59 protein-coding genes and 2 pseudogenes are annotated in these 53,879 nt (G+C 70.1%); 29 read left to right on the forward strand and 32 right to left on the reverse strand.

Annotated features, from left to right (window positions below; translation table 11 throughout):
* Window positions 1-518 precede the first annotated feature (518 nt).
* The 5 genes and pseudogenes from AB0C75_RS29755 (at window position 519) to AB0C75_RS29775 (ending at window position 4,032) form a co-directional block, all read left to right on the forward strand.
* A complete protein-coding gene (locus tag AB0C75_RS29755; protein ID WP_362894839.1) occupies window positions 519-1,322 on the forward strand; it encodes an alpha/beta hydrolase in 804 nt (267 codons plus the stop codon).
* A 298-nt stretch (window positions 1,323-1,620) separates the two neighbouring features.
* Entirely contained in the window at window positions 1,621-2,061 is a 441-nt protein-coding gene (locus AB0C75_RS29760; protein ID WP_362894840.1) for a VOC family protein, read from the forward strand.
* Window positions 2,062-2,211: 150 nt separating this feature from the next.
* Window positions 2,212-3,045, forward strand: coding sequence for an NAD(P)H-binding protein (locus AB0C75_RS29765; protein WP_362894841.1), 834 nt, complete (start codon window positions 2,212-2,214; stop codon window positions 3,043-3,045).
* A 24-nt stretch (window positions 3,046-3,069) separates the two neighbouring features.
* Window positions 3,070-3,201: pseudogene (locus AB0C75_RS29770) on the forward strand (phosphotransferase); the annotation flags it as partial.
* Between the two features lie 117 nt (window positions 3,202-3,318).
* Window positions 3,319-4,032 (forward strand): N-acyl homoserine lactonase family protein, encoded by a 714-nt coding sequence (locus AB0C75_RS29775; protein ID WP_362894842.1) that lies wholly within the window; start codon window positions 3,319-3,321, stop codon window positions 4,030-4,032.
* A gap of 37 nt (window positions 4,033-4,069) precedes the next feature.
* Here AB0C75_RS29775 and AB0C75_RS29780 read toward each other — a convergent pair whose 3' ends face one another.
* Entirely contained in the window at window positions 4,070-5,023 is a 954-nt protein-coding gene (locus AB0C75_RS29780; protein ID WP_362894843.1) for a TIGR03620 family F420-dependent LLM class oxidoreductase, read from the reverse strand.
* 109 nt (window positions 5,024-5,132) lie between these two features.
* Here AB0C75_RS29780 and AB0C75_RS29785 point away from each other — a divergent pair, with 109 nt between their 5' ends.
* From AB0C75_RS29785 to AB0C75_RS29805, 5 genes are all read left to right on the forward strand, one after another.
* Entirely contained in the window at window positions 5,133-5,741 is a 609-nt protein-coding gene (locus AB0C75_RS29785; protein WP_362894844.1) for a TetR/AcrR family transcriptional regulator, read from the forward strand.
* 635 nt (window positions 5,742-6,376) lie between these two features.
* The gene (locus AB0C75_RS29790; RefSeq protein WP_362894845.1) at window positions 6,377-6,991 is read left to right on the forward strand and encodes a DinB family protein; all 615 of its coding nucleotides are present in this window, start codon (window positions 6,377-6,379) and stop codon (window positions 6,989-6,991) included.
* Window positions 6,992-7,563: 572 nt separating this feature from the next.
* Window positions 7,564-7,899, forward strand: a complete 336-nt coding sequence (locus AB0C75_RS29795; protein WP_362894846.1) for a deoxyxylulose-5-phosphate synthase — start codon at window positions 7,564-7,566, stop codon at window positions 7,897-7,899.
* Window positions 7,900-7,949: 50 nt separating this feature from the next.
* Window positions 7,950-8,438, forward strand: coding sequence for a MarR family winged helix-turn-helix transcriptional regulator (locus tag AB0C75_RS29800; protein ID WP_362894847.1), 489 nt, complete (start codon window positions 7,950-7,952; stop codon window positions 8,436-8,438).
* Window positions 8,439-8,672: 234 nt separating this feature from the next.
* Entirely contained in the window at window positions 8,673-10,169 is a 1,497-nt protein-coding gene (locus AB0C75_RS29805; RefSeq protein ID WP_362894944.1) for an MFS transporter, read from the forward strand.
* A gap of 21 nt (window positions 10,170-10,190) precedes the next feature.
* Here the strand turns inward: AB0C75_RS29805 and AB0C75_RS29810 are convergent, their stop codons facing one another.
* Entirely contained in the window at window positions 10,191-10,964 is a 774-nt protein-coding gene (locus AB0C75_RS29810) for a TetR/AcrR family transcriptional regulator (RefSeq protein ID WP_362894848.1), read from the reverse strand.
* Between the two features lie 104 nt (window positions 10,965-11,068).
* Here AB0C75_RS29810 and AB0C75_RS29815 point away from each other — a divergent pair, with 104 nt between their 5' ends.
* Together AB0C75_RS29815 and AB0C75_RS29820 are read left to right on the forward strand one after the other, a co-directional pair.
* Window positions 11,069-12,061: an ATP-binding cassette domain-containing protein gene (locus tag AB0C75_RS29815; protein ID WP_362894849.1), complete on the forward strand. Its 993-nt coding sequence runs from the start codon at window positions 11,069-11,071 to the stop codon at window positions 12,059-12,061.
* Window positions 12,062-12,173: 112 nt separating this feature from the next.
* On the forward strand, window positions 12,174-12,908 hold the full coding sequence (locus tag AB0C75_RS29820) for an ABC transporter permease (protein ID WP_362894850.1): 735 nt from the start codon (window positions 12,174-12,176) through the stop codon (window positions 12,906-12,908).
* Here AB0C75_RS29820 and AB0C75_RS29825 read toward each other — a convergent pair.
* The 3 genes from AB0C75_RS29825 to AB0C75_RS29835 form a co-directional block, all read right to left on the reverse strand.
* Complete coding sequence (locus tag AB0C75_RS29825; protein ID WP_362894851.1) at window positions 12,889-13,983, reverse strand: aminoglycoside phosphotransferase family protein; 1,095 nt, start codon at window positions 13,981-13,983, stop codon at window positions 12,889-12,891. The two genes, AB0C75_RS29820 and AB0C75_RS29825, sit on opposite strands and share 20 nt — an antisense overlap.
* A 71-nt stretch (window positions 13,984-14,054) precedes the next feature.
* On the reverse strand, window positions 14,055-14,843 hold the full coding sequence (locus tag AB0C75_RS29830; RefSeq protein WP_362894852.1) for an HAD family hydrolase: 789 nt from the start codon (window positions 14,841-14,843) through the stop codon (window positions 14,055-14,057).
* A 57-nt stretch (window positions 14,844-14,900) separates the two neighbouring features.
* A complete protein-coding gene (locus AB0C75_RS29835) occupies window positions 14,901-15,833 on the reverse strand; it encodes a GntR family transcriptional regulator (RefSeq protein WP_362894853.1) in 933 nt (310 codons plus the stop codon).
* 261 nt (window positions 15,834-16,094) lie between these two features.
* Between AB0C75_RS29835 and AB0C75_RS29840 the strand changes: the two genes are divergently transcribed.
* Window positions 16,095-16,259, forward strand: a complete 165-nt coding sequence (locus tag AB0C75_RS29840; RefSeq protein WP_362894854.1) for a hypothetical protein — start codon at window positions 16,095-16,097, stop codon at window positions 16,257-16,259.
* Between the two features lie 43 nt (window positions 16,260-16,302).
* On the opposite strand, the gene AB0C75_RS29845 is transcribed toward AB0C75_RS29840, so the two are convergent.
* The 3 genes from AB0C75_RS29845 to AB0C75_RS29855 all read right to left on the reverse strand — a co-directional run bounded on the left by AB0C75_RS29845 (window position 16,303) and on the right by AB0C75_RS29855 (window position 19,327).
* Complete coding sequence (locus AB0C75_RS29845; protein WP_362894855.1) at window positions 16,303-17,556, reverse strand: GNAT family N-acetyltransferase; 1,254 nt, start codon at window positions 17,554-17,556, stop codon at window positions 16,303-16,305.
* Window positions 17,557-17,625: 69 nt separating this feature from the next.
* Window positions 17,626-18,597 (reverse strand): asparaginase, encoded by a 972-nt coding sequence (locus tag AB0C75_RS29850; protein WP_362894856.1) that lies wholly within the window; start codon window positions 18,595-18,597, stop codon window positions 17,626-17,628.
* A gap of 52 nt (window positions 18,598-18,649) precedes the next feature.
* Window positions 18,650-19,327, reverse strand: a complete 678-nt coding sequence (locus AB0C75_RS29855) for an ABC transporter substrate-binding protein (RefSeq protein ID WP_362894857.1) — start codon at window positions 19,325-19,327, stop codon at window positions 18,650-18,652.
* Window positions 19,328-19,442: 115 nt separating this feature from the next.
* Here AB0C75_RS29855 and dtd point away from each other — a divergent pair, with 115 nt between their 5' ends.
* The gene (gene dtd / locus AB0C75_RS29860; protein ID WP_362894858.1) at window positions 19,443-19,892 is read left to right on the forward strand and encodes a D-aminoacyl-tRNA deacylase; all 450 of its coding nucleotides are present in this window, start codon (window positions 19,443-19,445) and stop codon (window positions 19,890-19,892) included.
* A 17-nt stretch (window positions 19,893-19,909) separates the two neighbouring features.
* Here dtd and AB0C75_RS29865 read toward each other — a convergent pair whose 3' ends face one another.
* From AB0C75_RS29865 to AB0C75_RS29875, 3 genes are all read right to left on the reverse strand, one after another.
* On the reverse strand, window positions 19,910-20,875 hold the full coding sequence (locus AB0C75_RS29865) for a folate-binding protein (RefSeq protein WP_362894859.1): 966 nt from the start codon (window positions 20,873-20,875) through the stop codon (window positions 19,910-19,912).
* A gap of 70 nt (window positions 20,876-20,945) precedes the next feature.
* On the reverse strand, window positions 20,946-21,434 hold the full coding sequence (locus AB0C75_RS29870; protein WP_362894860.1) for a transcriptional repressor: 489 nt from the start codon (window positions 21,432-21,434) through the stop codon (window positions 20,946-20,948).
* A 112-nt stretch (window positions 21,435-21,546) separates the two neighbouring features.
* Window positions 21,547-22,119: an FABP family protein gene (locus AB0C75_RS29875; RefSeq protein WP_362894861.1), complete on the reverse strand. Its 573-nt coding sequence runs from the start codon at window positions 22,117-22,119 to the stop codon at window positions 21,547-21,549.
* Window positions 22,120-22,431: 312 nt separating this feature from the next.
* Here AB0C75_RS29875 and AB0C75_RS29880 point away from each other — a divergent pair, with 312 nt between their 5' ends.
* Window positions 22,432-22,794 (forward strand): DsrE family protein, encoded by a 363-nt coding sequence (locus tag AB0C75_RS29880; RefSeq protein ID WP_362894862.1) that lies wholly within the window; start codon window positions 22,432-22,434, stop codon window positions 22,792-22,794.
* 324 nt (window positions 22,795-23,118) lie between these two features.
* Here AB0C75_RS29880 and AB0C75_RS29885 read toward each other — a convergent pair.
* The 8 genes and pseudogenes from AB0C75_RS29885 to AB0C75_RS29920 form a co-directional block, all read right to left on the reverse strand.
* Window positions 23,119-23,319: pseudogene (locus AB0C75_RS29885) on the reverse strand (DUF3099 domain-containing protein); the annotation flags it as partial.
* Between the two features lie 120 nt (window positions 23,320-23,439).
* Window positions 23,440-23,727 carry a DUF1416 domain-containing protein gene (locus AB0C75_RS29890; RefSeq protein WP_362894863.1) on the reverse strand — a complete coding sequence of 96 codons (288 nt, stop codon included), beginning with the start codon at window positions 23,725-23,727 and terminating at the stop codon, window positions 23,440-23,442.
* A gap of 60 nt (window positions 23,728-23,787) precedes the next feature.
* On the reverse strand, window positions 23,788-24,627 hold the full coding sequence (locus tag AB0C75_RS29895; RefSeq protein WP_362894864.1) for a sulfurtransferase: 840 nt from the start codon (window positions 24,625-24,627) through the stop codon (window positions 23,788-23,790).
* A gap of 153 nt (window positions 24,628-24,780) precedes the next feature.
* Entirely contained in the window at window positions 24,781-24,861 is an 81-nt protein-coding gene (locus tag AB0C75_RS29900) for a putative leader peptide (RefSeq protein WP_350310325.1), read from the reverse strand.
* A gap of 256 nt (window positions 24,862-25,117) precedes the next feature.
* On the reverse strand, window positions 25,118-25,816 hold the full coding sequence (locus tag AB0C75_RS29905; protein WP_362894865.1) for a DUF2993 domain-containing protein: 699 nt from the start codon (window positions 25,814-25,816) through the stop codon (window positions 25,118-25,120).
* Between the two features lie 171 nt (window positions 25,817-25,987).
* Window positions 25,988-27,229 carry a hypothetical protein gene (locus AB0C75_RS29910; RefSeq protein ID WP_362894866.1) on the reverse strand — a complete coding sequence of 414 codons (1,242 nt, stop codon included), beginning with the start codon at window positions 27,227-27,229 and terminating at the stop codon, window positions 25,988-25,990.
* A 10-nt stretch (window positions 27,230-27,239) separates the two neighbouring features.
* On the reverse strand, window positions 27,240-27,494 hold the full coding sequence (locus AB0C75_RS29915) for a MoaD/ThiS family protein (protein ID WP_362894867.1): 255 nt from the start codon (window positions 27,492-27,494) through the stop codon (window positions 27,240-27,242).
* Between the two features lie 41 nt (window positions 27,495-27,535).
* Entirely contained in the window at window positions 27,536-28,546 is a 1,011-nt protein-coding gene (locus AB0C75_RS29920) for an alpha/beta hydrolase (RefSeq protein WP_362894868.1), read from the reverse strand.
* 301 nt (window positions 28,547-28,847) lie between these two features.
* Between AB0C75_RS29920 and AB0C75_RS29925 the strand changes: the two genes are divergently transcribed.
* From AB0C75_RS29925 to AB0C75_RS29955, 7 genes are all read left to right on the forward strand, one after another.
* Complete coding sequence (locus AB0C75_RS29925) at window positions 28,848-29,672, forward strand: response regulator transcription factor (RefSeq protein ID WP_362894869.1); 825 nt, start codon at window positions 28,848-28,850, stop codon at window positions 29,670-29,672.
* A gap of 24 nt (window positions 29,673-29,696) precedes the next feature.
* Window positions 29,697-30,740 (forward strand): LacI family DNA-binding transcriptional regulator, encoded by a 1,044-nt coding sequence (locus AB0C75_RS29930; RefSeq protein ID WP_362894870.1) that lies wholly within the window; start codon window positions 29,697-29,699, stop codon window positions 30,738-30,740.
* A gap of 92 nt (window positions 30,741-30,832) precedes the next feature.
* Window positions 30,833-31,432, forward strand: a complete 600-nt coding sequence (locus AB0C75_RS29935) for a TIGR03086 family metal-binding protein (RefSeq protein ID WP_362894871.1) — start codon at window positions 30,833-30,835, stop codon at window positions 31,430-31,432.
* 115 nt (window positions 31,433-31,547) lie between these two features.
* The gene (locus tag AB0C75_RS29940) at window positions 31,548-32,759 is read left to right on the forward strand and encodes a trypsin-like peptidase domain-containing protein (RefSeq protein WP_362894872.1); all 1,212 of its coding nucleotides are present in this window, start codon (window positions 31,548-31,550) and stop codon (window positions 32,757-32,759) included.
* A gap of 23 nt (window positions 32,760-32,782) precedes the next feature.
* Window positions 32,783-32,974: a hypothetical protein gene (locus AB0C75_RS29945; protein WP_362894873.1), complete on the forward strand. Its 192-nt coding sequence runs from the start codon at window positions 32,783-32,785 to the stop codon at window positions 32,972-32,974.
* 40 nt (window positions 32,975-33,014) lie between these two features.
* Window positions 33,015-33,746 (forward strand): response regulator transcription factor, encoded by a 732-nt coding sequence (locus tag AB0C75_RS29950; protein WP_362894874.1) that lies wholly within the window; start codon window positions 33,015-33,017, stop codon window positions 33,744-33,746.
* Entirely contained in the window at window positions 33,743-35,167 is a 1,425-nt protein-coding gene (locus AB0C75_RS29955) for a HAMP domain-containing sensor histidine kinase (RefSeq protein ID WP_362894875.1), read from the forward strand. Before AB0C75_RS29950 ends, AB0C75_RS29955 begins: the two co-directional genes overlap by 4 nt.
* Window positions 35,168-35,213: 46 nt before the next feature.
* Here the strand turns inward: AB0C75_RS29955 and AB0C75_RS29960 are convergent, their stop codons facing one another.
* The 3 genes from AB0C75_RS29960 to AB0C75_RS29970 all read right to left on the reverse strand — a co-directional run bounded on the left by AB0C75_RS29960 (window position 35,214) and on the right by AB0C75_RS29970 (window position 39,115).
* Window positions 35,214-38,213: an NACHT domain-containing protein gene (locus tag AB0C75_RS29960; protein WP_362894876.1), complete on the reverse strand. Its 3,000-nt coding sequence runs from the start codon at window positions 38,211-38,213 to the stop codon at window positions 35,214-35,216.
* Between the two features lie 306 nt (window positions 38,214-38,519).
* A complete protein-coding gene (locus AB0C75_RS29965) occupies window positions 38,520-38,879 on the reverse strand; it encodes a hypothetical protein (protein ID WP_362894877.1) in 360 nt (119 codons plus the stop codon).
* A 62-nt stretch (window positions 38,880-38,941) separates the two neighbouring features.
* Window positions 38,942-39,115, reverse strand: coding sequence for a hypothetical protein (locus AB0C75_RS29970; protein WP_362894878.1), 174 nt, complete (start codon window positions 39,113-39,115; stop codon window positions 38,942-38,944).
* A 161-nt stretch (window positions 39,116-39,276) separates the two neighbouring features.
* Here AB0C75_RS29970 and AB0C75_RS29975 point away from each other — a divergent pair, with 161 nt between their 5' ends.
* Window positions 39,277-39,621 carry a hypothetical protein gene (locus tag AB0C75_RS29975; RefSeq protein WP_362894879.1) on the forward strand — a complete coding sequence of 115 codons (345 nt, stop codon included), beginning with the start codon at window positions 39,277-39,279 and terminating at the stop codon, window positions 39,619-39,621.
* Between the two features lie 33 nt (window positions 39,622-39,654).
* Here AB0C75_RS29975 and AB0C75_RS29980 read toward each other — a convergent pair whose 3' ends face one another.
* Window positions 39,655-39,849 (reverse strand): DUF397 domain-containing protein, encoded by a 195-nt coding sequence (locus tag AB0C75_RS29980; RefSeq protein WP_362894880.1) that lies wholly within the window; start codon window positions 39,847-39,849, stop codon window positions 39,655-39,657.
* Between the two features lie 5 nt (window positions 39,850-39,854).
* Window positions 39,855-40,712, reverse strand: coding sequence for a helix-turn-helix transcriptional regulator (locus tag AB0C75_RS29985; RefSeq protein ID WP_362894881.1), 858 nt, complete (start codon window positions 40,710-40,712; stop codon window positions 39,855-39,857).
* A gap of 216 nt (window positions 40,713-40,928) precedes the next feature.
* Here AB0C75_RS29985 and AB0C75_RS29990 point away from each other — a divergent pair, with 216 nt between their 5' ends.
* On the forward strand, window positions 40,929-41,402 hold the full coding sequence (locus AB0C75_RS29990) for an ATP-binding protein (RefSeq protein ID WP_362894882.1): 474 nt from the start codon (window positions 40,929-40,931) through the stop codon (window positions 41,400-41,402).
* A gap of 233 nt (window positions 41,403-41,635) precedes the next feature.
* Complete coding sequence (locus tag AB0C75_RS29995; RefSeq protein WP_362894883.1) at window positions 41,636-42,544, forward strand: hypothetical protein; 909 nt, start codon at window positions 41,636-41,638, stop codon at window positions 42,542-42,544.
* A gap of 465 nt (window positions 42,545-43,009) precedes the next feature.
* Here AB0C75_RS29995 and AB0C75_RS30000 read toward each other — a convergent pair whose 3' ends face one another.
* Together AB0C75_RS30000 and AB0C75_RS30005 are read right to left on the reverse strand one after the other, a co-directional pair.
* Window positions 43,010-43,138: a hypothetical protein gene (locus AB0C75_RS30000; RefSeq protein ID WP_362894884.1), complete on the reverse strand. Its 129-nt coding sequence runs from the start codon at window positions 43,136-43,138 to the stop codon at window positions 43,010-43,012.
* Window positions 43,110-44,105 carry a helix-turn-helix domain-containing protein gene (locus AB0C75_RS30005; protein WP_362894885.1) on the reverse strand — a complete coding sequence of 332 codons (996 nt, stop codon included), beginning with the start codon at window positions 44,103-44,105 and terminating at the stop codon, window positions 43,110-43,112. Before AB0C75_RS30005 ends, AB0C75_RS30000 begins: the two co-directional genes overlap by 29 nt.
* A 69-nt stretch (window positions 44,106-44,174) precedes the next feature.
* Between AB0C75_RS30005 and AB0C75_RS30010 the strand changes: the two genes are divergently transcribed.
* Window positions 44,175-45,149: an NADP-dependent oxidoreductase gene (locus tag AB0C75_RS30010; RefSeq protein WP_362894886.1), complete on the forward strand. Its 975-nt coding sequence runs from the start codon at window positions 44,175-44,177 to the stop codon at window positions 45,147-45,149.
* Window positions 45,150-45,164: 15 nt separating this feature from the next.
* On the opposite strand, the gene AB0C75_RS30015 is transcribed toward AB0C75_RS30010, so the two are convergent.
* From AB0C75_RS30015 to AB0C75_RS30025, 3 genes are all read right to left on the reverse strand, one after another.
* Entirely contained in the window at window positions 45,165-45,392 is a 228-nt protein-coding gene (locus tag AB0C75_RS30015; protein WP_362894887.1) for a helix-turn-helix transcriptional regulator, read from the reverse strand.
* Window positions 45,392-45,976: a DUF2975 domain-containing protein gene (locus AB0C75_RS30020; RefSeq protein ID WP_362894888.1), complete on the reverse strand. Its 585-nt coding sequence runs from the start codon at window positions 45,974-45,976 to the stop codon at window positions 45,392-45,394. The genes AB0C75_RS30015 and AB0C75_RS30020 overlap by 1 nt, the downstream gene beginning before the upstream one ends.
* A 90-nt stretch (window positions 45,977-46,066) precedes the next feature.
* Window positions 46,067-47,155, reverse strand: coding sequence for an alcohol dehydrogenase catalytic domain-containing protein (locus AB0C75_RS30025; RefSeq protein ID WP_362894889.1), 1,089 nt, complete (start codon window positions 47,153-47,155; stop codon window positions 46,067-46,069).
* A 138-nt stretch (window positions 47,156-47,293) separates the two neighbouring features.
* Here AB0C75_RS30025 and AB0C75_RS30030 point away from each other — a divergent pair, with 138 nt between their 5' ends.
* The gene (locus AB0C75_RS30030) at window positions 47,294-48,196 is read left to right on the forward strand and encodes a LysR family transcriptional regulator (protein ID WP_362894890.1); all 903 of its coding nucleotides are present in this window, start codon (window positions 47,294-47,296) and stop codon (window positions 48,194-48,196) included.
* 107 nt (window positions 48,197-48,303) lie between these two features.
* Here the strand turns inward: AB0C75_RS30030 and AB0C75_RS30035 are convergent, their stop codons facing one another.
* Complete coding sequence (locus tag AB0C75_RS30035; protein ID WP_362894891.1) at window positions 48,304-48,930, reverse strand: hypothetical protein; 627 nt, start codon at window positions 48,928-48,930, stop codon at window positions 48,304-48,306.
* A gap of 316 nt (window positions 48,931-49,246) precedes the next feature.
* Here AB0C75_RS30035 and AB0C75_RS30040 point away from each other — a divergent pair, with 316 nt between their 5' ends.
* The gene (locus AB0C75_RS30040) at window positions 49,247-49,753 is read left to right on the forward strand and encodes a hypothetical protein (protein WP_362894892.1); all 507 of its coding nucleotides are present in this window, start codon (window positions 49,247-49,249) and stop codon (window positions 49,751-49,753) included.
* A 7-nt stretch (window positions 49,754-49,760) separates the two neighbouring features.
* Here the strand turns inward: AB0C75_RS30040 and AB0C75_RS30045 are convergent, their stop codons facing one another.
* On the reverse strand, window positions 49,761-50,654 hold the full coding sequence (locus tag AB0C75_RS30045; RefSeq protein ID WP_362894893.1) for a phosphatidylinositol-specific phospholipase C: 894 nt from the start codon (window positions 50,652-50,654) through the stop codon (window positions 49,761-49,763).
* Between the two features lie 128 nt (window positions 50,655-50,782).
* The gene (locus tag AB0C75_RS30050; protein WP_362894894.1) at window positions 50,783-52,594 is read right to left on the reverse strand and encodes a bifunctional metallophosphatase/5'-nucleotidase; all 1,812 of its coding nucleotides are present in this window, start codon (window positions 52,592-52,594) and stop codon (window positions 50,783-50,785) included.
* A gap of 201 nt (window positions 52,595-52,795) precedes the next feature.
* Between AB0C75_RS30050 and AB0C75_RS30055 the strand changes: the two genes are divergently transcribed.
* Window positions 52,796-53,872 carry a PDDEXK nuclease domain-containing protein gene (locus tag AB0C75_RS30055; RefSeq protein WP_362894895.1) on the forward strand — a complete coding sequence of 359 codons (1,077 nt, stop codon included), beginning with the start codon at window positions 52,796-52,798 and terminating at the stop codon, window positions 53,870-53,872.
* Window positions 53,873-53,879: the final 7 nt, after the last annotated feature.

Raw genomic sequence — 53,879 nt, forward strand, 5'->3', positions numbered from 1 at the left:
CCGCTACGAGAAACGCGCCTACATCTACCTCGGCACCGTCACGCTCGCAGCACTCGTCATCTGGCTCAGAACATGATCCGAGAAACAGTGCCTAGGTGCCGGACCGGCCCCGCAACCTCGTCCCCGGCGTACTTCCACGTCGCTGTCCACCGGTCCGGCCAGCCATCGGACAGGTCCAGGCCGTCCCGCCCCGCGTTCAGCGAGACCGGGACCAGCAGATCCGTCCACGTACAGCTGTGGGACCACAAGGAGCCCCGGGTATCGCTCATAGTCCCAGGTAAGCCGCATGCATCCCGTCGGACGAGCGATCTTCGAAGTTGGCGACAACTTGCCTGCAAAGAGCACAGAACACGTCAAGAACGATGCGAATTCGGCGACAGATGTCGTGCTCAGTGCTTCGAGAAAGGCCAGGTCGGCATGGGAGGTTGACGACACCTATCGTGCTCAGGCTCACGAACCGGCCCTGATGGCGGCCGCCTTGCGGAAGGTTTCACGGGGAGATCTCGTAGGGTGCCGCGGTGACTTGGACCGAGCGTGTGGTTGAGCGGGAAGGCGTCCGGCTCGTATGCCGGGACTGGGGCGGGGACGGGACAGGGCTGGTGCTGTTGCACGGGCTGGCCGGCCACGCGGGTGAGTGGGATGTACTGGCAGGCCGCCTGAGCTCGGCGTATCGGGTGGTCGCAGTCGACCAACGCGGTCATGGCGCCAGCGACCGCTTCCCCTCTGACGTCTCCAGGGCTGCCTTCGTCGATGACGTCGTCGCCGTGGCAGACCAGCTGGGCCTGGAACGCGTTGTCCTTGTCGGACAGTCGATGGGAGGACACGCGGCCATCCTGGCCGCCGCGAGGCATCCTGAGTTGGTTCGTGCGCTGGTGGCCATCGAAGCCGACGTGGCCGGCCCCGACCCCGAATGGCCGACTCATATCCGCCGGTGGTTCGACTCGTGGCCCGCCTCATATCCCTCGCGCGATGCTGCGGTCCAGTTTTTCGGCGGCGGAGCGGTCGGCATGGGCTGGGCGGATGGCCTGGAGGAACGCGATGGGCAATGGTGGCCCCGCTTCGACCGGGACGTGATGGTCCAATCCGTGGAGGACGCTGCCAAGCACTCCTTTGCGCACGAGTGGGAGTGCGTCACCTGCCCCACTCTGCTCATGCTGGCCCAGTCGAGCTTCATCTCGCCTGCACGGGTCGATGAACTGATGCGCCGCCGCGTCCCGACCATGTCCGTCAGTGTTCGCGAGACCCATCATGACCTGCACCTGGAGCAACCCGACATCGTGTATGCCCTGATCACCCAATTTCTCTCTGGTCTATCTACGTAGAGACGCGCTGGGCCTCCTCGCGGTCGCGTGCTGTCGCGTGCTGTCGCGTACCGCTGGATACCCGTGATCGTGACCGGGATTCCGCGAGTGAGGAGCCCTCAAGCAGACGCCCACCACGGCGCGCACCAGCACGCTTCGAAATTGGTGACAACCCGACTGCGAACACGAACCTTGTGACAACCAGCCCGAGCAACTGGCGACAGCTATCGCCGCGAGTCCCAGAAGCTGTGCAGCGTCGGCGGCTGTCCGCTCCTTCAGCCCAGCCGCGACTGTCAGAGGTGCGCAGTAACCTCCGGCCATGACGACCAGGATCAGTCTGACCTTGGACTGCAAGGACGCGAAGCTCCTCGGCCGCTTCTGGAAAACGGCGCTGGGCTATGTCGACGAGCCACCACCCGCACCCTTCAAGACCCGCGAAGAGTGGCACGCGAGTTTCAACCTTCCGGCGGACGACTCGGTGGACGACGTGGCATGGCTCTGCGATCCCGACGGCATCGGACCCCGGCTCTCCATCCTCAAGGTCCCTGAGCCGAAGACGGCAAAGAACCGACTCCACATCGACGTCCGGGTGCCAGGGCACGGCACTCCCGAGGAACGGTGGGCACGGATCAGAGCGAAGGCCGAACTGCTCGTGAAGGCGGGCGGTATCGCCGTGGAGGAGTTCGACGGGCACCACATCATGATGGCCGACCCGGAAGGCAATGAGTTCTGCGTCGCCGCTGCCCGGCTCGCGGGCTGACAAGGTTCGAGGCCCTGACACACATCGGGCCCGACAACCGTGTCAGACGTGCTCAGCAGCAGAGGCGGCCGGGTGACTCCTTGACCTCAAGTGTGATTGAGCTTCTACCGTCTTCTCCAGTTGCTCATCCGACGACGGGAGAACGCGTTCATGATCCTCGTGACCGGGGCCACCGGAAACATAGGCAGTGCACTGCTGAAGGAGTTGCATGCATGCGGCGCCGGGCCGCTGAGAGGGCTCACCCGTGATACCGCACAGGCCACCTTCCCCGAAGGGGTCGAGGCCGTGAAGGGCGACTTCGCGGAGCCGGCGTCGTTGAAGCCCCCGCTGGAGGGGGTGCGTTCGCTGTTTCTCGTGTCGCGTCTGGGTTCGGACGCCGACATCCTCGAAGCCGCCCGGCAGGCAGGCGTGGAGCACGTGGTGCTGGTGTCGTCGATCACCGCCCGGACCCATCCGCACCTGGGCCCCGCCGACGAGAACCTGGCGGTGGAACAGCTGCTCAAGGAAAGCGGCATGGCCTGGACGATCTTGCGGCCGACACAGTTCGCCTCGAACGCTCTGATGTGGGCGGCTTCCATCCGCGAGCACGAGCCCGTCCGCGCACCGTATGCGGACACGGCACTGCCGACCATCCACCCCGCGGACATCGCGTCGGTGGCACGGGTGGCGCTGACCGAGCCCGGCCACCAAGGGCGCACGTATGCCTTGACCGGTCCGGAGCCGATCACCGCCCGCCAGCAGGTCGAAGCCATCGCAGCAGCACTCGGCCGGGAGGTGCCCTTCGCCGAGATCAGCCGCCGGCAGGCCCACGCGCAGATGGCCGCGGTCTTCGGAGCCGAGGCGGCAGACGCGGTGCTCGACGTCACGGGCGGAGATGTCAACGACGAGCTGCTGACAGTGCGCGACACGGTCTCACAGGTCACCGGGACCCCGGCCCGGCCGTTCCAGCAGTGGGCTATGGAGAACGCCGCCGCCTTCCGCTGAATCGCCTGGGCCCGAGCACGTCTCCTGGGCGAGGAGCTGGCCGTCCGGCTTCCCCGCCATGCCGGGGCCATCGGGCAGGCCAGGAAGGAGTGCCAGTGGCTCCCCCGACTCGCCCCGCACCTCCCCCTGGCCATTCCGGTACCGGTAGAGGTGGGGCCCGTCCGCCTGCGCGAAGCCCCGTCGGCTCTCTGCCGTCGGCAGAGCAACCGAATGCCGCACCGCAACCTGCGCAGAGCACCCGAATGCCGCACCGCAACCTGCCAGGATGGCCGCATGCGGCAGAACATGGCGGCACGGCGCCTCGATCTCGGGTACTTCATCCGGCCCGCGTCGGAGACGGATGGCGCCCGCCCACGGGTCGAGCCTGTCCTTGCCTACCTCGTGCGACACGACGACGGGCTGATCCTCTTCGACACCGGCATCGGCGACGCGGATCCCGAAACCGAAGCGCACTACCGACCCCGACGCCGACCGCTGCAGGACGCCCTGTCAGCGTCCGGTGTCGCCCTCGATGACATTTCCATGGTCGTGAACTGCCACCTGCACTTCGACCACTGCGGTGGGAACCCTCTCCTGGCCGGCAGGCCCATCCTGGTCCAGGATGTCGAACTGGCCACCGCCCGCCGTGGCAACCACACCGTCGACGCCCTGATCGACTTCCCCGGCGCAACCTATGAGGAGGTCGCCGGAGAAATCGAACTCCGGCCGGGAATCTGGATCGTTCCGACGCCCGGCCACACCCAAGGGCACCAGTCGCTGGTCCTCCGACAGGCCGACGGCACAGTCGTCCTGGCCGGCCAGGCACACGACTTCGCTTCCCACTTCGCGTCCGAGCAACTGGCTCGCCACGCGACACTTGACGGCGCGGAGCAGCCGCTCCCTCCCTACCAGCCTTGGCTGGACCGCCTCGCCGACTTCGACCCACGACGCGTGCTCTTCGCCCACGACTGCTCGGTCTGGGAACCGTCGCGGCCCGAAGGCCTCTGAAACCGGGCTCGCCGACCCGGCCGGTCAGGTGTGGTGTTCATCCTGCGGAGGCGGGCACCGGCTGTGGACGGGGCACAAGAGCGGGCGCGAGTTCGCGCCACTCCCGTTCCGGCGGCCCGAGCGGATCGGCGGTCAGTACTTGCAGGCAGACGTGGTCGGCCCCTGCGTCGAAGTGCTGCTGGACGCGTCGGCGGATCGCCTCCGTATCCCCGTACGCGACGATCGCGTCCACCAGCCGACGGCTCGGGCCGCCTTCGATGTCCTCGTCTCCGAAGCCGAGCCGCCGCACGTTCGCCTCCTGGTGCGGTGCCATCGAGACGTACATGGCGACGTGGCCCGTGGCCACCTCCCGGGCACGGCGCAGGTCGGTGTCGAGCACAACGGCCTGCTCGACTCCGAGGAACGCGTCCGGCCCCATGATCCGGCGCGCCCGCGCGGTGTGCTCGACGGGCACGAAATAGGAGTGGGCACCCCAGGTCCGTTCGGCGGCCAGCCCCAGCATCTTCGGGCCCAGGGCGGCCAGCACGCGGCGCGGGGCCGGGTCCGGTTTCGGACCGTGGGCGGGTGTCGCGTCCATGTCGTCCAGATACGTGCGCATCGTGTGCACCGCTCTGCCACGGGCCGGTACCGGATATCCGTCCACCTCATGGACGGTGTCATCGACGCGGTGCCCGCCCAGGCCCAGCACGTAGCGACCCGGGAACGCCTCACCGAGCGTGCGCGTCGCGGCGGCGGTGGTGATCGGGTCGCGGAAGGCGATGTTGGCTATGCCGGACGCCACCGTGATGCGGCGCGTGGCCGACAGCAGCAGCCACGCCTGGCCCACCGCGTCTCGCCCGAATCCTTCTCCGTACCAAAGGGCCCCATAACCCAACTCCTCCACTTCCACCGCCGATTCCCGCACACGCCCGGCAGGCTGCCCCTCGTAGGCGAAAGTCCAGATCCCAACCCGGCCGAGCTGGCCGAGCTGTTCCGATGCCCTGTCTGTCATCCGCGCTCCTCGATTCAGCGTTCCGGAGAGGTTCTCCGATTCGCGTCGGCTACCATACGGAGAAGCTCTCCGCTTGGCTATCTCTCAAAGGCGGCCGAAGGGAAGAACGATGACAACCAGCCACGGGCGCACCGCTCGACCACCGCTGCGTACGGACGCTCGTCTCAACCGGGAACAGCTTCTGGCCGCCGCGCAGGACGTGTTCGCCGAAGGCGGCCCCGGCGCGTCTCTCAACGAGATCGCCCGCCGGGCCGGCGTAGGACCCGGGACCTTGTACCGCCACTTCCCGAACCGCCAGGCCCTGCTGACCGCAGTACTCAGAGACCGGGTCGAGGGGCTGTGCGGGCAGGCGGAGAAGCTGCTCACCTCGGATTCCCCCGACCAAGCCCTGTACCGGTGGCTGGACGCGTTCTTGGCTCATGCCCGCTCCAACCGCGGCATGGGCAGCGCCCTGATGATCGAGGAGCCCGGCGAACTCGGCCTCGACTGCCATGGGCTGATTCTCGACGCAGCGGCCGGTCTGCTCACTCGTGCCCAGCAGCAGGGAACGGCCCGCGCCGACCTGACCGCCGACGACCTCCTCCAACTCGTCACCGGGATCGCGCTGTCCACGGTCCGCAGCAAGGACGCGGAACAGCCCAGCCGCCTGCTGGCTCTCGTACTCGACGCCACCCACGAGACGCCGAGCGGAAAGACGCCGCCGCACCGAAACCGGTAGCCTCGCCCGCCCGCCTCGCCCGCCTTCGGGGATGGGCCCACAGCTCACACCTCCAAACCACCCACACTCAGCCGAAACAGGGAGCAGGGAGCGGGAAGCAGGGAGCGGGAAGCAGGAAGCGGGAAGCAGGAAGCGGGAAGCAGGACAGCAAGCAGCGACAACGGTCACTACCCCTCGCCAACGGTCGCCGCCCGTCGGCTTCAGCGCGCCAGTAGGGCGCCGCGGTGACGTGGACCGGGCGTGTGGTTGAGCGGGCAGGCGTGCAACTGCAACTCGCGTGCCGGGACTGGGCCGGAGACGGGCCGGCGCTCGTACTGCTGCACGGCTGGTCGGCCATGCGGGCGAGTGGGACGCGCTGGCAGGCCCGCTGGGCTCGGCGTATCGGGTGATCGCAGTCGACCAACGCGGCCAAGGCTCCAGCGACCGCCTACCTTCCGATGCCTCCAGGGAGTGAGCTGGTCCGTGCGCTGGTGGTCATCGAGGCCGACGTGGACGGCCCCGACGCCGCGGTGCAGTGTTCGGCCCTAGAGACGCGCGGGATGTTACGGACGGCCAAATGGGACATAGGGGGCCACCTTTCGTCCGTAACCTCTCCGCCTGCCCGTCCGGGGCGGTCGGCGGGGGAGAGTTGGGGCATGAGCGCATCTGATGCCAAAGCCGATCTTCACCGTTACCTGCAGTCGGCCCGGGAGGCCCTGCTGTGGAAGCTCGAAGGACTATCCGAGTACGACGCCCGGCGTCCCCTGACGCCGACCGGTACGAACATCCTGGGCCTGGTCAAGCACGTGGCCAGCGTGGAGTTGGGCTACCTCGGCGACACCTTCGGGCGGCCGTCGGGTGAGCCGCTGCCGTGGGTGGAGGAAGGGGCCGAGGCCAACGCGGACATGTGGGCCACGGCCGACGAGTCGCGTGAGCAGATAGTGGGGCTCTACCGCCGGGCCTGGGCGCACTCGGACGCGACGATCGAAGCGCTGCCGCTGAACACGGTCGGCACGGTGCCGTGGTGGCCGAGCCATCGGGCCGAGGCGACGCTGCACCACATCGTGGTGCGCGTGATCGCCGATACGCACCGGCACGCCGGGCACGCCGACATTGTCCGGGAGCTCATCGACGGCGCTGTGGGGATGGACAAGGGCAACGACAGCATCCCGCCGGGCGACGCCGCGTGGTGGGAGAAGCACCGGAGCCGGCTGGAGCAGGTGGCCCTCGAAGCCGACCGGCCCCCTCATGGGAAGCCGGTGGTGTCGTAGCGTCGAGAGGGTGAGCAACCTCCTGGCGCTTCTTGCGCTTGCGGGCACGCTTGCCGCCGTCATGGGTGGCTTCTGGTGGCTGGCGCCCCACGTCCGGCGGCGTGGTACCGCCGGTCCGGCCATCAGCGCGGCGCTGGCGTCCTACGACAAGGCCTTCCGCGTGACGACCCATGACGCCCACCACGAGATCCGGGCCCAGGCCGAGCGCAAAGCCCCGCTGCTCTCGCCCGGCCCTCCTTGGGAGACCGGCCGCGGTGAGGGGTCGATGCCGGGCGGCGAACGTCCGCGGCGTCGGCGGGCGGGTCTGCGGCGCCGGGCCGGACGGCTATGGCGCGCGCGCCGGGGCGAGGGATCGGGAGGAAGGAGTGGAAGAAGAGGAGGGGAGGAAGAGAGGGGAGGAAGGGGACGGGGCGCGTAAGCGGAGTGCGGGCGCGGCGTGCGGGGTGCCGGGCGCGGGGGCCGGGTGCCGGGTGCCGGGTGCGGGCGCGGCGTGCGGGGTGCCGGGTGCGGGTGCCGGGTGCGGGGTGCGTAAAGCGGTCGATCCGGCGGGGTGCGCGTCCTACGCTGGGGGCATGCCGTTGTCCAGAACGTCGTACGTCTGTTTGCCGTGCCGGGCGTCGTACAAGCAGGCCTACGACAGGGAGCGGGTGGACCGCGCCTGTCCGCGGTGCGCCGGGGTGCTCATCCATGTCGGGTCCGCCTTCGCTCCGCCCAGGCGGCGGGACACGGCGGCGTGGCGCACGCTCTCGGTGTTGCTGAACGCAGGCATCCGCTTCCATAAGAGCTGCTGCGACGGTCCCGGGTATCGCCCGCGCACACTGCGCGAGGTGAAGGAGCGGATGGCGTACGCCGAGAGCGCGGGAGAGCCGTTCGCGAGGGCTCTGGTCCGGCGCGAACTCCCGCAGTAAAGTCCCCTTACGGACGATCCGCCACGGTACGAATTGTTACGCTGGGCGGCATGACCGCCTTGACTCCCGCCCGCACGGCGCCTGACCTGTCCTTCCTCCTCGACCACACCAGCCATGTCCTGCGAACCCGGATGGCGGCGGCTCTCGCCGAGATCGGGCTGACCGCGCGCATGCACTGCGTCCTGGTCCACGCCCTGGAGGAGGAGCGCACCCAGATCCAGCTCGCGGAGATCGGCGACATGGACAAGACCACGATGGTGGTCACCGTCGACGCCCTGGAGAGCGCGGGCCTCGCCGAACGGCGCCCCTCCAGCCGCGACCGGCGGGCCCGGATCATCGCCGCCACCGAGGAGGGCGCCCGGGTCGCCGTGCGGAGCCAGGAAATCGTCGACCGGGTGCACCAGGAGGCCCTGGGGGCACTCCCCGACGGCGACCGCGAGGCTCTACTGCGCGCCCTGAACCAACTGGCCACCGGCCATCTGGCCACGCCTGCCGAGAATCCCCGGCCCGTCCGGCGTGCGCGCCAGGGGCAGAGGTAGCACAAACGCGCCAGAGGGAACCACCCCGAGTGGGACCGTTAAATATAGTCCGCAACAAAACCATCTGTTACGGTCTTTCTTGTCGACCCGTCAGACAGGAGAAGACCGATGGCTGTTGATGCCTCCAGCGATACCTTCGACACTCCCGAACCGCCCGGCGCGGACAAACCGTCCGGGCACGCCGCCGCCACCGCCCGTCATCGCGGTCTTGCCCTTGCAGTGATCGCTGCCGGGATGCTGACGCTCACCCTCGACGGCTCGATCGTGACCGTGGCCATGCCCACCATCCAGCGCGACCTGGGGTTCACCTCCGCCGGGCTCAGCTGGGTGGTCAACGCCTATCTGATCGCCTTCGGCAGCCTGCTTCTGCTCTCGGGACGACTCGGCGACCTGATCGGCCGCACCCGTATGTTCCTGGCGGGCACCGCCGTCTTCACCGTCGCATCCCTGCTGGCCGGTGCGGCCACGACCCCCGCGATGCTCATCGGCGCCCGTTTCCTCCAGGGGGTCGGCAGCGCGATGGCCTCCGCCGTCGGTCTGGGCATCCTCGTCACCCTCTTCAGCGAGCCGCGCGAACGGGCCAGGGCCATCGCCGTGTTCTCGTTCACCGGGGCGGCGGGCGCGTCCATCGGACAGGTGCTCGGCGGGATTCTCACCGACGCCCTCAGCTGGCACTGGATCTTCTTCATCAACCTGCCGATCGGCGTGGTGACTTTCCTGGTCGCCCGCCGGGTCCTGCCCACCGACCGGGGCATCGGGCTTGCCGCCGGCGCCGACGTCATCGGGGCCGTCCTGGTCACGGCGGGCCTGATGCTGGGGATCTACACCGTGGTCAAGGTCGAGGAGTACGGCTGGGTCTCCGCCCCCACTCTCGGCCTCGGGGCCGTGGCCCTCGCGCTGCTGGGGGCGTTCGTCATCCGCCAGGCCACCGCCCGGACCCCGCTCATGCCCCTGCGCATCCTGCGTTCGCGCAGCGTCTTCGGGGCGAATCTGGTCCTGGCCTTCATGGTTGCCGCGCTGTTCTCGTTCCAGATCGTCGTCGCGCAGCACCTGCAGAACGTCCTCGGATACAGCGCCGCCGCGACCGGTCTCGCCCTGCTCCCCGCCGCCGTCGCCATCGGCAGCACCTCGCTCGGCGTCTCGGCCCGGCTGAACGCCCGGTTCGGCGAGCGCACCGTGCTACTGACCGGGATCGTCCTGCTGATCGGGGGCCTGGGGTTCCTCACCCGGATCCCCGTGGACGCGCGGTACGTCACCGACGTGCTCCCCGTGATGTTCCTCGCGACGGGCTTCGGGCTGGCGATTCCCGCGCTGACGGCGCTCGGGATGTCCGGTGCGGGCAAGGACGACGCCGGGCTCGCCTCCGGGGTCTTCAACACCACCCAGCAGGTCAGCATGGGCGTAGGTGTCGCCGTGCTGACCACACTGGCGGCGGCCAGGACCGACCGGATGCTCGGCGAGGGGCACGGCAGGGCTGACGCCCTGACCAGCGGTTACCAGCTCGCGTTCACCGTCGGCACCGGTCTTCTCGTCGCCGCCTTCGTCGTGGCGTTCCTCGTCCTGCGCCCCGCATCGTCGTCTTCATCGCCGTCGTCGTCATCTTCATCGCCGTCGCCGTCACCGTCTTCATCGCCGTCGCCGTCACCGTCTTCATCGCCGTCGCCGTCACCGTCTCCATCGCCGTCGCCGTCTCCATCGCCGTCGCCGTCGTCTTCCACCACACGCTCCTGAAGCGCCCTCACGACGGCGTGGCTACGACGGCGCGCCCCTGCCGATGAGCACCTCGACCCCGTCGAGGACCCGTTCGAGGCCGAACACGAACTCGTGGTCGGGGGCGTCGGGTTCGCTCATCACCTCGGTGGTCAGCAGCCTGCACAGTGCCGGATGGCGTACGGGGTCGACGAGCCGCTGCAGCGTCCGCTCCCACTGCGCCATCACCTCCAGGTCCGAGACGCCCTTCGCCTCGACGGCGGCGGCGAGATCGCTCATCAGCAGGGCCTCGTTCCGCACGAAGCCCGAGACGAGCAGGATGACGGAGATCTTGACGCCCTCGTCCAGTCCGCTGCCCTCCAGCGCCTGAAGTCCCTGTTCCCACCAGGCGATCGAGTGCGGGCTGGCCGGCGGTCCCGCGATCGGGATGCGCAGCGACCAGAGGTTGCGCTGGAACATCCGGCGCTGGGACCAGGCCCACTGGCGAACGGCCTCCCGCCAGCCCGCCCCTTCCGTCAGCGCGGGCAGCGGCTCGGGGTCGCCCATGACCGCCTCCTGCATGAGGACGTACAGCTCCTCCTTGGCGGAGACGTAGCGGTAGAGCGACATCGTGGAGGCGCCGAGCTCCTTGGCGACCCGGCCCATCGAGACCGCAGAGAGCCCCTCCGTCGCGGCGACCTCCACGGCCGCCGCGACGATGCGGTCCAGCGTCAGGCCGGGCTTCGGACCCTTGGCCGGGCGGTCGCGCAGTCCCCACGCGGCCTCGATGCTGGCCGGCAGTCCCGTGCTGCCCGACGCGCTGCTGTTCTCGGTCACCCGAAGCCGCCCTTCCCCAGTAGTGGCTTGCCACCATCCTAAGTTTGCGTAATGCTTACGCAGTAACGCGTACAGCATACGCAGAAGCCGGAGGGGGATCATTCATGAGCACAGCCATGAGCGACGGCACCATGGACGACGTCATGATCGAGGCACGCGAACTGACCAAGTCCTACGGAAGGAACGGAAGGACGGGAGCCCGGGTCCCGGTCCTGGACGGCGTCGGCCTCCGGGTGCCCCGCGCCGGGATCCACGCGCTGCTCGGTCCCAACGGCGCGGGCAAGACCACCACCGTGCGGATCCTCGCCACGCTCACCACCGCCGACTCCGGCACCGCGCGCGTCGCCGGGTACGACGTCGTCGGCGACCGGCGACAGGTGCGCCGCGCCATCAGCCTCACCGGGCAGTTCGCCGCCGTCGACGAGACGCTGACCGGCGAGGAGAACCTCCGGATGATGGCGCGGCTGTCCGGCCTGACCCGCACCGGGGCCAGGCGCCGCGCCGAGGAGCTCCTCGAGCGCTTCGGCCTCGCCGACGCGGGCCGGCGCCTGGCCCGTACGTACTCCGGGGGGATGCGGCGGCGCCTGGACCTGGCGGCGGGGCTGGTCGGCTCGCCCGAGCCGGGCGTCTTCTTCCTCGACGAGCCCACCACCGGCCTCGACCCGCGCAGCCGCCGCGAGCTCTGGCAGGTGGTCCGTGACCTCGCCGGGCGGGGCGCAGCGGTGCTGCTCACGACGCAGTACCTGGAGGAGGCGGATCAGCTCGCCGACCGCATCACCGTCCTCGACAAGGGCGCCACCGCCGCCGAAGGCACTCCGGATGCCCTGAAGTCACGTGTCGCCGGGCACCGTCTGGATCTTGTCCTCAACACCCGCGAGGCGTACCTCAGGCTCGCCACGCGCGCCGTCCACCACTCCCCCGAGACCCTCACCCTGGGCCTCCCCACGGACGGCACCGCCGCCCACGCCCGCGCCCTGCTCGACGAGATCGACCCGCACCGCACCGACGTCGGCCGCTTCTCCGTGCACAGCGCGACCCTCGACGACGTGTTCCTCGCCCTCACCGCCGAGAAGACGGAGGCACCCGCGCATGTCTGACGCACCGATCACAACGGGAACACCGGCAGCACCGATCGCACCGGGACCACCAGGCGCACCAGGAGCCCCAGGCGCACCGGGAACACCCGGAGTACTCACCCACGCCGCAGTCATGACCGGGCGCAGCCTGCTCATCAGCCGCCGCAACATCGACGCCGTCATCACCTCGATGATGCTGCCGATCATGCTGATGCTGATCTTCGTCTACTTCTTCGGCGGCGCGATCGACACGGGCAACGCCTACGACTCGTACGTCATGTACGTCGTGCCCGGCGTCCTGTTCCTCTCCGCCGGCTTCGGCTCGGCCACCACAGCAGTGGCCGTGAGCGAGGACATGAAGGGCGGCATCATCGACCGCTTCCGCTCCCTGGACATCGGGGGTACGCCGATCCTGGCCGGCCATGTCGCGGCGAGCACCGCCCGCAACCTGGTCTCCACCACCCTCGTGTTCGCCATCGCGCTGCTCATCGGCTTCCGCCCCGCAGCGACCCCGGCCGGCTGGCTCGCCCTCGTCGCCGTGCTGCTCGCCTACATCGTGGCCCTGTCCTGGATCTCCGCCGCGATCGGCCTGCTCGCCCGTACTCCGGAGGCGGCCGGCGGGTTCACCTTCTTCATGTCGTTCCTTCCCTACCCGAGCAGTGCGTTCGTCCCGGTCGACAGCATGCCGGGATGGCTCCACGGCTTCGCCGACCACCAACCGGTCACCCCTGCCATCGAGTCCCTCCGGGGTCTCCTGCTCGACCAGCCGGTGGGCAACGCCCCCTGGATCGCACTCGCCTGGGCGGCCGGGATCCTGCTGGTCGCCATTGCCCTGTCGGGCGCGCTGTTCAGGATGCGGACGCGGTGACGCCGGTGAGCCAGCGGGCGTAGGCGCCCCTGACTTCGCGCAGGGACGGCGGGGTACGCAGACCGAGGGGCACCCGGGCCCGCGTCAGCACCTCGCGGATCCGGTGCGCGGTCACGGGAAGCCGGACGGGTGCGGCCCCTGGCTGCTCCAGCGCGATGGCCCCACGGATCACATCGGTGTAGACGGACTGGAGGCGCTTGTACGCCAGAAGCGTCTCCAGGTCCTCGCGCCACCCCTTCGCACACTCCGGCCGTACACCCTCCGCCGCCGAGGCCCACAGGCGGGCGGTCCGCCCGGCCTCGTCCGCCGGGTACCGCATCAGGTGCAGATGGGTGGCGAGGTCGTACAAGGGGTCACCGATCATGGAGAGTTCCCAGTCGATGGTCCACAGGTCGTCCGCCGCGTCCACGATGATGTTCAACCGGTGCAGGTCGCCGTGGATCAATGTGAACGGACGGCTCGTCAGGCGCATCGCCCGGCTCCTGATGCCGTCCAGCGCCCCTTCGTGGACTCCGAGTTCATGGAAGAGCCGGCCGAAGCGTTCGTGGTGGCGCCGGTAGACCTGCTGCTCGGTGAAGGTGACCAGACCGTCCAGGAAGGCCCCCGTGTCCCCGTCTGCCGGATGCTCCGCCGGGGAGCACAGTCGGCGCGCCCTTATGGAACCGGCGTCGAGAGCGACCAGTTCCCCGAAGAGCCGGCCCAACTGCCCGGCGTGGCGTGAGGAGAGGGCCCCCGTCAGGCCGCTGCCGAGCGTCCGTCCCTCGATGAACCCCTGCAACAGGACGTGCTCGTCGAGAACCACGATCTCGGGTATCCGGCTCACCCGGCCCTGCAGCTCCAGCAGCAGCCGGTCCTCGGAGAGAAAGCACGTACGGTCGAACCGGAAGAGCTCGGAGCGCGGTTCGTGCACCTTGCAGCGCAGCGGCCGGTCCGGCAGGGCGAAGACGTAGGTCTCGCGGTAATGCCCTCTGTACGGGCCCTCGATGTACGAGCCCTCACCCGGGGCCCCGTCGTACGGCGTGCCGGGGCGGCCCCTCAGATGTCCGCGCACGTCCGTCGTGGTGTCGACTGTCACCGCATGCTCCCTCGACCGTGAAGGGCCGAGAGGATCCGCCGACCGGGTCTCCGTCCGGACAGAACCTGCCTCTACCCGCGGAGGCCGGCCGGCAGCGGCCCCACTCCCGGCTCCTTCAACTGCACGCGCTGCCGGGCCGTTTCCACAAGACCCCGCAGCGAGCGCACTGTCCGGCGCGCCCCCACGTCCGCGAGGGCCCGGCGCTGGCGCTCATTCACCGCATAGCCAATGAACGGTACACCTAGCGCCGCGGCGGCCAGGCAGTCCGCGGGGGAATCCCCGATCATCACCGCCGCCGTCGCGGCGGTCCGGGTCGACGCCAGGGCGCGGACCAGGCAGTGGGGGTCAGGTTTGAGCAACCCTGGGTCGGAGGTACGGCCGTGGATGTGCTCGCCCGGCAGCACGGCGGACTCGCGCCGGTCGAAGAACCGGGCGAGGAAGCGGATCACCGCGTCCGGCGAGTTGTTGGTCGTGACCGCCTGTTTCCACCCGCCGGTGTCCAGGGCTCCGATCAGGTCCAGCGCGTGCTCGGCCGGTGTGGCGTCGGCAGCGGCCTCGACCTCCTCGGCCGTGAGACAGCGCTCGGCGTGGGCCGTCGTCGGGCTGTCCCCGTACTGTTCGGCCACCCTCCGCAGCAGGGCCAGCGGGTCGCCCGCCCCGGCGTCCGCCACCTCGGGATCGCAGCCGAACCGGCGCAGTTCCCCGGCCAGACGTGCCGCCACCCCGACGGCCGGGCGGCCGGCGAACAGATGGCACAGGGGGCCGTCGAAGTCGAAGAGGACACATTCGGCCGCGGCGAGGAGTGCGGCAGGGCCCGGCGCCGCGGCACCGGGCGTGACGGTGTCGCTCCTGGAGCTCATGTCAGCGATCCGTCCGCAGTGTGAGGGTCGTGCGGGACCCGGTCGTACAGGACACGGTCAGAACAGCGCCTTCGTGGAGAGGTTGTCCCAGGTGGCGTTGAAGAACTTACGCGTCGCCCGCACCACTCCGACTTGCTCGGGGGTGGAGTCGGCCGACGCCCTGAACGGATACAGCGTCGCCCCGGTGCCGTAGGCGTCGAACGTCTCGACCTCTTCCCCGTCCGGCAGGGTCGCCGTGCCCTTCTCCGGGATGTAGAAGCCCTGGAGCACCACACGGTTGTTCAGGATGTACAGCTTCACCTGGGGTGCGAAGGGGACCAGTCGCACCTGCACGTCGACCTCCTCCACCAGCTTGAGCCTGCGGAGCTCGAACAGGGCGGACCTCAGCATCGTCACGTGGCTGTGCAGGATCCCGCCCAGCCGCGCACGCACCCGCGGGTCGTCCTCATCGGCCACCTGCCGGGGGATCGCCAGCGCCTTGGACTCGGCGTTCGGAAGCAGCAGCCGTGCGGTGATGCTCCGGGGCGGGCTGATCTCACCTGCGACGATACGGTCCTTCTGGTCGACGACCCGGGCGGCGAGCGACTCCGTCGTCATCGAGAAGACGTCCAGCCTGACCACGTTGGCCTCGAACGCCTCCACCAGATACGGCTTGAGCAGCACGGGCGGCACCCGCTCGGAGACCACGGCCCACACGTCGCTCTCCTGGTGCCGCCCTGCAGGCGGGGGCACGCGGTGCGGCTCGCCGGGCTCGGAGGCCACGAAGGAGCCGCTGCCCTGCCGGGTGACGATCAACTCCTCCTTGCGCAGGACGGAGAGCGCCTGATTGACGGTCGCCCGGGAGACCTGGAAGCGCTGAGCCAGCTCCTCCTGCGTCGGCAGCCGCTCGCCCGGGCTCCGGGCCTCGCTGTTGATCTCCTTGCGCAACTCGTCGGCGACCCACCGGTACTGGAACTTGGCATCACGCGGGGCGGATCCGTCACTTGTCACACTGCAACCCTACAACTTCCCCGCAGGGGCGCCGACGCCGGACACACAACTGCCTCATGCTGATGTTCGCAGAACCTACAACTAACCAAACAACCATACAAGTTTGCACTGCCACCCCCGCAGGGCATAAGGACGACAAGTCAAACGGGGGACTTGTACGGCAGTTGTTTGATTTCTGCGCAGCGTCGCGCAAGGTCGCCGGTCTCCCCCACCCAGCGGCGCATCCGCGCCGACCCCTCCACCTGGGAAGGAGTGATCGCCATGCCTCTGTTCACCCTGGGCCTCGAACAGATCATTCAGTGGAAGTACGGCGTCATGGGCACCGTGGGTGTCGCCCTGCTGACCTTCGGCATCAAGACAGGCAGCCCGAACTGTTCCTGCGCCGGAGCCCTCGTCCTGGCCCTGCTGTTCACACCGAACGACTGAGCCTCTCGGTCGTCCTACACGCGGGAAGGCGGCGCCGTGAGCCTCAGAACACGTCCGGGCACCACGGGCGCCGCAGTGTGCGGAACACCGCGTCCGCCGTCGCCGTCGCGCCCGCCCGGTGCTCGGCGAGCCGGCCCAGCGCGGCCAGTCGCACCGGCGACTCGTCGCCGAGGTAGACCCTGCTCAGGTCCGCGACGTCCAGCGTGAGGTCGGCGTCCCGCGTCGTGGTGGCGCAGGACGCGCCGGACGGGGACGCCTCCAGCAGGAAGCGCCCGCCGGCCAGGCCCGCCGTGTCCTGGATGTCCAGGACCAGGGTGGCCTCGGTCGTGTACGTACGGGCCTCCAGGGCCCGGGGGACGTCCAGGACGCGCAGCCACAGCCAGTCCGCCTGGGTCACGACGCGGGCGGCGCGCGGGTCCGGGAGGAGGAGCGGGAGCAGGTCGTCGGGCGCGCGGTTGCCCGAACGGACCGTGGTGATCCAGTCGATGGAACAGACGAAGTGCCACAGGGCTCGTTCGGCCGCCGGGGTCGCCGCGATCATGCCGGCCACGTTCGCCGTGTTGAGCGGCTGCTTGCGGTCGCCCCACCTGTCGTCGGCGCGGTAGGCGATCAGCCCGTCCGTCTCGCCGTCCGCCGACCGGTACACGGCGTAGAACGGCTCCGTCCACGGCTCGTGCGTCGGGGTGTTCACACCGGTGTTGCGCTCCCACCAGCGCTCGTCCCTGGACACCACGCCGTGCTGCCGTGCGGCGATCCGGGCGTGGAGTTCGGGACCGAGCTTGCGTACGTCCGCGCCTTCCACCAGCTCGATACGACCGCCGTCCGTCTCGGCGGGGACCCGGCCGCGCGGGTCGAGGCCTGTCCTGGGGACGTCGATCTCCCACTCGGTGCTCGACGTGGCCGGCCCGAACCCGTACCGCCCGTAGATCGGGTACTCGGCGGCGATCAGCGAGGCGACCACATCGCCGCGCTCCTTCGCCGCCGCCAGGTCCTTGGCCATCATCCGGCTGAGCAGACCGCGCCTGCGGTGGGTGGGGGACACCGTCACCGCCGTGACCGCGTCGGCCTGCACCTTCGCACCGCCGACAACGGTCAGCTCCTGCGCGAACGACCGGAAGGTGGCCACACAGCGCCCGGCGTCGAACACACCCTGGACGCGGGAGAGATCGGCCTGGGCCAGACGCATCGCGACCTCCTCGTCCGGCACCGGAGCCGGCGTCCGGAGGAACCCTGTGTCCACGGCACGCAGCCAGTCGGGGAATTCGGCTGCGGTGACGGTGCGTGGCTCAAGGTTCATGCAGCCCACGCTACACAGCGCGTTCGAAATGTCGCGCGAATTTTCCGGCGCCCGGGGGGCCAAGAGCCGTCAGAACGTCGCCCTGATCTCGCCCACCTCCGCGTCGCCCCCCAGCAACGGCGCCCGCCCGATGCGGGACACCACCGGGGCGTCGACGCCCAGCAGTTCGAGGGAGCGGGCCAGCACCGGGCCCAGAGCGCGGACCGAGCCGTCGTCGATCTTGAAGGCCAGGGCCCTGCCGTCCGGGAGCGCCAGCGCCTGGACCGCCTCAGCGCCCATCTTGGAGAGCGTCCCCGGCACTTCACGCATCAGCCAGGTGTCCGGCCGCCGCGTCCCCGCGACGTACTCCGGGTGCGCCCGCATCGCGTCCGCGACCCGGCGCTCCGCCGTGCCGGGCTCCGCCAGCACGAACGTACGGAACGCGCGGGCCAGGCCCACCAGACCGATCGCCATCAGCGGTGCCCCGCAGCCGTCCGTACCGATCGCCGCGACGGGCTCGCCCGCCGCCTCCGCGACGACCTCGCCGACCAGCCGTTGCAGCGGGTGGGCCTGGTCGAGGTAGGTGGCGGTGTCCCATCCGTTGCGCACGCAGACCGCGAGCATCGCCGCGTGCTTGCCCGAGCAGTTCATGGTGAGCGGCTCCCGCACACCCCCGGCGGCGAGGTACGCCTCCGCCTCGACCGGGTCCAGCGGCAGATCGGGCGGCGTCCGCAGGTCCCCCTCCGTCAGCCCGTGCTCGGCGAGCATCGTGCGCACCAGGGCGAGGTGGAAGCCCTCGCCCGAGTGGCTCGCCGCCGCGAGTGCCAGCCGCTCCCCCGAGAGGTCGAGGCCGGCCCTGAGGATCGCGGCGGCCTGCATCGGCTTGTTGGAGGAGCGCGGGAAGACCGGGGCCGACGGATCGCCGAGCGCGAGCTCCACGCTCCCGTCCGGAGCCAGGACGACCAGCGAACCCCGGTGGTGGCCCTCGGTGAAACCTGACCGCACGACCTCGGCCAGAACCGGGGGCACGGGCGACGAGGACGGGGCTGTGGAGGAGGTCATGGGCGGGTGGCCTTCCGGGACACGGGCGTGACCCGCTCCCGGAAGGGTCGCCTCAGGCGAGCAGGTCCTGGACTTGTGCTTCCCCGTCACGGTACCTGCGGGCGATCTCCGCACTGCAATCGTCGACGGTCCGCTGGAGCCGGTGACGCCGCCGGGACACCTGCTGCTCGTAGCGGACGAGCCGTCCCATGGCGTCCAGGAGCTCCTCGTCCGTCCTGGCGTCCAGGTCGGAGAGCTCGACCTCGGCGAGTGTGTCCGCCGCCAGCTGCCGGTACTCGTCGCTGCGCGGCGTGGTGAGGGTGACGTGCCTGACCGAGGAGCGGTGGACGGACGGGGTGTCGGCGAGGATCTCCGAGAGCCGGTCCACCACGGGCGACTCCGGGTCCACCCGCCGGGCCAGCTCGGCCCGCAGGATGTCGATCCGGCCCTGGACCAGCCGGCGTACGTAGCTGAGGTCCGCCTCGTCGCGCTGGGCGTCACGGCGCAGGGTGCGCAGCTCCGTCAGCCGCAGCCCGCCGAATTCGGGCAGCGGGCGTACGGAGGCCAGCCCTTCGACCGCACCGCCCCCGGACTGCCCGGGCACGGACACCGCCCCCGGCAGCGGTACGGGCGGCAGAGCTGGCAGCTGGCCGGGCGCGGTACCGGTCCGCTGCACCGGCGGCCGCAGACCGGCCGCCGTACGTGTCCCTGGTACGGCACCGGGTGCTGGCCCGGTTCCATGTGTCGTCATGATGTTCCGTCCCCTCGACCGGTGCGTCGGCACACCGACACCGTGCATGGTGCCACTACGCACGGTGTTCACGCAGGTGCTCTGTACCCGTTCAGCCCAAGATAGGTTGGTCTGTATGCGTGCAGTGATACAGAGAGTGGACGGCGCGAGCGTCACCGTGGCGGGCGCCGCGGACGATCCGTCGGGGACCGGGACGGTCGGCGAGATCGTCGGCGAGGGACTGTGTGTGCTGGTGGGGGTCACTCATGACGACACCGCGGCGAAGGCGGCGCAGCTCGCCCGCAAGCTGTGGACCCTGCGGATCCTGGAGGGCGAGAAGTCCTGCTCGGACGTGAATGCACCGCTTTTGGTCATTTCGCAGTTCACTCTCTACGGGGACGCCAGGAAGGGCCGCAGGCCCACCTGGAACGCCGCCGCGCCGGGCGGGACCGCCGAGCCGCTGGTCGACGAGGTGGTGGCCCAGCTGCGGGCGCTCGGCGCACAGGTGGAGACGGGCCGGTTCGGGGCGGACATGCGCGTCTCGCTCACGAACCACGGCCCGTTCACCGTGCTGGTCGAGGTGTAGGGGCCTCCCGGGCGTCCCTACGGCTCGACGACCGTCTCCTGCGCCGCAGCGGTGTCACCCGCGAGCAGCTCCGCGTCCACCGCGACGTTCCGCTTCACCAGCGCCAGGGCGATCGGGCCCAGCTCGTGGTGGCGGGCCGAGGTGGTGATGAAGCCGAGCTGGCGGCCCTCCGCGCCGTCGGCGGCGAGCCTGACCGGCGTCCCGTGGCCCGGCAGGTGCACCTCGCTGCCGTCGAGGTGCAGGAAGACGAGGCGGCGCGGCGGCTTCCCCAGGTTGTGGACACGGGCGACCGTCTCCTGCCCCCGGTAGCAGCCCTTCTGGAGGTGTACGGCGCTGCCGATCCAGCCCAGCTCGTGCGGGATGGTGCGGTGGTCGGTCTCGAAGCCGAGGCGCGGGCGGTGCTCCTCGACGCGCAGCGCCTCGTACGCCAGGATCCCGGCCACCGGGCCGTGCTCCGCCGCGTACGTCTCCAGGCCGGCCCGGGGCAGGAACAGGTCGCGGCCGTGTGCCGTCTCGCGTACGGCCACGCCGTCGGGGACCTCGGCGATCGAGCCGGCCGGGAGGTGCACGACGGCGATGTCCTCGGTGCGGTCGGCGACCTCGACCCGGTAGAAGAACTTCATCGACTCCAGGTACGCGATCAGCTCCGCCTGGGTCTCCGGCTCGGTGTGCATCCACACCGTCGTGCCGTCGTCCACCAGATAGAGGGCGTGCTCGATGTGCCCGTTGGCGGAGAGGATGAGCGCCTCGGTCGCCTGGTTCGGCGCGAGGTCGCTGACGTGCTGGGTGAGCAGCAGATGCAGCCAGGCCAGCCGGTCGTCGCCGGTGACCGTGACGACTCCGCGGTGCGATAGGTCGACGAGGCCGCTGCCGTCGGCGAGTGCGCGTTGTTCACGGAACAGATCGCCGTAGTGCGCGGCGACGCCTTCGTCGCGCCCCTCGGCGGGGACGGCGCCGGGCAGGGACAGCAAGGGGCTCTTCATGCGACCAGCCTACGACCCGACCACGTCCCGACCACGACCCGCGTGGCGCGGTCCACCGCACGCTGCCGGGTCACTCCGGCTGTGCGGCCCCCGCCGAGTCGGCCGCTGCCGCTGATTCCGCCGAATCCGCTGCCTTCTCCGCCTTCGCCGTGCAGTCGGCGCAGCGTCCGAAGATCGCGAAGTGCTTCATGTCGGTCTCGAAGCCGAAGGTGTCCCGCAGCTTCGCGGTGAAGTCGGTGACCACACCGACATCGGCCTCCACGACGTTCGTGCAGTCCCTGCAGACGAGGTGGATGTGGTGGTGACGGTCCGCGAGGTGGTAGGTCGGGGCGCCGTGCCCGAGGTGGGCATGACTGACGAGCCCGAGCTCCTCGAGGAGCTCCAGGGTCCGATAGACGGTGGAGATGTTCACGCCCGACGCCGTCCTGCGCACCTCTCCGAGGATGTCGTCGGGTGTCGCGTGCTCCAGGGTGTCGACGGCCTCCAGGACGAGCTGGCGCTGAGGCGTCAGCCGATAGCCGCGCTGCCGAAGATCGGTCTTCCAGTCGGTGCTCACCACAGCTCCAGTGTAGAGCCGGGCGAGCACCGTCCCGACGGATCCGGGCGGAAGAGGCGTCTGTGGACCGGGAGCGGCCGGCTTGAGGAGCGGCCCACTCGCGGAGGGGAGCGGCCTACTTGAAGAACGCGATGCCGTCGTCCGGCATGTCCCCGAGGCTCTTCGCCATCTCGGCGACGTCCTCCGGGGTGACGACCTTCTTCAGGTGCGCCGACATGTACGGCCGCAGCTCCACGTCGGGGGTGGCCTTCTCGCCGACCCACATCAGGTCGCTGTTCACATAGCCGTAGAGGCGCTTGCCGCCGCTGTACGGGCCGGAGGCCGCGGTGCGGGCCACCGCGTCGGTGGCGATGTCGATCTGCGGCTTCTGGTGCGCCAGCTCGCCGTACCAGACCTCGACCACGCCGTCGTCGCGGACCATCACGACCTCGACCTTGCGGTCCTTGTCGATGCGCCAGAAGCCGGACTCGGACTCCAGCGGCTTGACCTTGTTGCCCTCGCCGTCGAGCACCCAGGAGTGCGAGACGTACTCGATGAAGTCACGGCCGTCGTGGCTGAAGGTGACTTCCTGGCCGAAGTTGCACTTCTCGGCGCCGGGGAAGTCGGAGACGCCCGCACCCGCCCAGTTACCGAGGAGGAAGGCCAGCGGCACGAGGTCCGGATGGAGGTCGGACGGAATCTCGATCATGAGCGGCTCAGACGATCTGTGAGGGTGTACGGAAGGTGTTCGGCGAGGGTCAGCGCTGGCCCTGGTACAGCTTCTTCACGGTCACGGCGGCGAAGGCGAGCACGCCGACGCAGACCAGGACCAGCAGGGCGGAGAAGAAAGCCTCAAGCACGGGAGCTCCTCGGAACGAACGACGTGACGGCAGCGGACAGCCGGGCCCCCAGCCTAATGGGTGGGGGCCCGGCACGGCGGCCCGGGGTTTCCCCCGGGCGCGGTCGGGCGGTGCCCCGGGGCCGCCAGGCGGAGCCCCGGGCCGGGATTACAGTTCGGTGCATGCCGAAGAAGCTCGTGATCAAGGTGACCGCCGGAGCCGATGCCGCCGAGCGCTGCTCGCAGGCCTTCACCGTGGCGGCCGTGGCCGTGGCCAGCGGGGTGGAGGTCTCGCTGTGGCTGACCGGTGAGTCCGCCTGGTTCGCCCTGCCGGGGCGCGCCGCCGAATTCGAACTGCCGCACTCCGCGCCGTTGCCCGATCTGATCGACTCGATCCGGGCGGGCGGCGGGATCACGCTCTGCACCCAGTGCGCGGCGCGGCGCGACATCACCGAGACGGACGTCCTCGACGGCGTACGGATCGCCGGCGCCCAGGTCTTCGTGCAGGAGGCCATGGCGGACGGCACCCAGGCCCTCGTCTACTGATCCGTCACTGATCCGGTCGACCCGGATCCCGCCGCCTGCCTACCGGCGGTGGTCCCTGCCGTCGCGCGCCTACCGGCGGTGGTCCCTGCCGTCGCGCGCCTACCGGCGGTGGTCCCTGCCGTCGAGTTCGTCCCACCAGCGGTCCGAGGTCGGATCGCCGGTGCCGCTCCCCCGGGGTGCGCGGGGCGCGGAGTCACGGGGCGCGAGGTCCGGCGGGTCACGGGGCGCGTCCGGGGGTGAGTCCGGGGGTGCTGAGCCACGGGGTGGGCGGCGCGGCGCGTCACGCGCCGCGGGAGCACCGGAGCGGCCCCCCGAGGCGTTCCGGGACGGGTCGTCCCACCAACGGTCCTCGGGCCCCCTCCGGTTGGCGACGATCGCGGCGACCGGCGGGATGACCATCGCCACCACGCACATCGCCACGGCCGCCGGGACCGACCACAGGCGCACGAAGGCCCAGGCGGAGACGAAGAGAAAGAGGCATCCGCCCATCATCAGGAAATAGGCGCGTCGGCGCCGGGCGTACATGCTTCCAGCGTAGAGCTGTTCGGCCCTGACGCACATGCGGACGGCGCGAAGGGCCGCACCCCTTGTCAGGTGGCGTCCAACCCCCTGGGGTGCGGCCCTCCGGCCGAATGCGCGCGGGAACTACACGGCGATGGCGATCTCGGCGAGGCCGCCGGTCTGCGCCACGACCGTGCGGTCGGCGGTGCCGCCCGGAACCAGGGCGCGGAGCGTCCAGGTGCCCTCGGCCGCGTAGAAGCGGAACTGTCCGGTCGCCGAGGTCGGGACCTCGGCGGTGAACTCACCGGTCGAGTCCAGCAGCCGGACGTAGCCCGTGACGGGCTCGCCGTCGCGGGTCACGCTGCCCTGGATCGTCGTCTCGCCCGGCTTGATCGTCGAAGCGTCGGGGCCGCCGGCCTGTGCTCCACACATGGTGTTCTGTCCTTCTGGTCGGGGTCCTGCTGATCGGGTCGTGCGGAATCGTCGACCCTCTTACTTGTTGGCGCCCAGCTCGATCGGCACGCCCACGAGGGAGCCGTACTCGGTCCACGAACCGTCGTAGTTCTTGACGTTGTCGACACCGAGCAGCTCGTGCAGCACGAACCAGGTCAGGGCCGAGCGCTCACCGATGCGGCAGAGCGCGATGGTGTCCTTCGACAGGTCGACCTGCTCGTCCTCGTAGAGGGCCTTGAGGTCGTCGTCGGACTTGAAGGTGCCGTCGTCGTTGGCGTTCTTCGACCACGGGATGTTGCGCGAGCTCGGCACGTGGCCGGGGCGCTGCGACTGCTCCTGCGGAAGGTGCGCCGGGGCCAGCAGCTTGCCGCTGAACTCGTCGGGCGACCGCACGTCGACGATGTTCTGGCTGCCGATGGCGGCGACGACGTCGTCACGGAAGGCGCGGATCGAGGAGTCCTGCGGCTTGGCCTTGTACTGGGTGGCCGGGCGCGACGGGACGGCGTCGGTCAGGTCGCGGGAGTCGAGCTCCCACTTCTTGCGGCCGCCGTCGAGCAGCTTGACGTTCTCGTGGCCGTACAGCTTGAAGTACCAGTAGGCGTACGAGGCGAACCAGTTGTTGTTGCCGCCGTAGAGGACGACCAGCGTGTCGTTGCCGATGCCCTTCTCGGACAGGAGCTTCTCGAAGCCGGCCTGGTCGACGAAGTCACGGCGGACCGGGTCCTGGAGGTCCTTGGTCCAGTCGATCCGGATCGCGTTCTTGATGTGGTTCTTCTCGTACGCCGAGGTGTCCTCGTCGACCTCGACGATGGCGACCTGCGGGTCGTCGATGTGGGCCTCGACCCAGTCGGCGTCGACCAGAACGTCTGCGCGGCTCATGTGTTTCTCCTCCGGGGCAGTCTGCGGCGGGGTGGTGCGGAGTGCGGAGTGCTCGGTGTACGCGCGGAAGCTGGGAACGGAACGCGTACGGAAGGCACGGGTCCGGCCCTGACTTCTCGCCGGAGGGCCGGGGAAAACGGGGGAAGGTCCCGCTCAGAAGGTGCGACAGAGCATGGCGGCGACGCGGCACAGGTCTACTGCCCGCCGCTTCGTGAGGTCCGCCTGTCGCTTCATGCGTCCGATCGTAGGGAGGTACGGGCGGAGATGTCACCGCCGTGTCGGATGATGAGACACGATCGTCCGCGATGTGGGACAAGTGAAGGTCGGGTCCTGTCCGTGGCCCGGGACCTTGCGGCACGCGAGCGGCGTTCATCTGCGGAACGGACGCGCTTGTCTCATTATCTGGATCCGCCGGTGCGGACCCTCGTCACGAACGCCTTACCCCGCTCGGCCGGGAGTTACCCGTGGCATGTGGCGTGCGGCCGTCGCGTCAGCCCGCGAGCCGGACAGCGGAGCCGCTCATCGATATCTCCAGGCCGCCGGGCGCCACTTCGATCTTCTCCAGCTTCAGGCCGTCCGGCAGCCCGCCGATCGTGCGCTCGAAGTCGGTCTTCTTCCTGACCAGGTCCTCCAGGCCGGGGACGCCCTCGCCCGGGACCTCGTCGGCACGCACCTTCACGGTGTCGCCGCCGACCAGGGTGACCGTGGAGAGCACGCTGCGTGTGACCGCCTTCCCCGTCAGGGGGATCTGGACGGAGCCGGTGACCTTGACCTTGCCGTCGCCACCGTAGGAGACCGTGACGTCCTCGTCGGCCGCCTCGGTGAGGGCCGTGTACGGGACGACGGCCGTGCCGGTCGCCCGTGCGGCCGTCGCGGTGCTGTATCCGGAGTCCAGCGTCACCTGGCGCAGCTGGGCCTTTATCTCACTGATGCGCACCTCGTGGCCCGCCGCACCGGCCCGGACGTCCTTGACCGTGACGTCGACATGGTCGAGGTCCTTCCCCGCCACCTGGGTGAGGAAGGGGAAGCCCTTGATCGAGACCTCGGTCGAGCCGGCGGCGTCGGCGCCACCGAAGGTGATCCGCTCCTCGGCCTCCGACTCCGCGAAATACAGGGCGGCGCGGTCCGCGGCGATGAAGATGCCGCCCAGCACCACAGCGATGATCAGCAGTATTCGCAGTGCACGCATGCCTGTTGTTCCCCCACTCCGACCGGCCGGGCGCCTCGCCTGGTGCACGTGACACTACTGCCGCGGCGCGGCGTGCCCGAACTGATCGACGAGCGCGGAGGCCCGCCGGTTCCCCGGGTGCCGGAAGTGTGAGTGAGGAAACGTCAGAACGTCAGAAGCAGTCCCAGGACGTCAGGCGATCGCCCGGCCGATCAGATAGACGGCCGGTGCCGCGGCGGTGAGCGGCAGCGCCACCCCGGCCGTCATGTGCACGAAGCGGGACGGATAGTCGTAGCTCGCGACCCGCAGGCCGATCAGCGCGCAGCCGCCTGCCGCGAACCCGAGGTACGCCGCCTGCGCGCCGAGGTCCGTGATCGCTCCGGCCACCAGCCCCGCACCCGCCGACGCGAGCAGAGCCACGACGACCGAGAGCGGTCCCGACAGCGGCAGGGCCCTGACGAGGACGGCCACGGCGACGGCGATGCCGCCCACCGTCACCGCGTCAGGGACGGCCGCCAGGTGCCCGGCGGCCAGCACGGCGAGAGCGGCCGACGCGACGGTGGCCGTCAGCCCGTACATCCGCTCGTCGGCCCCCGCACGGCTGCGCAGCTGGAGGACGATGGTGAGCAGCACCCAGACTCCGAGCGTGCCGAGGATGGCCGCGGGGGCGTTGCTGCGGCCCGCCGCGAGCAGCACGACATCGGCCACCACACCACCGGCGAACGCGAGCGCGATGCCCTGCCTGGCCGGCCACATGCCGTTGAGCCTGAACCATCCCGCCGCCGTCACGGCCTGGAGCAGCACCAGGGGCACGAGCAGGGCGTACGCCCCGATCGCGGCGCCGAGGGCGAGGAGCAGGCCGAGGCCCGCGGTGATCGCGGCGGGCTGCATCCCCGGCGCGATGACCGGCGAGCGCCCCTCGGCGCGGGCCCGCTGGGCGTCGGTGATCCGGCTGTTGCCCAGAGTGGTGGGCGCGCTGTACCCGGCGCCGCCGGGCGGGGCGGCCGGAGCCTCCGGGGCGGGCTGGGCGGACGGGGCAGGCGCGGCGGACGGGGCCGTCGGGACCTCGGGCGGCAGCGGGTAGGCGCCCTGCGGCTGCGCGGCGGGAGGTGCGGCGGGGGCCGCGGCCTGGTGCTGCGGCTGGATCGTCGGCTGGTACTGGGTGTCCCAGGTCTGGCCCTGCCACGTCTGGGTCGCGCCCTGGTCGGCGGGGGGCTGGGGCATGCCCTGCTCCGGGTAGACGGGGGGCTGCTGCCGGCCGTAGGACGGCTGCTGCCCGTACGCCGCCGGGTCGTACGGCGGCTGCTGCTGCGCCTGGTACTGCTGCCCGTGCCCCGGACCGTATGGGCCGGACGGACCATTGGGGTCGGACGGGGCGTAGGGGTCGGACGGGTCATGCGGTTCGTACGGATACTGCTGATCGCTGTTGCTCATGGTCTGCGGTTCACCCTCCTGCGAACGGCGGGAGCACCTCGACCGTGCCGCCCTCGGCAAGCCGTACGGTCTCATGACGGCGGGTCCCCACGGGATTCCCGTCGATCAGGAACGAACATCTGAGCAGTACGCGCGTCAGCTCGCCGGAGTGCCGCTCGCGGACCCCGGCGAGCGCCTCGGCGAGCGTCTCCGCCCTGTACGGCTCCTCCGCCGCCCCTGCGGCGGCCTTGGCCGCGGCCCAGTAGCGGATCGTTCCCGCTGCCATGGCGGCACCCCTTTCGTCGTACGTCGGCTGTCCATCATGGATCACGCCGAGTCCGTCCAGTCGGCGATACGGGTCAGCAGTTCCTCGTCCGCGGCGTTTTCCGCGTGGCCCATGCCGTGCTCGAGCCAGAGCTCCGCACGGTCCCCCGCCGCCTGCGCCAGCATCCTCGGGTGGTCGACGGGGAAGTACGGGTCCCGGTCGCCGTGCACGATCAGCAGCGGCGCGGTGATCAGCGGGACCGCCTCCACCGGGGAGAGCGGTACGGGGTTCCAGTCCTCGCGGTGGATCCGGGTGCCGAAGCCGTAGCGGCCGACGAGCCGGCCGGCGGGGCGGGTGACGACCCAGTGCAGGCGGCGCATCGGGGCCGTGCCTCGGTAGTACCAGCGGGCAGGCGCGCTCACCGCGACGACCACATCCGCGTGCGCGTCCGGGTGCACCGGCGTGCGCCCCCTGTGCTCCGTCTGCGCCCCGTGCGCTTCTGTGCGCCGGCCCACCCGTTCGGCCCCCGCCGCCCGGGATTCCTCAGATTCCTCGGATCCCTCGGGGTTCCCGGATTCCATGCATTCCCCGTCGCCGGAGTCGGCGGATACTGCGGAGTCTTCGACTTCCTTCGCCGTATACAGGGCGGCGTGCCGGAGCACCACGGAACCGCCCATCGAGAAACCGACCGTAACCACACGCCGGTGTCCCAGCGATCTCGCCCAGGCGACCGCGGCCGCCAGATCCAGCACCTCGCGGTCGCCCACCGTGGACCGTCCGCCGGACTTTCCATGACCGCGGAAGGAGAACGTGATCACGGCCGCACGCTGGGCGAACACCCCGGCGGCCCGCAGCAGCGCAGGCCGGTCGGCGGCCCCGGTGAACCCGTGCGCGAGGACGATGGCCGTCTCCCCCCGCACATCGCCCGCGACGGCCCCGGAACGCGCCGTACACGGGGTGTACACCGCCTCGATACGGACCCCGTCACCGGCCCGCAACATCGTGCGCCGGGGGGTCGGCGTGATCGAGGGAACAGAAGAACTCGGGAATCGACCCTCGGACACAGAACTCATGTGGGCTATTCTGCTTCGAAGAGGATCCGGGCAATGCAGCCCCCGGGTCCTTTTGTGCTTTCCGGACGTTGTTACGACGGCGTTTCCACAAGCTCAGCGGTCCCCGGGTAGGGGACCGCACAGTAAAAATCGTATGACGGCCGTCGCGGGTGATGGCCGTCCGTACGGGAGTACGAAGCAGTGCCGCATACTCCCCCGGGTCCGACCCGGGAGTGCCCCTCTCGCAGGGAACGAGGAGGACCGACGTAATGGGCGAGCTGAACGTGCACGATCGACCGACGACCCAGGCAGGTGGGCGGCGATGAGTTCACTGCTGCTTCTGACGAATGCCCTTCAACCGTCGACGGAGGTGCTCCCCGCCCTCGGCCTTCTGCTGCACAGCGTGCGGGTGGCCCCCGCCGAGGGGCCCGCGCTCGTCGACACCCCTGGTGCCGACGTCATTCTCATCGACGGCCGGCGCGACCTTCCCCAGGTGCGCTCCCTCTGTCAGCTGCTGCGGTCCACCGGGCCCGGCTGCCCGCTGATCCTCGTCGTGACGGAGGGCGGCCTCGCGGCCGTCACCGCGGACTGGGGCATCGACGACGTGCTGCTGGACACCGCGGGCCCCGCCGAGGTCGAGGCCCGGCTGCGGCTGGCCACCGGCCGCCAGCAGATCACCGCCGACGACTCCCCCATGGAGATCCGCAACGGCGATCTGTCGGTCGACGAGGCGACATACAGCGCCAAGCTGAAGGGCCGGGTCCTCGACCTGACCTTCAAGGAGTTCGAACTGCTCAAGTACCTCGCGCAGCACCCGGGCCGGGTCTTCACCCGTGCCCAGCTGCTCCAGGAGGTCTGGGGCTACGACTACTTCGGCGGCACCAGGACGGTCGACGTCCATGTGCGGCGGCTGCGGGCCAAGCTCGGCCCCGAGCACGAGTCGCTGATCGGCACCGTGCGCAACGTCGGCTACCGCTTCGTCACCCCGGAGAAGGGGGACAGGACCGCCGAGAAGGGGGACAGGACCGCCGACGGCGCCAAGGCGAAGGCACCGTCCGAGCCGGTGAACGAGGAGGTCACCCGTTCGGAGCAGCCGACGGAGGCCCCGATCGCGGAAGAAGCGCCGGTCCGGCCTGCCAAGAGGTAGTTCCATCCGCGTAGAATGCCGCGCGTGGCCAAGGTGACGCGGGACGATGTGGCGAGACTGGCGGGGACCTCGACAGCGGTCGTCAGCTACGTCATCAACAACGGACCCAGGCCGGTTGCCCCGGCCACGCGCGAGCGGGTGCTCGCCGCGATCAAGGAGCTGGGCTACCGGCCCGACCGGGTGGCCCAGGCCATGGCATCACGGCGCACCGACCTCATAGGGATGATCGTGCCGGACGCCCGGCAGCCCTTCTTCGCCGAGATGGCACACGCGGTCGAACAGGCCGCGGCGGAGCGCGGGAAGATGGTGCTCGTCGGCAATTCGGACTACCGCGACGAGCGCGAGGTCCACTATCTGCGGGCCTTCCTCGGCATGCGGGTCTCCGGGCTGATCCTCGTCAGCCAGGGCCCCAGCGAGCGCGCGGCGGCCGAGATCGAGGCCTGGGACGCCCGTGTGGTCCTGCTGCACGAACGCCCCGAGGCGATCGACGACGTCTCGGTCGTCACCGATGACGTCGGCGGCGCCCAGCTCGCCACCCGCCACCTCCTGGAGCACGGCAACGCCTACGTGGCCTGCCTCGGCGGCATCGAGTCGACCCCGGTCGTCGGTGACCCGGTCGCCGACCACATCGAGGGCTGGCGCCGGGCGATGCAGGAGGCCGGGCTGCCGACGGAGGGCCGGCTCTTCCACGCCCCGTACAACCGCTACGACGCCTACCAGGTGTCCCTGAAGCTGCTCTCAGGACCCGACAGACCCCCGGCGATCTTCTGCTCCACGGACGACCAGGCCATCGGGGTGCTGCGGGCGGCGCGCGAGCTGCGGATCGACGTGCCGGGCGAGCTCGCGGTCGCGGGCTTCGACGACGTCAAGGAAGCGGGACTGACCGACCCGCCGCTCACGACGGTCTTCTCGGACCGTCCGGCGATGGCCCGGGCGGCCGTGGACCTGGTCCTGGACGACTCGCTGCGGGTCTCGGGGTCTCGGCGCGAGCGGCTGAAGCAGTTCCCGTCCGCGCTGGTGGTACGCCGCTCGTGCGGCTGCGGCGAACCGGCCGTCGCCGTGCGCTAGTGCCGCGGGACTAGTTGGTGCCCCTCAGGGGCCGGGCCCGTGCCAGTACGCTTTCGCCCACGACGACACCGGCTTCGACCCTGGAGTGGCGCATGCCTGCTGCGCGGATTCTCGACGTGCTGGACGATCTGGCTCGCGTGGTCGGCGGCACCGCCCCGGAGCAGGACGGGCTTCCGACGCCGTGCGCCGGGCTGGACGTCGTGACGCTGCGTCGGCACCTGCTCGGCGGCATCCAGTACTTCGACATCGTGCTGACCGACCCCTCCGGCGATCAGCGGCCCGAGCCGCACACGACGTACACCGGCTCGGACGCGGCCGACGTGGTGGCGGAATCGGTCAGGAAGCTCGCCAGGACGGTGCGGACCACCGTGGCCGACGGGGGCGGATCGACCCCGGTCAACGTGGTGGAGCTGGGCGCGGGCACGATTCCGGCCGAGAGCGTCATCGGCCTGCTGCTCGCCGAGACGGTCGTCCACGGCTGGGACCTCTCCCGGGCCACCGGCCAGGTCTGGCAGCCCTCTCCGGTCGCGTCCGAGCAGGCGTACACCGTCCTCTCGGCCGCGATCAGGCCGGAGTACCGGGGCGCCGACATGCCGTTCGCTCCGGAGGTACCGGTGGGCGCCGACGCTCCGGCGCTGGAGCGTCTGCTGGCCTTCACCGGGCGGTCGGTCCTCTGGACACCGGCGAGCTGAGGGATCGCGTCCGGGTCATCCGCCGGTCGGCCTTTATATCGGGCATACGAGCTTCTGCCGGGCTTCTCAGGACGTACTCAGGCTGCTCTCATGTTCACTGGCCACTCTCGTAGACATGACCGACAGCCACCGCCCGAGCGGCGAGTACCCGATGTCCCCCTCGCACGACAACGGTTCGCACGAGTACGAGAACGCGCCGCACGGCAGCGGCTCGTACGACAACGCTTCATACGGCAGCGGTTCGCACGGCAACGCCTCGCACAGCAGCGCCTCGCACAGCAACGCTTCGTACGGCTGGGGTGACGCCTCCTACCCGCCGCCCCCGGCCTTCGAGCCCGAGCGACCTGCCTCCGAGGTGCCCGCCGCCGCCTACGCGTGGCCCGCCCCGGCCCCCGAGCCCGCCGCCGCCCCGGCGTCCGAGCGCCGGATCAAGCGGCCGTTCGCCCTGCTGGCGGCCGTGGCGATCGCCGCTGCGGCGATCGGCGGCGGCACGGCCACGCTCATCGGCCAGCTCGCCGACGACGGCTCCAGCGGATCGGGCACCGGCGTCGTCAGCGGCACCACCGTCTCGCAGAGCAGCGCCGGCACCGTCTCCGGTGTGGCGGCGGCCGTGTCACCGGCCATCGTCGAGATCAGCGCGGCATCATCGGCGGGCGATGCCACCGGCTCCGGTGTCGTCACCACGGCGGACGGCGAGATCGTCACCAACAACCACGTCATCTCCGGCGCATCCGCGATCAAGGTGACCCTCAGCACCGGCAAGACGTACACCGCCGATGTCGTCGGCACGGACGCCGACAAGGACCTGGCGCTCATCAAGCTCCAGAACGCGAGCGGTCTGAAGACGGCCACGCTCGGCGACTCCTCCTCGGTGAAGGTCGGCGACGAGGTCGTGGCGATCGGTTCGCCCGAGGGCCTCACCGGCACGGTCACCAGCGGCATCGTCTCGGCCCTCGACCGTGACGTCACGGTCGCCAAGGAGGACGGGCAGGGCCAGCAACAGCAACAGCAGCAGCAGCAGCAGCAGGGCGATGAGAACTGGCCGTTCGAGTTCGGCGGCCAGCAGTTCAACGGCGACACCGGCTCGTCCCGGACCACGTACAAGGCCATACAGACCGACGCCTCGCTCAACCCCGGCAACTCCGGCGGCGCCCTGATCAACATGAACGGCGAGATCATCGGCATCAACTCCGCCATGTACTCCCCCAGTTCGGAAAGCACCTCCGGCAGTTCGACCAGTGCGGGCAGCGTGGGCCTCGGCTTCGCCATCCCGGCCGACACCGTCAAGGCCGACCTGGACTCCCTGCGAGCCGGCGACGGCTCCTGACCGCACCCGACCAGGAGGTCACCATGAACCCCGGCACCACCGAGGTGGCCGCCGGCCCGTCCGCGCCGGCCCTCCCGCTCGCCCTGGTCGCCGAGCTCGTCGGCCGGAGCGCCGCAGAGACGGGCACCCGCCCGCCGGAGGTCCGCACCGCCGGCACCGGCACCGGCCGCAAGCGCCGTGCCGCGCGACGACGCACGGCGGCCGTGCGAGGCTGAGAGCCCCGCGCACCGCACGAAGGAAGAGGACGAAGACACGATGAGCCCCGCCGAAGACGATCCGCAGCGCGTCCTGATCGTCGACGACGAGCCCGCCGTGCGCGAGGCCCTGCAACGCAGCCTGGCCTTCGAGGGGTACGGCACCGAGGTGGCCGTGGACGGCTACGACGCCCTCACCAAGGCCGAGTCGTACGCCCCCGACCTGATCGTCCTGGACATCCAGATGCCCCGCATGGACGGCCTCACCGCCGCCCGGCGCATCCGGTCCACCGGGTCGACGACGCCCATCCTGATGCTCACCGCCCGCGACACCGTCGGTGACCGGGTCACCGGCCTCGACGCCGGCGCCGACGACTACCTCGTCAAGCCCTTCGAGCTGGACGAGCTCTTCGCCCGCATCCGTGCCCTGCTGCGCCGCAGCTCGTACGCGGTCGCGGCGGGCGCCGACCTTCCCGACGACGACGTGCTGTCCTTCGCGGACCTCCGCATGGACCTGAACACCCGGGAGGTCACCCGGGGGACGCGCCGGGTGGAGCTGACCCGCACCGAGTTCACCCTCCTGGAGATGTTCCTGGCCCACCCACGGCAGGTGCTGACCCGGGAGCAGATCCTCAAGGCGGTCTGGGGCTTCGACTTCGAACCCAGCTCCAACTCCCTGGACGTGTACGTGATGTACCTGCGTCGCAAGACGGAGGCGGGCGGCGAGCCGCGCCTCGTCCACACGGTCCGTGGCGTCGGGTACGCCCTGCGCTCCGGCGGCGGTGACGGGTGACCGGTCTGAGACGCAGGCTGCGGGCCCTGCCGCTGCGCTCACGCCTTGCCCTGCTGGTCACCATGGCGGTCGCGGTGGCGGTCGCCGCGGCGGCTGCCGCCTGCTGGTTCGTGACGCAGCAGCAGCTGGAGCACCAGCTGGACAAGACGCTGCGCGCCTCCAAGGTGGACCAGCAGTACCTGGCGGAGCTGTACACCTACTGCAAGGGCGACACCTCCCAGGAACCCCGGCCCTTCACCGGCGTGGCGGTCCAGCTCATCGACGCCCAGGGGACGGTCTGCATCGCTCCCGAGGCCGCGTCGCAGAAGCTGCCGGTGAGCCAGGAGGACCTGGACGTCGCCAAGCGGCAGCGGGCGTACACCCTGCACTCGGAGACCGCCGAGAACGGCGTGGACATGCGGGTCTACACCTCCCCGCTCGACGTCCGGGGCCCCGGGGCGGCGTCCGGGAGCCTCGCGGTCTCCATCGCCCGCCCCATGAGCGAGGTGACCGCCCCGCTCTCCACCCTGGCCTGGGTGCTGGTGCTCGTCGCGGGTGTCGGTGTCGTCGGCGCGGGCGCTGCGGGCCTGTGGATCGCCCGTACGGGGCTGCGCCCGGTCGACGACCTGGCGCACGCCGTCGAGCGCGTGGCCGAGACCGAGGACCTGACCATCCGCATCCCCGCCGAAGGCGAGGACGAGATCGCCCGCCTCTCCCGCTCCTTCAACTCCATGACCAGCTCCCTGGCCATCTCGCGCGACCGCCAGTCCCAGCTGATCGCGGACGCCGGGCACGAGCTGCGTACCCCGCTCACCTCGCTGCGTACGAACATCGAGCTGCTCTCCCGCAGCGACGACACGGGCCGCGCCATCCCGCCCGACGACCGCAAGGCCCTGATGTCCTCGGTCAAGGCACAGATGACGGAACTGGCCGCGCTCATCGGCGACCTCCAGGAGCTGTCCCGCCCCGACGCGGCCCAGCCGGGCCCCCTCCAGGTGGTGGCGCTGCACGACATCACCCGTAACGCCCTCCAGCGCGCCCGGCTGCGCGGCCCCGAGCTGACCATCACCGACGAGCTGGCCCCCTGGTACGTACGCGCCGAGCCGGCCGCGCTGGAGCGGGCGGTCGTCAACGTCCTGGACAACGCGGTGAAGTTCAGCCCCGCGCGCGGGTCGATCCAGGTCACCCTGCACCGCGGTGAGCTGACCGTGCGGGACCACGGCCCCGGCATCCCCGCCGAGGAACTCCCGCACGTCTTCGACCGCTTCTGGCGCTCCCCCTCGGCCCGCCAGCTCCCCGGCTCCGGCCTCGGCCTGTCCATCGTGGCCCGCACGGTCCAGCAGGCGGGCGGCGAGATCTCCCTGCGCCCGGCGGACGAGGGCCGCGGCACGGTGGCATCGATCCGCCTGCCGGGCGCGCCCCAGCCGCCGCCGGGGGCTTGAGTGCGGGAGCGGTGAAGGCGCCAGGGAGATGACGGCTCGTTACATGTCAGTCGCCTTCGGCCCGAAGATCGTGCAGCCGGGTGACACCGTCCGAATTCGTCGCCAGCTGAGTCCCCGCAGCGTTGAGCGCGATCGATCTGACGTCATGGTAACCGACAACCACATTATCGACCTGCTGGCATGTCTCATCAAAAATTCGTACGCTACTGTAATCTGCGGCAGCCATCACTTTACCATTGTCACTGATAGCCCACATTCCATAATAGGCAGAATCTGAACCCAATCGACATCGGGGCAGCGATTCTTCGGAATTCAGATCGGTGCGCCGCAACACGGCAATACCTTCGTCTTGTTCGACAGATTCGACACTCAAAGAAAACAGCTGCCCCGGACTGACCGAATCGGCATCCGAGTAGAAGTTAAACTGCCTTGCATTCAAATTCTCCTCTACTTCATCCTCTCCGGCCTCCCACGGACTGATCTTTCCCTTGATCCTGACATCGCCCTCGTCGGTTAGTTCTTCCGCATAGGCCAGGAAGCCACGCGCCACCGCGAAGCCCGACTGGTACCTGCTGGCGCGGTCCACGCCAAGACTGACATCCGCCAGGCCACCCACCTTTCTTCTCGTATCCACGTCCCACCCTGTTACATCACCTTTCTCCGTAACAGCGATAAGGGTGTTCTTCCCGACTGCCCCGAATGTCAGGTACTTAGCATCACCCGTTTTCATAGAGCCTGTGGTTGACCCAGCCGCTGAATGCCCCCATACACCACCGACCACAAGCAGAGCCGTCGCGGCAGCCCCCAGGCTTCGGCGACGCCGGACAGCTCGGGCGTCGGGGCCCGGGACGCGGTCCGGGGCCAGCGAGCGACTCGCGAGCCGCTCCTGCAGGCGGATATGACGGAACTGATACGCACCTCCGGACTGGCGCAGCAGCTGCCGGTCCCTCGCGTCCGCCAGGAACCGCATGAGACCCCAGGGCAGTCTGCCCCGCAGAGCAAGCACCACCCGAAGCAGAACAAATCTGGGCCAGGCCCTGGTCAGCAGGATGATCAGCGCGAACACGCCTGCGGGAAGCAGCATGCTCATCACCACTGCGGTGGTCGAGCCGTAGGCGGCGCTACTGCCGAACCTCTCACCGATGAAGCCGCCGGGGGAAGGCGCGACAACTCCATACGTGAGCCGCGAGAACTCGACGAAAGCCACGGAATAGCCGAGCGTGGCCAGAGGGGCTGCGGTAGCTCCGAGAACAACGCCCGCGGCCAATGCCCCAGTCAGGGACGAAGTGCGGTCCTGGCGCAGGAGACCGTCCGGTCCGGCCTCCGCGGAGCGTTCCGGTGGGGCGTCCAGCCACGCGTGCCCGGCAAGAGCCAGACTGATTGCGAGAACTACCCCGGCCACCGCGGCCACGAACATCGAGTAACCCGAAGAGCTTTCCCCGGACCAGCCCGTAGAGAACGTGACAGCCACGGCCACGGCAGCCGCGACGGGAATCATCAGGATCCCGGTCAGCATCAGGCCGGTGGTGAAACCTGAACGGAGCCGCCCCAGGGAACCTCCTCGCTTCAGCGACAATCTCCCGGGCGGCCGGTCAGGTGCGGCGTACCAGATAACAACGGTCATCAGTGCGCAGCCAACTCCGACCAGTACAGAGCTGGGCATCCAATCGGGGTCGCCGAGGTCTCTGCCTGTGAAGTGTTCGCCGCCCACCACGGCGAATGTGGCAACCATCCCGATCCCGATACTCAGCGCGAAGCCGGTCAGGCGGGACAGCAGGCGCCGGCTCATGAGCCACCAAGCCAGGTCCCGTTCGCGATGCCTGTGCAAGTACGTCGCCAGGTAAGTCAGGTACCTCTCGGAACGCTCGGCGTGGGCACGCCATTCGTCGGCAGCCTCCTGTCCCACGCTGCCCGGTGACGGGGCGTACGCGGCAGTGACGACGAGGTCGAGCAAGTGGTCTTCCACCGCATGCGAGCTGTCGAAGTCGAGCAGCTCACCCGGGTCGCGGTCGCAACTGCTGTACACGGTGCGTGCCAGCGTGAGAGTCAACGGGGTGGACAGGGCCACCGCCGACGGGCTGTCGGGGTTCGTCCTCAGGTGCTCGTACACCGGACCCCACTCGACACCGGCGGGCCAGCTCACATCACTGAGGTAGGCGACGCCGTCCGCTGTCGGCACCGGTGCGACCTCCACCACCGGAGCACGGCGCAGCACCGGCGAGCCGCCCTCGATGACATCCTGATATTCGGCCGAACGGCAGGTCAGCACAACCCCGGTGCCCTCGCCGCATGACTCGTTGATCACACGTACGGCGCTGCGGCGCGATGCCTCCGGCATCTCGTCCAGGCCGTCCAGGATCAGCAGCAGCCGCTGCGCGTCGAGCAACAGCTTCGGCTTCTCGGTCCGTCCGCCGTAGTAGTTGGTGCCCAGCGTGCTCTCGATCCAGTCCCGCAGTGACTCGCTGACCGGGTCCCAGGTGGACAGCGTCAGCACCACGGGTACCGGTGCGCCCTGCTCCCGCTCCGCGAGCAGTCCGAGGTTGAGCATGGCGGCCAGCACGGACTTGCCCGAACCAGGCTCCCCGAGCATCACCAGCCGCCTGCTGGGCACCCTCCGGTACCCCTGGGCCAGCCGACGGGCGGCCTGGTCGAAGCTGCCGTCCAGCCGGCCGTTGAGCGACAGCCGAAGCACACGGGCATCGATCCCGCCGCCCAGCGCTTCCTCGGGTGGCGCCGCCACCGGCCGCCGGGTGGCCGACCAGGCCAACGGAATCACTCGCGGGGAGCGCAGGTTCCGGGCGGTGACCTCCTCCTCCCACTGGCTGCGCACCGATACCGCCAGGTCATCCGCGACCTGCGCGGCGTCCCTGGGCGCTTCCAGCGCCGGAAAGAGCTGGACCAGTGACACCACCAGCGAGGCCACCGCGACCAGGAGTGCTGCCCAGTCGACCAGTGAGTCGCTGTTCGGTGGTCGACTGGAGTCCCACAGTTTCCAGCCGAGACCGAGGGTGGCAATCGCAGATAGGGCTAAGAACCCCAGACGCATCCGATGCCGCTGTACGTGATTAGGAAGTCGATACACCTAGTCAGAATGTCGGCAGAGATCCGCTCCCGGTGGAGAATCAAGTATTCGTCACCGGCTACCGGCGACATCCGGACACGGGTGCACCACGTTCGAGTGGCCGTGGGGCCCTTCGGCCTGCACCGGCCCCTTGGCGGGGAGTGGGTCCTGGTGAGGCGTAGCAGCGGACCCCTGGGGGGCGGCATCCGGGCGACGCCATCCGAATTCGACGCGAACTGACTGCCCTCAGCGTTGAGCACGATCGCCCCGACAAGTACGGCCGCGCGTCCCTCACATTCCGAGCAGCCCGACGACGGCGCCCGCCGAAGTCAGCACCGCGGTCAACGATTCGGCGCCGGCGAGGAGTTCGCGCAGACGTCGCAAGCGACTCTCGTCGGGGGTTCCGATGCGGGTGATCTCGCCCTCCGTATCGGCCAGGGCCGCGTCGAGTTCGGCAGTCTGTCCGGTAGCCCGCACTCTGGCCAGGTAGGCCCTCAGATCCAGGATGGCGACGAGGAGCTGTTCGGAATCGCGGTCGGGTGAAGCGGAGGTAACTTGGTGGCTCTCGGCGTGGGCGTGGCTGCCGATGGCGAACGTGCTGCTGGAAACATCCCCGATGGAGACGTCCGGCTGTGGCGCGTCACTGGGCATGGTCGGCGGATCCCCTCTGTGGCGGAGTCTGTCCACCTCTTGTGGGGGCGGCGCGAGCGTGGTCACCGACTGCGAACGTGCTGCCCTCCACGGAGTCGATGTTGATGGCCGCCGTTGCTGATGTAGACAACCTTCTGCGCGAACTCCTCCGTTCGGTAGCCGGCGTTCACGATGGCTGTCTTCACGCCGTAGACGACGCGGTCCTGCACGCTCTTCAGATAGCGGTCGACATCCATGGACTGGAAGAGCGAACCCGCCGGGCTCTGCGGCGAGTTCGCGTACCGACAGGGCTGGGCCGTCGGGCACGGTGCCGGAGAACTCCCCGGTGAGCCGCCGCCAGCCGTGGACGACCTGCCGACCGATCGCGACCAACGCCTGTCCAGGCGCCCCCGGGCACGTGAGAGAGGACCTGGGCTGCCTTGCCCAAGGGATTCTGGTTGACGAAGCGATAGATCGTGTGATCGGCGTCCTTGAAGTCGGCACGCACGGGGAACAGGACGTGCGGGGCGATCTCCAGCATGAGCATCCGGCCCTGTGTGTGGACGCGTACGAAGACCGTGACGACCAGTTCCTCGTCCCACCCGGCGACCCTCAGCGGGTCCGGATCCACCCGGATGTTCGCGCCCGGAACATCGACGAGGTGTCGCACTGCACCGGCGGGGCCTCGCCCTGCACGGGCCGGTCCTCGCTCTGCGTCGACAAGGATGGTCAGTCGCGCCTGTCTCCCCTCACGCCCCGATGAGACGGATCACGTACCGCAATCGCACGAGTCACCTCAGGCGAGATCATCGAACTCGCCCTCCTTCGCACCGCCGAGGAAGGCGCGGAGCTTGGCTCGGGTGGTGTGGACGACCACGTCCGGGTGGTCGCTCTCGCGCAGCAGTATCTCGCCGTCGTGCTCGGCGAGTTCGAGGCAGTTGTTGCCCTCGGCACCCGACGACTTGGAGGACTTGCGCCACTGAATTTCCATGATCCTCACGCCTTCATGCTCTGTGCGACTCCGCGAATGAAGTCCCGCGATCTCTTCGGGTCGAGGCTCCGACTCTCGACCCGGTCCAGCACGGCCCTGTAGTTCGTGAGCCGGGTCTCGGCATCGATGAACGCGGGCCCGGTCGCCGTGTCCGTCTGGACGGTGTCGAGCTGCGGGACCGGGCCGTGGACGTATTGTGTCGAACTGCCGATCTCCGGGAAACCGCCGGCCGCGAACGGGATCACTCGGACCGCGACATTGTCCCGCTCTGACTCGTCCAGCAGGTGCCCGAGCTGGCCGAGCGCCACCCCTGGGCCGCCGAACGTCATGCGCAACGCAGCCTCATGGACGAGGAACACACAGGATGGCGCTCCATCCTTGTCCAGCACGTCGCGACGCCGAAGCCTGTGCGAAAGCTGACGACGGAGGCGCTCCGGAGTCAGAGGCGGTACGACCTCCGCGTACACGGCACGGGCGTACTCCTCCTTCTGCAACAGCCCCGGCATATACATGATCTGCACCGACCTGATCGCCACGGCGTGATGTTCGAGCTCCGCCAGATCGAGCGCCCCTGCCACAAGGTCGCCCCTGTAGTCCTCCCACCACCCGTTCGTTCGCTCTTCAGCCATGTCGGCCAAGGCCTCGACGTATGCGGCGTCCGGGCACGCGTAATGGCCAGCCCACGCGCGCACTCGTGCGGCGCTGACTCCGAACCGCCCCGCTTCGCTGTTACTGACCGTCGTGCGGTCCGTGCCCAGCGCGGCAGCTGCCTCCGTGAGTGACAGGCCGGTGCGCTCCCGGAGCTTGCGCAGCTCGCTGCCCAGCCTGCGCTGCCGCGCCGTGGGCGACTTCCTCGACGCCATCGGATTCCCCTCCTCGTCGGGCCCCAGGGTGGCCCGTCACCCGATGGGATTCATTTCACCCACCACGTTACCCGTATCGACCCAACGCGTGAGGTAATCATTTTCGTACCTCGATCACCGCGTAGCGGCGCCCCGTGAGTCAGGGCTGCCGTACGGCCACCACCAACGTCAACGAGCAGCGCGCCCGTTCGGAGCGCACCACGTGGGGAGAACGACATGACCAGCGTCCAGACCACACCCCCCTCCACCTCACCGCGCAGCCAGGACGGCGAGAGCTACCGGCTCTCCCTGCCCAACACCGCGCGCTCGGCCGGTATCGCCCGGAACTTCCTGACCTCCCTGCTCACCGGCGGCCCGCACCAGGGCGTCATCGACGACGCGCGCCTCTGCGTGAGCGAGGTGGTGGCCAACGCCCACCGGCACACCCGGAGTTCACTGATCCGCGTGCAAGTGACGGTGGGGCGGGACCAGGTGACCGTCTCCGTCGCCGACGACACGCTCTGGACGGCCCCCACGACAGGCGGCACGGCCGGGAGCGCTCACAACGACCCCGTGCGGGAGGGCGGTTGGGGCCTCTTCCTGCTGGATGAGCTCGCGCTGGCCTGGGGTTCGGACCTCTGCGGGTGCTGCGCTCCCAGCCACAAGGCGGTGTGGTTCACGCTCGCCGGGGACGCGGGCGCCGCCGCTTAGCGTTCCGCCCCCGCCACCGGCCTCCCCCGCATCCACCCCGACGGACCCTGATGCGCCCTTCCACCGGCGCGGCTTCGCGCCGCGCCCCTCAGCCATGCCCGGATGCGGCGTGGGCCCCCGTTCCCCGTGCGCTCCAGGAGGTCGACTCGACCTCTTCTCGCCGTACCACGCCGCGCGCGTGGCTACCCGCCGTCACGTGGCTGGTCGAAGCCGGCCTGCACCCACGCGCCGGCGTGACCACCCTGGCCGTGGCCCGCGATCTCGCCGCGCGCATGGACTACCGGCTGGGATTCGTGCTGTACGACCTGGAGGGCACGGCCACCAGATGCGGGCTGTCGACAGCAACGGTGAAGCGTCATGTCCGCGTGCTGCGAGAACTGGGCGCGCTGGCGTGGCGCCGGCATGGGACGAAGAAGAACCTTCGGCTGCCCGGGCGCCCGTACACAGCCACGGCCACGATCTACGCAGCGGTGATCCCTGCCGTGGTCGACACGGGGCGGGACAAGCAGCCTGCGGGGCAACGTGGTTCAGCACGGCGTGCACCCCATTCCCCTGGGCCCCGCCCCCTAGTACCTACAGCTGACACGAGTGGGGAGATCAACTACACGCCGCGCAGGCGCGCGAGGCGGCACAACAGCGGTTCGTCACTCAGGAGTCCGTGGCAGGTGGCCCAGGACATCAGCATCGCCCGGCAGGTCCGGCCGCTCGTCGGCTGGACCCAGGGAGAGGGGCTCCGCCGTCTGGCGTTCGCGCTGCGCCCGCTCATCGACCGGGGCCTGGCGGCCCACGACGTCGCAGCCGAACTCATCGGCCTGGCCGTCGACTGGCGCCCCGCGCGACCGGCCGCGTACATCACCGCCGCCCTCGCCCGGGACAAGCAGGCCGAAACGGCCCGCCGGGCGGGCGAGGAGCACACCGCCGACCCCGCCGACCACCAGGAGTGGCAGCAGTGGCTGAAGAGCAGAGAGCCCGACGTCCCGGGGCGCGGGGACAGCGACCGCCGCCACGCCCGCCTGTACGCGTGGGACCAGTGGCGCGAGGTGGCTGCCCACTACGACGAGGACCCCGACGACGCGCTGGATCTGTACGGCACCCGGCTGTGCGCCTACGCCGTCAGGCGTTCCGGCCTTCCAATCCGCTAAGGGCTCTGATCGTTCGGTGCAGGGCCGTCACTGCTCGGACGGGTCGGGTGCGGCGGTAGCCACGACTTGCTTCCCGGCAAGCCCTATGGATTCAGGGTGGCTGGGAATGCTCGCCCACCGCAGAGCGATCTTGCAGTACCGGGCAGCATGTATTGATGGCCGATAAGAAGCAGGGTGATGAGTGCCCGAAGTGCAAAGGATCGGGCGCTGTTCGTCACCCCCTCGCGCTGGCGTGGAATCGGAGAAGGAAATTGCAGAACTTGCGTTACCGCTGTGATGAGTGCAATGCCACAGGTCGGGTGAAGAAGAAGTGACCCCCTCCCATCCCCGCTGAAGTCGAACAACAGGTTTCTTCGGCGGGCCGTTGCGAGGTCCACGATCACCTGTCGTGGTGTCGGTGACGCGGTTCCGGCCAGGACCGCAGAGGGCAGGGGCCTTGACCGGTCGAGGCACATCGAGACTCACCTAGCCGCTCGCGTCGAGCGCCCGCGCCAGCGCGTCGAGGGTCACATCGACCGTGGCACGCAGTTGCTCCGCGCCGTGGCCGCCGCCCTGGCCGGCTTCCTCACCGAGCCCGGCTGACGCCTGCCGCACCCGAGGCCCGGAACGTACGCCGGTACGTCGAAGGGGCGACTCCCGCCTCCGCCGCCAGGTGCCGCCGCAGCGAGGTGGCGGTGGCGAAGCCGACCTCGTGGGCGACGCGTTCCACCGGCAGGTCGCTGGACTCCAGCAGCTGCCGCGCCCGCCGCAGCCGCTGCTGGGTCAGCCAGCGGCCGGGGCTCAGACCCGTCTCCTCCTGGAAGCGCCGGGCGAAGGTACGGGGGCTCATCGCCGCGTGCGTGGCCAGCTCGTCGAGGCGCAGCGGCAGTTCCAGCCGCCGCAGCGCCCAGTCGCGGGTCGGCCCGGTGCCCGTCCCGTCGGCCGGCGGCAGCGGCCGCTCGATGTACTGGGCCTGTCCGCCGTCCCGGTAGGGCGGCACGACACAGCAGCGGGCCACCTGGTTGGCCACCTCGCTGCCGTGGTCCTGGCGCACCAGATGCAGGCAGACATCGACACCGCTCGCCGCCCCCGCCGAGGTCAGCACGTCACCGTGGTCGACGAAGAGCACGCCGGGGTCGACCTCGACCCGGGGGAAGAGCTTCCGGAAGTGGTCGGTGAGCGCCCAGTGGGTAGTGGCCCTGCGCCCGTCCAGAAGACCCGCGGCGGCCAGCAGGAAGGCGCCGGTGCAGATGGACACCAGCCGGGTGCCGGGGCGGACGCGGGACAGCGCGGCCAGGGCCCGTGGGTCCGCGACCGCTTCCGGCGCGACCGCGTACGGCGGGATGACCACGGTGTCCGCATCGGCCAGCACCTCGGGGCCGTACGCGGGAGTGACGGTCAGGTCCGAGTCGGTGCGCACGGACTGCCCGTCCACGCTCGCGGACAGCACCTCGTACCGGCCGTCGGCGGAGCCCAGGACCCGGTGCGGGATGCCGAGCTCGAAGGGGTAGACGCCGTCGAGGGCCAGGACGACGACCTTGTGGACGGCGGGAACGCGGCGGGTGGCAGGATCGAAGGGCATGGCAGAAATGTATCGGAAGCTGACGTTCTTGCCATCGCCCCGGACCGGACACTGCGCCAGGATCGAGACATGACTTCGACGGACACCCCTGAGAACACCGACAGCGCCCCCGTGATGCTCGCCCTTCACCAGACGGCCCTCGGCGGCCCCGAGGTCCTGCGGCTGACCGAGCTCCCGCGGCCCGCACCCGGCCCCGGACAGATCCTCGTCGCCGTGCACGCGGCCGGGCTCAACCCCACGGACTTCAAGCACCGCGCCACGACCCTGTTCCTGCCGCCCCCGCCGCTGACCCTCGGCTGGGACGTCTCCGGCACCGTGGTGGAGACCGGCTACGGCGTCACCCTCTTCCAGCCCGGTGACCAGGTGTTCGGCATGCTGCCCTACCCGTACGGGGCCGGCTCCCACGCCGAGTACGTGACCGGCCCCACCCGCGCCTTCGCCGCCAAGCCCGCCGGGATCGACCACGTACAGGCGGCCGCTCTGCCGCTGGCCGCGCTCACCGCCTGGCAGGCCCTCGTCGAGACCGCGGACCTCCGCGCCGGACAGCGGGTGCTGATCCACGCCGCGGCGGGCGGTGTCGGCCATCTCGCCGTACAGATCGCCAAGGAGCGCGGGGCGCATGTCACGGGGACCGCGAGCGCCCCCAAGCACGACTTCCTGCGCGAGCTCGGCGCGGATGCCTGCGTCGACCACCGCTCCGAGGACTTCGCCGACACCGAGGAGCGCTACGACGTCGTCCTCGACGCCCTCGGCGGGGAGACCGCCACCCGTTCCGTGGGCGTGCTCCGCCCCGGCGGCGTCCTCGTCTCCCTGGTGCCGGGCGCCGATGACACCCAGGCCGTGGCGGAGAAGGCGCAGGTCCGCGCTGTCACCATGCTCGTCGAGCACGACCGGGCGGGGATGGATGCCATCGCCGAGCTCGTCGAACGGGGCAAGCTCCGCGCCCATGTCTCCGGCACCTTCCCGCTCGCCGATGGCGCACGGGCTCATGCCCAGGGGGAGACGGGCCGCACCACGGGCAAGCTGGTCCTCACCGTCCGCTGAGGCGGGACGGGACCGTCAGCTCTCGGGTTCATGGGTGATCAGGTCTCCCGGCTGGCACTTGAGGACATCGCAGATCCTCGACAGGGTCGAGAAGCGGACGGCCTTGGCCCGCCCGTTCTTGAGCACCGACAGGTTGACGACGGTGATGCCCACGCGTGCGGACAGTTCGGTGAGTGTCATGTCCTGTTCGGCGAGGATCCGGTCGAGGTGGATCCGGATTCCGTGCTGTTCCTCATCGGGCATCAGATGGTCCCTTCGAGGTCCTCCCGCATGCGCACGCCGTCACCCATGAACTTACCTATGATCACTGCCGCGAGCCCCGGAATGACGAGCACGAGCGGCCCGTCGAGCGCCGGCCCGGAGCCGATGTTCGGCGACATGCTGCCGACGAGCCAGGACGTCGACCAACCGGCGACGAGGGCGGCCAGCGGCGTACCCAGGGCGACGGACCAGCCCAGCACGGTGAGCCGGTTCGCCACCCCGTGGGTGAACGGCCCGTCCCGCATGACGGCCTTCAGCACCCGGGAGAAGAGCAGCAGCGCGAGGGAGCCGAACAGCAGCCAGGGCAGTTCGCTCCCGAGGTCCGCGGCGCGCTGTCCCGCGGAGGGGCCGTCCTGGCAGAGACGCGTGACGCTGCTGGACTCCTGCACGCCCTCGCCGGCCGACACCTTGTCGGCCAGCGAGGCGTTGGCCCAGAAGCCGGTCTGCACGCAGACCGCCCCGTCGTCGAGCAGGTGCGTGACGCCCGTGCCGACGAAGGCGAGCCCGAGGAGCACCGCCAGCACAGAGGTCGCCGACGCCAGGATCCTGGTGATTCGTGTGTGCATCGCAACCTCGTCCCATCGATTTTCGATATGGCCGAGACTAGGGGACCATATCGATATTCGACAAGTCCCCGGCTGCGGGCGACCTCCCCGTCAGCCGGCGGACGGGGTCAGGACCGTGCGGTCGAAGGGCCCACCGTGCACGGCGGCGTACGCGACGGCCTCGTTGACGGCGTCCAGGGGGAAGCAGCGGACCCGCTCGGGCGTGAGGTCCGGCGCGCCCGCGGCGAGAAGCCGGATGATGCCCGTGTTCGCGGTGCGCGGGTACATCCACTGCCCCCGCACGGTCACCGAGTTACGCATGATCCACGGGTACGGGAGTGCCAGGTCGTCGCCGGACAGCATGCCGACGCCCCCCATGAGGACGACGCGGCCGTACTCGCGCACCGTCATGGCAGCCGTGCGCGCCACCGAACTGGGGGCGCTGGGCGGGAGCATGTCGATCACCATGTCGATCGGGCCGTCGGCAGCGGCGGACATCGCCGCGCGGTCGGCGCCCTCGTCCCCGGTCAGCCCGACCGTGCGCACGCGCGGGCCGAACCGGTCGGCGAGGAGGGCGAGCGCCGCCCGGTTCCGGCCCGGGGCGACCACGCGGCCCGCCCCCATCGCAAGGGCGACCGCGACGGCGCTGCTGCCCAGGTTCCCGGTGGCCCCGCTGACCAGCAGCGTCTCGCCGGCCGCGAGACCGCCGGCCAGCAGCCCTCCGTAGGCGATGACGTGCACGCCGAGCGACGCCCAGCGGGACGGGTCGTCCTCCGCCGCGGCGGGCAGGGGAAACACGTTCTCCGTCGGCACCCGCATGGACTCGGCGAACGGCCCGTCGTGCAGGTGCACGGCCAGCCTGGCGCCGCCCTCGCCGCGGGAACTCCAGCCCTGCAACGTGATGTCCGGCGTCAGCGCGTCGTCCCGGGAGCGCACCGTCGGGTCGCACCACACCAGGTCCCCCACGCGCAGCCGGGTCGCGTCAGGGCCGATGTGGGTGATCCGTCCCACGCCGCCCACCCCGGGCACGACAGGAGGGACAAGGGGATAGTTCCGGGCGCCGCCGAAGACCTCGGCGGCGTACGGAGGCACTGAGGTGGCCAGTACGTCGACCACCACTTCGCCGGGCCTCGCCTCGACGGCGGGCAGTTCCCGCACCGAGAGCGGGGCGCCGAACTCCGTCAGAACTGCTGCTCGCACGTGATGACCTCCATGTTCGTGATGCTTCGCCCGTCCGGCTCCGCATGTCCGGAGCCGGGATCCGTCGTGACCGAGGCTAGGGAACCGAAAGGGCATGCGGGAAGCGACGATCAGGCATGCCTGGTATGCCTGGGCAGCATGGATGTCTCCAGTACGAGCCTTCGGGTCCTACGGCAGATCGCGGAGTCGGGCAGCTTCACCGCGGCGGCGGCTCACCTCGGCTACACGCAGTCGGCGGTCTCACGCCAGGCGGCCGCCCTCGAACGGAGCGCGGGAGCCGCCCTGTTCGAACGCCTTCCGGGCGGGGTCCGGCTCACCCCCGCCGGCCTGACCCTGCTGCGGCACGCCCGTACGATCCTGGATTCCGTCGAGGCGGCCGAGCGCGACATCACCGGCACTCTCCCCAGGGCCGAGCGGGTGCGGCTCGGGGTGGTCCTGAGCGCGGGCGCGCTGGTCCTGCCCGCCGCGCTCACGCGCCTCGCGGCAGCCGCCCCGCAGGTGACGGTCACGACGAGCGAAGGCACCACGCCCAGCCTGATCCGGGCGCTGCGCGCGGGCTCGATCGACCTGGCCGTACTGACGTCACGCCCGCCCCACCGGCCCGCGGACGGGGAGTCGCCACGCCTGCACATCGAGACCGTCGATGACACCGAACTGGTCGTGGCGGCACCGACGACCGGAGTGTTCGCCGGCCGCACCTCGGTGCACATCGACGAGCTTCTCGACGCCGCATGGATCGCCGCCCCGTCAACGGGCGCCGAGCCCCTGCTCGGCGTGTGGCCCGGCATGCCGGGACGGCCCCGCATCGCCCACTCCGCACGCGACTGGCTGACGAAACTGAACCTGGTCGCCGGTGGCTTCGGCGTCACGACGGTGCCGTCCCGGATGTCGGCGGTACTGCCGCCCGGCGTGAGCCTCCTGCACGTCGACGGCGCCCCCCGCGAGATCCGCCGGATCCTGGTGGCGCGTCTACCCGGCCGCCCCACCCCCGCGTACACGGCTGTCACCCGGGCGATCGGCTCGGCGGCCCTGGAGCCGTGACGGACACCGGAGGCTTCGGCCGCCCCCTACGACGGCGTCGGCCCCCAGGACCACGAACGGGTCCCGGGGGCCGACGTCACACAGGATGCTGTGTCAGACGGTCCGCCTCACGCGGCGCTGGACGCGACGGGGAACTTCGTCACGCTGCCGACGGTGTCGTCGCTGTCCCCGGCCGCGAAGTCGACCTGGTTCTGCAGCGTCAGGAACTCGCCGCTCGGCGGGAACTTGTTGAGCGAGCCGGTGAGCTGGGCCGGGTTCTTCGTGTGGAGCACCAGCGGGGCCGCGGCCTGACCGTTCTGCGCGGTGGTGGGGGCCTGGACGCTGACCGTGGCGGTGGCCGAGAGCTCCAGCTTGGCCGGGAACGGGGCGAGGACGCTGTTGAAGGACGCGGTGCCGACGCCCGTGCTCTCCAGCGCGATCTTGCCCATCTCGGAGTCCTCGGCGGTGACGCTGAGGCTGCCGGTCACCTGGGTCTTCAGGTTGCCCGCGGTGGGCGCGTCGATGGTGAGGGACGCCTCGCCCTTGAGGTCCAGGGTGTGCTCGGTGCCGTTGAAGTTCAGGACCGCGCCCTTGATCTCCACCGGGATCTCGGCCTGGAGCGGGGCGGCCGCACGGGCGGCCGGAGCGGCGCCGGTGCCGGCGGTGGGGGCCACGGCGACGGCGGCGGGGGCGACGCTCAGGATGACGGCGCCGGCCGCGGCCGCGATCGCGGTTGAGGTGAACCGGATGTTCACGTGAATCCTTCTCCTTGGAACATGGGAACAGGGACGGTGGCCGGTGGCACCGAAGCGTCCGTCCCGCCGGGGATCAGCTGGTCGCACGGTTCAGCGATGTCCACACGGTCGTTCTCCCCATGTGTGCGTTCCGGGCCCCGGGATCTCACACGTGGCGCCACGGTCCCTCCCAGTGGCCCACGACCGCCACCCGATCGGCAGACGCGGCAGCGACGGGCACCGGCCGGCCGGCCCGTGTCGCACACCGCCCGGATGATCCCGCTTCGGTACGATTCCGCGGCAGGTCCGGGCGAAGCGCGAGGTCAAGGAGCGGCATGTGTCCGAACGGTGGCCGGCGGGACCGACCGGGGCCCGCCTGGTGTGGGTCCGCGCCTGCCTGGCGCTGCTCACCCTCGGCGAAGGCCTCCCGGCCGCGTGGGCGCTGCTGTGGCCGCGCCACTTCTACGACACCTACCCGCTTCCCGGGCACCCCTGGGTAGCTGGATTCCCGCCCTACAACGAGCACCTGACGCGCGACTTCGGCGCCGCCGTACTGGCCCTGACCGTGGTGCTCGGCTGGGCCGCGTGCACTGCGCAACCCCAGCTCGTGCGGGCCGCCGCCGTTTCCGCGCTCACCTTCTGCGTCCCCCATCTGGCCTTCCACACCCTCCATCTGGGCCACCCCTTCGGGCTGGAGGAGGGCTTCCAGCTGGTGTCTCTCTCGGTGCCCGTGGCAGCCGCGGTGGTCGCGCTCCTCGCGGCGGGCGGGACGACGCGGCGGACCGTCGACCCGCCCGGACACCGGCCGGTACGGTCTCCCGCTCAGGAGGAGCCCTCGGGGTGACCGCCGCTCAGCCGCCCGGGTTGTGCCGGATCAGCGACTCGACCAGGCCTGCCCTGGTCGCCGGGTAGTCCAGCGGGACGATGCCGAGCCCGGTCAGGTCCGAACCGTCCGCCCCGTCGAGGAACGCGTGCACCTGCGGGTTGAGCCGGTCCGCGTTCGAGCGCGGGGGCAGCAGGGCCGCGGTGCTCACGTAGTTCATGAACAGCTTGCCCGGCTGCTCCGCCGCCTTGCGGAACTGCGCCTCGATCTTGGGGTACTTGGCGAACGGCTCCGCCATGTAGTCGTCCTGGATGTCGAAGACCTCCGGGTCGGCGTACCGGACACCGGGCAGGCCGCCGTTGTCCGCGAGCAGCACGACCTTGCCGCGTGCGCCGCCGAGGTCGGGGAGCCCGGAGTCGAGGTGAAGGAGGGAACGCCAGCCCTTGGTGTCGAGGTAGAGGTCGAAGATCCGCCGGAACACGGCGTCGCTCTCCTCCGAGTACTCCTGCTTGACCCGCATCAGCACGGTCTCGGACGGCTGCCGGCCCAGGAAGTCCCGGCAGGCGCCCAGCACATCGTCGAAGTTCAGGTTCTGGTAGTACGCCCCGTGATGGATGGCGTACGCATCGCCGCTGACCCGGCAGCGTATGTCGAGGAAGCGGATACCGCTGTCCAACTGCTCGGCGACGGTGGTGTTCTGGCACTCCGTCCAGGGACCTCCGAAGCGCGCCCCGGAGTCGTGCGTACCCGGGATCGTGAGGCCCCGCAGCGGAGTGGTGTCGGGGACGGCGCTCATCCAGTCCTGTACGCCGTAGGTCCTGCGGGTGTCGGCGACGGCGGGGGCGAGTCCGGCCAGCGCGGTCGCGGAGAGCGCGAAGGCTCCGGTCAGAAAGCCTCTGCGGGTGCTCAGGCGTGCGGACATGCGAGGGGGCCTCCATCGGCCGTGGGGGGTCGGGCCCCCGCATTGTGGCGCGCTCACGTCACAGCCGGAAGAGGGCGGCGGGCCGTCCGGCCCGCCGCCCTCACTCCCGTACCCGATCCTTCTCCCGCTTACCGCACGACCGTGATCCGGTCCGCGGCCGGCGGGGCAAGCGGAGCGTCGGCCGTGGAGTGCGCCGCCAGGTAGTCGTTGAACAGGTCGAGGTCGGATGCTCCGACCAGCTTGTTCGCGCCTTCGCCGAGGGCCGCGAAGCCGTCGCCGCCGCCCCCGAGGAACTCGTTCATCGCGACGCGGTACGTCTTCGCCGGGTCGATCGCCTCGTCGTTCAGCCGGATCGTGTCCGCGACCACCCGGTCGGCGCCCGACTTCGTCATGTCCAGCGTGTAGGTGAGGCCGTCCGAGACCTGGAGGATCTTCGGGGACGCCTCGTTGGAGCCGCTGACCTGCTGCTGGAGCGCGGTGACGAGCTGCTCGCCGGTCAGGTCGACGACGTTCATCATGTTGGTGAACGGCTGGACCGTGAACGCCTCGCCGTACGTCACCACCCCGTCGCCCTCACTGCCGGACGCCGCGTACGCCAGGTCGGACCGGATGCCGCCCGGGTTCATGAACGCGACGTCCGCACCGCCCTTGTCCTCCGGGGCGAGGCCCTCCAGCTGGGCGTCGGCGATCAGGTCGCCCAACGGCTGCTCGGGGGAGGTGGAGCCGCGGCCGTTGATGTCGGCCGAGATGTAACCCTGCGGCTTGCTCGCGATGGGCGCGGCGAGTGTGTTCCAGCGGGCGATCAGCGCCGTCATGTCCTCGGCCTTGGCCTGGTCCCGGCTGACGATGTGGTTCGCCGACTCCACCGACGTACGCACGATGTCCTTGGTGCGGCGGTCGTAGGTGAGGGTCGTGTCGGTGTAGAGCTTGCCGAACGACGACGCCGAGGTGACCATGCGCGGCTTGCCCGACGGGTCCGGGACCGTGCACACGTACGCCTGGTGGGTGTGGCCCGTGACCAGGGCGTCGACCTTCGGCGTGATGCCCTTGGCGATGTCGACGATCGGCCCGGAGATGCCGTCACCGGCGCCCGGGCTGTCGCAGTCGTAGTCGTACGACTGCGAGGCCGGCGCCCCGCCCTCGTGGATCAGCGCGACGATGGACTTGACGCCCTGTCGGTCCAGCTCCTTGGCGTACTTGTTGACCGTCTCGATCTCGTCGTGGAACTTCAGCCCCTTGACGCCGTTGGCCGTGACGATGTCCGGCGTGCCCTCCAGGGTCACCCCGATGAAGCCGATCTTGACTCCGTTCTTCTTCCAGACCGTGTACGGCTTGAGGATCGGCTTGTCGGTGTTCTCGTCCGTCACATTGGCCGCGAGATAGGGGAAGTCCGCGCCCTTGAACTCCTTGCCCTCCTCGTAGCAGCCGTCGTCCGGGTGGCAGCCGCCGTTCTGCAGCCGGGCGAGCTCGGTCGCCCCCTCGTCGAACTCGTGGTTGCCCACGGCCGTGACGTCGAGGTCGAGCCCGTTGAGCGCCTCGATGGTGGGCTCGTCGTGGAAGAGCCCCGACAGCAGCGGGCTCGCACCGACCATGTCACCGCCGGCCGCGGTGACGGAGTACGGGTTGCCCTTGCGCGCGGTGCGCAGCGAGGTCGCGAGGTACTCGACGCCACCGGCGGGTACGGACGTCACGGTGCCGTCGGGCCGCGTCTCGCTGACCGTCCCGGCGGAGCCGTCCGGCGGCTCCAGATTGCCGTGCAGGTCGTTGAAGGAGAGCAACTGCACGTCCACGGTGCGGGACTGATGGCCGTGCCCGTGACCGTGCCCCCGGTCATGCGCACCGGCCGGCGTCGCGGCGACGAGCGCACCTACGGTGACCAGCCCCGCCGTGGCGGCGAGCACCCGCCGGGACACACGGTTCTTCTGTGGAATCGCTGACATCGGCCCCTCGGTCCCCTTCGATTCTCTGGATCCTGTCTCTGGACCCCGCGAGCCGCAGCCTAGAGTCAACGCGCGTAGCGCGACAGACATCCGGGGTTACGAACTGGTTGCCGCGGGCCTGGAATGGGGCTGATCACTCCTTCGGCGTACATATGCGTGCAGAAACGTCACCGCGTGCATGCGTGCCGGAATCCTGTACCTGTGAACGACGAACTCGCTGCCGAGGCAGTGATGCCGGCCCAGAGCCGGACCGAACTGCCCTCCGGCTTCTACGAGATGCTCGACGACCTCAAGTCGATCGTGCGGGGCGCGCATGTGCGCGCACAGCTCAAGGTGAACACCGAGATGCTCCAGATGTACTGGGAGATCGGGCGGACGATCCTGGAGCGACAGGGGGAGGAGAGGTGGGGGAGCAAGGTCATCGACCGGATCGCCACGGAGCTGCGGACCGAGTTCCCGAACCAGAGGGGGTTCGGCGCGCGCAATCTGCAATACATGCAACAGATGGCTCGAACGTGGGCCGAACAGTTTGCGCAGCAGGCTGCTGCGCAATTGCCCTGGGGCCATCTCCAGCTCCTCATGGACAAGTGCAAAACCCGCTTCGAGCTGGACTTCTACGCCCAGCACGCCGTCCACCACGGCTGGTCCCGCGACCGGCTCACCACCCACATCCGCAGCGGACTCCACCTGGCCCAGGGTGCTGCCGCCAACAACTTCGACGTCACCATCCCTGAGCGGTCCGAGGCCGCGAAGCAGATCTTCAAGGACCCGTACCGTCTGGACTTCACCCAGCTGTCGGACACGGCTGCGGAGCGCGACCTCGAGGACGCGCTCACGTCGAAGATCATCCAGTTCCTCACCGAGCTCGGCTTCGGCTTCGCCTTCGTCGGTCGCCAGTACCCCATCACCGTGGGGGACACGGAGTTCCGCATCGACCTGCTCTTCTACCACTTCAGGCTGCACCGCTTCGTCGTGGTCGAGCTGAAGACCACCAAGGCACAGCCTTCACACCTCGGGCAGCTCAGCTTCTACGTCACCGCCGTGGACCGCCTGATCCGTGACCCGGAGCGGGATGACCAGACCCTCGGCATCCTCATCGCGGAGAGCCAGGACACCACCACGGTCGAATTCGCCCTCCAGTCGCAGAACCAGCCCCTGGCGGTCAGTACGTACGCAGCCCTCCCCTCGCGCGTACGGGAGCTGATGCCCAGCTCGGACGACCTCTCACGCATCGCTCATGAAGTCCTGCACCGCGGGGCAGGGGCGGACTCCGGCTGACGGCACC

The sequence above is a fragment of the Streptomyces sp. NPDC048565 genome (assembly GCF_040650935.1).
In the GTDB taxonomy this organism is placed as follows: Bacteria; Actinomycetota; Actinomycetes; order Streptomycetales; family Streptomycetaceae; genus Streptomyces.

What these genes read in the sequence shown, in the direction of transcription:
- AB0C75_RS29850 (WP_362894856.1), bottom strand. Translation starts at nt 18,597, where the DNA reads ATGACCTCCTCCACAGCCCCGTCCTCGTCGCCCGTGCCCCCGGTTCTG.
- AB0C75_RS29935 (WP_362894871.1), top strand. Translation starts at nt 30,833, where the DNA reads ATGCCTGCTGCGCGGATTCTCGACGTGCTGGACGATCTGGCTCGCGTG.
- AB0C75_RS29865 (WP_362894859.1), bottom strand. Translation starts at nt 20,875, where the DNA reads ATGAAGAGCCCCTTGCTGTCCCTGCCCGGCGCCGTCCCCGCCGAGGGG.
- AB0C75_RS29970 (WP_362894878.1), bottom strand. Translation starts at nt 39,115, where the DNA reads ATGGATGTCGACCGCTATCTGAAGAGCGTGCAGGACCGCGTCGTCTAC.
- AB0C75_RS30015 (WP_362894887.1), bottom strand. Translation starts at nt 45,392, where the DNA reads ATGCCCGATGAGGAACAGCACGGAATCCGGATCCACCTCGACCGGATC.
- AB0C75_RS30030 (WP_362894890.1), top strand. Translation starts at nt 47,294, where the DNA reads ATGGATGTCTCCAGTACGAGCCTTCGGGTCCTACGGCAGATCGCGGAG.
- AB0C75_RS29915 (WP_362894867.1), bottom strand. Translation starts at nt 27,494, where the DNA reads ATGGCAGCGGGAACGATCCGCTACTGGGCCGCGGCCAAGGCCGCCGCA.
- AB0C75_RS29980 (WP_362894880.1), bottom strand. Translation starts at nt 39,849, where the DNA reads ATGGAAATTCAGTGGCGCAAGTCCTCCAAGTCGTCGGGTGCCGAGGGC.
- AB0C75_RS29855 (WP_362894857.1), bottom strand. Translation starts at nt 19,327, where the DNA reads ATGACGACACATGGAACCGGGCCAGCACCCGGTGCCGTACCAGGGACA.
- AB0C75_RS29950 (WP_362894874.1), top strand. Translation starts at nt 33,015, where the DNA reads ATGAGCCCCGCCGAAGACGATCCGCAGCGCGTCCTGATCGTCGACGAC.
- AB0C75_RS29875 (WP_362894861.1), bottom strand. Translation starts at nt 22,119, where the DNA reads ATGATCGAGATTCCGTCCGACCTCCATCCGGACCTCGTGCCGCTGGCC.
- AB0C75_RS29920 (WP_362894868.1), bottom strand. Translation starts at nt 28,546, where the DNA reads ATGAGTTCTGTGTCCGAGGGTCGATTCCCGAGTTCTTCTGTTCCCTCG.
- AB0C75_RS29795 (WP_362894846.1), top strand. Translation starts at nt 7,564, where the DNA reads ATGCCGTTGTCCAGAACGTCGTACGTCTGTTTGCCGTGCCGGGCGTCG.
- AB0C75_RS29900 (WP_350310325.1), bottom strand. Translation starts at nt 24,861, where the DNA reads ATGAAGCGACAGGCGGACCTCACGAAGCGGCGGGCAGTAGACCTGTGC.
- AB0C75_RS30005 (WP_362894885.1), bottom strand. Translation starts at nt 44,105, where the DNA reads ATGCCCTTCGATCCTGCCACCCGCCGCGTTCCCGCCGTCCACAAGGTC.
- AB0C75_RS29925 (WP_362894869.1), top strand. Translation starts at nt 28,848, where the DNA reads ATGAGTTCACTGCTGCTTCTGACGAATGCCCTTCAACCGTCGACGGAG.
- AB0C75_RS29845 (WP_362894855.1), bottom strand. Translation starts at nt 17,556, where the DNA reads ATGAACCTTGAGCCACGCACCGTCACCGCAGCCGAATTCCCCGACTGG.
- AB0C75_RS29940 (WP_362894872.1), top strand. Translation starts at nt 31,548, where the DNA reads ATGACCGACAGCCACCGCCCGAGCGGCGAGTACCCGATGTCCCCCTCG.
- AB0C75_RS30010 (WP_362894886.1), top strand. Translation starts at nt 44,175, where the DNA reads ATGACTTCGACGGACACCCCTGAGAACACCGACAGCGCCCCCGTGATG.
- AB0C75_RS29945 (WP_362894873.1), top strand. Translation starts at nt 32,783, where the DNA reads ATGAACCCCGGCACCACCGAGGTGGCCGCCGGCCCGTCCGCGCCGGCC.
- AB0C75_RS29960 (WP_362894876.1), bottom strand. Translation starts at nt 38,213, where the DNA reads ATGCGTCTGGGGTTCTTAGCCCTATCTGCGATTGCCACCCTCGGTCTC.
- AB0C75_RS29780 (WP_362894843.1), bottom strand. Translation starts at nt 5,023, where the DNA reads ATGACAGACAGGGCATCGGAACAGCTCGGCCAGCTCGGCCGGGTTGGG.
- AB0C75_RS30045 (WP_362894893.1), bottom strand. Translation starts at nt 50,654, where the DNA reads ATGTCCGCACGCCTGAGCACCCGCAGAGGCTTTCTGACCGGAGCCTTC.
- AB0C75_RS29785 (WP_362894844.1), top strand. Translation starts at nt 5,133, where the DNA reads ATGACAACCAGCCACGGGCGCACCGCTCGACCACCGCTGCGTACGGAC.
- AB0C75_RS29790 (WP_362894845.1), top strand. Translation starts at nt 6,377, where the DNA reads ATGAGCGCATCTGATGCCAAAGCCGATCTTCACCGTTACCTGCAGTCG.
- AB0C75_RS29760 (WP_362894840.1), top strand. Translation starts at nt 1,621, where the DNA reads ATGACGACCAGGATCAGTCTGACCTTGGACTGCAAGGACGCGAAGCTC.
- AB0C75_RS29905 (WP_362894865.1), bottom strand. Translation starts at nt 25,816, where the DNA reads ATGCGTGCACTGCGAATACTGCTGATCATCGCTGTGGTGCTGGGCGGC.
- AB0C75_RS29800 (WP_362894847.1), top strand. Translation starts at nt 7,950, where the DNA reads ATGACCGCCTTGACTCCCGCCCGCACGGCGCCTGACCTGTCCTTCCTC.
- AB0C75_RS29890 (WP_362894863.1), bottom strand. Translation starts at nt 23,727, where the DNA reads ATGTGTGGAGCACAGGCCGGCGGCCCCGACGCTTCGACGATCAAGCCG.
- AB0C75_RS29805 (WP_362894944.1), top strand. Translation starts at nt 8,673, where the DNA reads ATGCTGACGCTCACCCTCGACGGCTCGATCGTGACCGTGGCCATGCCC.
- AB0C75_RS29910 (WP_362894866.1), bottom strand. Translation starts at nt 27,229, where the DNA reads ATGAGCAACAGCGATCAGCAGTATCCGTACGAACCGCATGACCCGTCC.
- AB0C75_RS29765 (WP_362894841.1), top strand. Translation starts at nt 2,212, where the DNA reads ATGATCCTCGTGACCGGGGCCACCGGAAACATAGGCAGTGCACTGCTG.
- AB0C75_RS29820 (WP_362894850.1), top strand. Translation starts at nt 12,174, where the DNA reads ATGACCGGGCGCAGCCTGCTCATCAGCCGCCGCAACATCGACGCCGTC.
- AB0C75_RS30020 (WP_362894888.1), bottom strand. Translation starts at nt 45,976, where the DNA reads ATGCACACACGAATCACCAGGATCCTGGCGTCGGCGACCTCTGTGCTG.
- AB0C75_RS30050 (WP_362894894.1), bottom strand. Translation starts at nt 52,594, where the DNA reads ATGTCAGCGATTCCACAGAAGAACCGTGTGTCCCGGCGGGTGCTCGCC.
- AB0C75_RS29840 (WP_362894854.1), top strand. Translation starts at nt 16,095, where the DNA reads ATGCCTCTGTTCACCCTGGGCCTCGAACAGATCATTCAGTGGAAGTAC.
- AB0C75_RS29775 (WP_362894842.1), top strand. Translation starts at nt 3,319, where the DNA reads ATGCGGCAGAACATGGCGGCACGGCGCCTCGATCTCGGGTACTTCATC.
- AB0C75_RS29880 (WP_362894862.1), top strand. Translation starts at nt 22,432, where the DNA reads ATGCCGAAGAAGCTCGTGATCAAGGTGACCGCCGGAGCCGATGCCGCC.
- AB0C75_RS29815 (WP_362894849.1), top strand. Translation starts at nt 11,069, where the DNA reads ATGAGCACAGCCATGAGCGACGGCACCATGGACGACGTCATGATCGAG.
- dtd (WP_362894858.1), top strand. Translation starts at nt 19,443, where the DNA reads ATGCGTGCAGTGATACAGAGAGTGGACGGCGCGAGCGTCACCGTGGCG.
- AB0C75_RS29895 (WP_362894864.1), bottom strand. Translation starts at nt 24,627, where the DNA reads ATGAGCCGCGCAGACGTTCTGGTCGACGCCGACTGGGTCGAGGCCCAC.
- AB0C75_RS29830 (WP_362894852.1), bottom strand. Translation starts at nt 14,843, where the DNA reads ATGAGCTCCAGGAGCGACACCGTCACGCCCGGTGCCGCGGCGCCGGGC.
- AB0C75_RS29985 (WP_362894881.1), bottom strand. Translation starts at nt 40,712, where the DNA reads ATGGCGTCGAGGAAGTCGCCCACGGCGCGGCAGCGCAGGCTGGGCAGC.
- AB0C75_RS29965 (WP_362894877.1), bottom strand. Translation starts at nt 38,879, where the DNA reads ATGCCCAGTGACGCGCCACAGCCGGACGTCTCCATCGGGGATGTTTCC.
- AB0C75_RS29990 (WP_362894882.1), top strand. Translation starts at nt 40,929, where the DNA reads ATGACCAGCGTCCAGACCACACCCCCCTCCACCTCACCGCGCAGCCAG.